This is a genomic window from Pseudomonas sp. P129, from assembly GCF_020312195.1.
Lineage (GTDB): Bacteria > Pseudomonadota > Gammaproteobacteria > Pseudomonadales > Pseudomonadaceae > Aquipseudomonas > Aquipseudomonas fragariae.
Genome location: NZ_JAGPYS010000018.1, coordinates 1 through 55,677 on the forward strand (window position 1 = coordinate 1; position 55,677 = coordinate 55,677).

The 55,677-nt window shown below is 59.4% G+C and carries 35 protein-coding genes; 12 read left to right on the forward strand and 23 right to left on the reverse strand.

The features are described 5' to 3' along the window. The 8 genes from KBY02_RS24800 to kdpF form a co-directional block, all read right to left on the reverse strand. A partial coding sequence (locus tag KBY02_RS24800) for a transposase (protein ID WP_146100309.1) occupies positions 1-265 on the reverse strand: 265 nt, incomplete at its 3' end. A 747-nt stretch (positions 266-1,012) separates the two neighbouring features. Next, positions 1,013-1,291 (reverse strand): lipoprotein, encoded by a 279-nt coding sequence (locus KBY02_RS24805; protein ID WP_003316607.1) that lies wholly within the window; start codon positions 1,289-1,291, stop codon positions 1,013-1,015. A 96-nt stretch (positions 1,292-1,387) separates the two neighbouring features. Beyond that, positions 1,388-2,080 carry a response regulator gene (locus tag KBY02_RS24810; RefSeq protein ID WP_011267403.1) on the reverse strand — a complete coding sequence of 231 codons (693 nt, stop codon included), beginning with the start codon at positions 2,078-2,080 and terminating at the stop codon, positions 1,388-1,390. Further along, positions 2,077-4,740, reverse strand: a complete 2,664-nt coding sequence (locus KBY02_RS24815; protein WP_060400679.1) for a sensor histidine kinase — start codon at positions 4,738-4,740, stop codon at positions 2,077-2,079. The genes KBY02_RS24810 and KBY02_RS24815 overlap by 4 nt, the downstream gene beginning before the upstream one ends. Before the next feature lie 67 nt (positions 4,741-4,807). Continuing rightward, entirely contained in the window at positions 4,808-5,380 is a 573-nt protein-coding gene (gene kdpC / locus KBY02_RS24820; protein ID WP_024641358.1) for a potassium-transporting ATPase subunit KdpC, read from the reverse strand. Between the two features lie 54 nt (positions 5,381-5,434). Next, positions 5,435-7,513: a potassium-transporting ATPase subunit KdpB gene (kdpB, locus tag KBY02_RS24825; protein WP_003406076.1), complete on the reverse strand. Its 2,079-nt coding sequence runs from the start codon at positions 7,511-7,513 to the stop codon at positions 5,435-5,437. 10 nt (positions 7,514-7,523) lie between these two features. After that, on the reverse strand, positions 7,524-9,218 hold the full coding sequence (kdpA, locus tag KBY02_RS24830) for a potassium-transporting ATPase subunit KdpA (RefSeq protein ID WP_024660645.1): 1,695 nt from the start codon (positions 9,216-9,218) through the stop codon (positions 7,524-7,526). 2 nt (positions 9,219-9,220) lie between these two features. Then, on the reverse strand, positions 9,221-9,316 hold the full coding sequence (gene kdpF / locus KBY02_RS24835; protein ID WP_003406089.1) for a K(+)-transporting ATPase subunit F: 96 nt from the start codon (positions 9,314-9,316) through the stop codon (positions 9,221-9,223). A gap of 242 nt (positions 9,317-9,558) precedes the next feature. Between kdpF and KBY02_RS24840 the strand changes: the two genes are divergently transcribed. Next, positions 9,559-9,822 carry a LuxR family transcriptional regulator gene (locus KBY02_RS24840; RefSeq protein ID WP_003406091.1) on the forward strand — a complete coding sequence of 88 codons (264 nt, stop codon included), beginning with the start codon at positions 9,559-9,561 and terminating at the stop codon, positions 9,820-9,822. Between the two features lie 80 nt (positions 9,823-9,902). On the opposite strand, the gene KBY02_RS24845 is transcribed toward KBY02_RS24840, so the two are convergent. The 4 genes from KBY02_RS24845 to KBY02_RS24860 all read right to left on the reverse strand — a co-directional run bounded on the left by KBY02_RS24845 (position 9,903) and on the right by KBY02_RS24860 (position 24,838). Then, a complete protein-coding gene (locus tag KBY02_RS24845) occupies positions 9,903-14,690 on the reverse strand; it encodes an RHS repeat domain-containing protein (RefSeq protein WP_225650834.1) in 4,788 nt (1,595 codons plus the stop codon). A 93-nt stretch (positions 14,691-14,783) separates the two neighbouring features. Then, positions 14,784-15,269: a hypothetical protein gene (locus tag KBY02_RS24850; protein ID WP_032653999.1), complete on the reverse strand. Its 486-nt coding sequence runs from the start codon at positions 15,267-15,269 to the stop codon at positions 14,784-14,786. A gap of 36 nt (positions 15,270-15,305) precedes the next feature. After that, entirely contained in the window at positions 15,306-20,495 is a 5,190-nt protein-coding gene (locus KBY02_RS24855; RefSeq protein ID WP_225650835.1) for an imidazole glycerol phosphate synthase, read from the reverse strand. A gap of 50 nt (positions 20,496-20,545) precedes the next feature. After that, entirely contained in the window at positions 20,546-24,838 is a 4,293-nt protein-coding gene (locus KBY02_RS24860) for a hypothetical protein (protein ID WP_122319822.1), read from the reverse strand. A gap of 282 nt (positions 24,839-25,120) precedes the next feature. On the opposite strand from KBY02_RS24860, the gene KBY02_RS24865 reads away from it, so the two are divergent. The 5 genes from KBY02_RS24865 to KBY02_RS24885 all read left to right on the forward strand — a co-directional run bounded on the left by KBY02_RS24865 (position 25,121) and on the right by KBY02_RS24885 (position 35,649). Next, positions 25,121-30,169, forward strand: a complete 5,049-nt coding sequence (locus tag KBY02_RS24865) for an RHS repeat-associated core domain-containing protein (RefSeq protein WP_225650836.1) — start codon at positions 25,121-25,123, stop codon at positions 30,167-30,169. Positions 30,170-30,521: 352 nt separating this feature from the next. Beyond that, the gene (locus tag KBY02_RS24870; RefSeq protein ID WP_024640726.1) at positions 30,522-31,082 is read left to right on the forward strand and encodes a fimbrial protein; all 561 of its coding nucleotides are present in this window, start codon (positions 30,522-30,524) and stop codon (positions 31,080-31,082) included. A 107-nt stretch (positions 31,083-31,189) separates the two neighbouring features. Continuing rightward, positions 31,190-31,936 (forward strand): molecular chaperone, encoded by a 747-nt coding sequence (locus KBY02_RS24875; RefSeq protein WP_225650837.1) that lies wholly within the window; start codon positions 31,190-31,192, stop codon positions 31,934-31,936. A gap of 37 nt (positions 31,937-31,973) precedes the next feature. Then, positions 31,974-34,487, forward strand: a complete 2,514-nt coding sequence (locus tag KBY02_RS24880; RefSeq protein ID WP_024660651.1) for a fimbria/pilus outer membrane usher protein — start codon at positions 31,974-31,976, stop codon at positions 34,485-34,487. A 46-nt stretch (positions 34,488-34,533) separates the two neighbouring features. Next, on the forward strand, positions 34,534-35,649 hold the full coding sequence (locus tag KBY02_RS24885; protein ID WP_032654012.1) for a fimbrial protein: 1,116 nt from the start codon (positions 34,534-34,536) through the stop codon (positions 35,647-35,649). A 41-nt stretch (positions 35,650-35,690) separates the two neighbouring features. Here KBY02_RS24885 and KBY02_RS24890 read toward each other — a convergent pair whose 3' ends face one another. From KBY02_RS24890 to KBY02_RS24900, 3 genes are all read right to left on the reverse strand, one after another. Continuing rightward, complete coding sequence (locus KBY02_RS24890) at positions 35,691-37,229, reverse strand: hypothetical protein (RefSeq protein WP_050586808.1); 1,539 nt, start codon at positions 37,227-37,229, stop codon at positions 35,691-35,693. Positions 37,230-37,332: 103 nt separating this feature from the next. Continuing rightward, a complete protein-coding gene (locus KBY02_RS24895; protein WP_032654015.1) occupies positions 37,333-39,531 on the reverse strand; it encodes an autotransporter outer membrane beta-barrel domain-containing protein in 2,199 nt (732 codons plus the stop codon). A 296-nt stretch (positions 39,532-39,827) separates the two neighbouring features. Further along, the gene (locus KBY02_RS24900; RefSeq protein ID WP_011267388.1) at positions 39,828-41,906 is read right to left on the reverse strand and encodes a hypothetical protein; all 2,079 of its coding nucleotides are present in this window, start codon (positions 41,904-41,906) and stop codon (positions 39,828-39,830) included. 409 nt (positions 41,907-42,315) lie between these two features. Between KBY02_RS24900 and KBY02_RS24905 the strand changes: the two genes are divergently transcribed. From KBY02_RS24905 to xopAW, 3 genes are all read left to right on the forward strand, one after another. Further along, positions 42,316-43,065, forward strand: a complete 750-nt coding sequence (locus tag KBY02_RS24905) for a response regulator (RefSeq protein WP_024660656.1) — start codon at positions 42,316-42,318, stop codon at positions 43,063-43,065. Then, positions 43,062-44,096: a sensor histidine kinase gene (locus KBY02_RS24910; RefSeq protein ID WP_011267386.1), complete on the forward strand. Its 1,035-nt coding sequence runs from the start codon at positions 43,062-43,064 to the stop codon at positions 44,094-44,096. The genes KBY02_RS24905 and KBY02_RS24910 overlap by 4 nt, the downstream gene beginning before the upstream one ends. A gap of 115 nt (positions 44,097-44,211) precedes the next feature. Beyond that, positions 44,212-44,970 (forward strand): XopAW family type III secretion system calcium-binding effector, encoded by a 759-nt coding sequence (gene xopAW, locus KBY02_RS24915; RefSeq protein WP_024641345.1) that lies wholly within the window; start codon positions 44,212-44,214, stop codon positions 44,968-44,970. 45 nt (positions 44,971-45,015) lie between these two features. On the opposite strand, the gene KBY02_RS24920 is transcribed toward xopAW, so the two are convergent. The 8 genes from KBY02_RS24920 to KBY02_RS24955 form a co-directional block, all read right to left on the reverse strand. After that, positions 45,016-46,062 (reverse strand): AI-2E family transporter, encoded by a 1,047-nt coding sequence (locus tag KBY02_RS24920; protein WP_003406124.1) that lies wholly within the window; start codon positions 46,060-46,062, stop codon positions 45,016-45,018. A gap of 69 nt (positions 46,063-46,131) precedes the next feature. Beyond that, on the reverse strand, positions 46,132-46,950 hold the full coding sequence (locus tag KBY02_RS24925) for a DUF4892 domain-containing protein (protein ID WP_024660658.1): 819 nt from the start codon (positions 46,948-46,950) through the stop codon (positions 46,132-46,134). Between the two features lie 139 nt (positions 46,951-47,089). Beyond that, a complete protein-coding gene (locus tag KBY02_RS24930) occupies positions 47,090-47,944 on the reverse strand; it encodes an alpha/beta hydrolase (RefSeq protein ID WP_003406126.1) in 855 nt (284 codons plus the stop codon). Continuing rightward, a complete protein-coding gene (locus KBY02_RS24935; RefSeq protein WP_011267383.1) occupies positions 47,941-48,750 on the reverse strand; it encodes an alpha/beta fold hydrolase in 810 nt (269 codons plus the stop codon). The genes KBY02_RS24930 and KBY02_RS24935 overlap by 4 nt, the downstream gene beginning before the upstream one ends. A gap of 250 nt (positions 48,751-49,000) precedes the next feature. Beyond that, on the reverse strand, positions 49,001-49,444 hold the full coding sequence (locus KBY02_RS24940; RefSeq protein ID WP_003406128.1) for a hotdog fold thioesterase: 444 nt from the start codon (positions 49,442-49,444) through the stop codon (positions 49,001-49,003). 62 nt (positions 49,445-49,506) lie between these two features. Then, a complete protein-coding gene (sixA, locus tag KBY02_RS24945) occupies positions 49,507-49,962 on the reverse strand; it encodes a phosphohistidine phosphatase SixA (RefSeq protein ID WP_003406129.1) in 456 nt (151 codons plus the stop codon). Further along, positions 49,959-50,303 carry a DUF4389 domain-containing protein gene (locus KBY02_RS24950; protein WP_003343544.1) on the reverse strand — a complete coding sequence of 115 codons (345 nt, stop codon included), beginning with the start codon at positions 50,301-50,303 and terminating at the stop codon, positions 49,959-49,961. The genes sixA and KBY02_RS24950 overlap by 4 nt, the downstream gene beginning before the upstream one ends. 24 nt (positions 50,304-50,327) lie before the next feature. After that, complete coding sequence (locus KBY02_RS24955) at positions 50,328-51,353, reverse strand: NAD(P)H-dependent glycerol-3-phosphate dehydrogenase (RefSeq protein WP_003406131.1); 1,026 nt, start codon at positions 51,351-51,353, stop codon at positions 50,328-50,330. A 284-nt stretch (positions 51,354-51,637) separates the two neighbouring features. Between KBY02_RS24955 and KBY02_RS24960 the strand changes: the two genes are divergently transcribed. The 3 genes from KBY02_RS24960 to fabB all read left to right on the forward strand — a co-directional run bounded on the left by KBY02_RS24960 (position 51,638) and on the right by fabB (position 55,546). Then, a complete protein-coding gene (locus KBY02_RS24960) occupies positions 51,638-53,575 on the forward strand; it encodes an ATP-binding protein (protein WP_011267381.1) in 1,938 nt (645 codons plus the stop codon). A gap of 221 nt (positions 53,576-53,796) precedes the next feature. Then, on the forward strand, positions 53,797-54,312 hold the full coding sequence (gene fabA, locus KBY02_RS24965) for a 3-hydroxyacyl-[acyl-carrier-protein] dehydratase FabA (protein ID WP_003316569.1): 516 nt from the start codon (positions 53,797-53,799) through the stop codon (positions 54,310-54,312). A gap of 10 nt (positions 54,313-54,322) precedes the next feature. Beyond that, complete coding sequence (fabB, locus tag KBY02_RS24970; protein WP_003406135.1) at positions 54,323-55,546, forward strand: beta-ketoacyl-ACP synthase I; 1,224 nt, start codon at positions 54,323-54,325, stop codon at positions 55,544-55,546. The last annotated feature ends 131 nt before the right edge of the window (positions 55,547-55,677 follow it).

Consider the following 55,677-nt stretch of genomic DNA (forward strand, 5'->3'; position numbering starts at 1 on the left):
GGATATCGAACAAGGCCGCTGTCTGGCGCAGTGATAATCGCTCATCATGCATGCGCTTCAAAACAGCTAGCTTGAATTCGTCACTGTAACGCTGTCGCCTTTTCTCTTTAAGAGCGGCTGGGCCGTGGATCTGATAAGCCGCGACCCACTGACGAAGGCAGGAAAAGTCCACATCGTGGCGATGCGCAACATCCCTCAAACCTGCCTTGCCGGCACAATACTCTTTCACGGCTGCGAGTTTTGCCTGCTCTGTATATTTACCCATGACGCCTCCAAAGGTTGCATCCAACCTTCGGGGGTCACACCAGAGCGTGAGGAACGATAGTCATCAGTTTCCGGGCCGTGCCTTTAGCCAAATTGCTCTGAAGCGCTTTTCAACCGCGATGGCACTGACGACGCAGAGTGCGACGTAAGTGACGGCTGAGGCCTGGCGCTGATCCGGGNGCCAGGGGCTTTGGTCACTTTGGCCCCTTCAAAGTGACTCGCCGAGGGGCGAAAAGGTGACCTGAGTCGAACCTCAATCTACCTGGCATCACAGAACAGCTGTGTGACGCAGAGCGTCACGAACTGCATTCCCACGCGGAGCGTGAGGAACGATAGTCATCAGGCTCCGGGCCGTCCCTCTAGCCCGACTACTCTAAAGTGCTTTTCGAACACGATGGTACTGACGACGCAGAGTGCGACGTAAGTGACGGCTGAGCCCCGGATCAGTATCAGGGCGAAGGAACCCGACGAAGTCGGGCCGGAAACAGAGCCAAGGGGTTTGCCTACTTTGGCCCCATCAAAGTAGGTCGCCGAGGGGCGAAAAGGTGACCTGAGTCGAACCCCAATCCACCTGAAAAAGAAAAACCGCCGTGTGACGCAGAGCGTCACGAACTGCATGCCAACGCATTAGCATGATAGTCATTGTCCAGACGCCCCATTTTCAGGGGCTTTACTGGCCTCTTCGCGAGCAAGCTCGCTCCCACGGCCTTCAGCCAGAATCAAGAGCAGACCTGTGTATCGTCAGCTATCAACGGCCAGCGCGGGACTCACGGATATAGAAGCGGGCCTTTTCGGACTTCTCGGTGCAGCCTTCAAACGCCTCGAACTGCTGCTGAGTCTTGGCACCCGTCAACAGCGACAAGGCCTTCGAGTAACTGACCGTTCCGGCGAAGCCTTCAGCCTTGGCCAGATCCAGCTCATGCCAGGCCGCGTCGAGCTGAGTGGCGCAGCTGTCGCGATATCCGGTCTTGCCAGCACAACCTGCAAGAACCAAAACAAGCAATGGCAGACAGATAAGGGCTTTCATGCGGGTGTTACCTCAAGAGAGAACAGGGAGTGTGCGGCTTTGACGGTGCGCGGCAGTAAAAGTGCCGCAGCACGGGGCTCTGCTCGCTTTTTTCATCTAGTGATCAGCGAGCAGACGATACCCTATTCCAGGCTCGGTGAGGATGAACCGCGGAGCGGTCGGATCATCTGCCAGCTTCTGCCGCAAATGCCCCACCACGATACGCAGATAGTGACTGTCTTCGGTGTGCGTAGGCCCCCAGATATCCTTGAGCAATTGCTGCTGGGTAATGACCCGCCCGGGATGCCGCGCCAACTGCGCCAGCACCGCATATTCCTTGCGGGTCAGCGCCACTTCGAGACCGTCGAGCAGCACGCGCCGATAGGCCAGGTCGACGGTGAGCGGCCCGAACTCAAGCGCAGATTCGGGCTTATCGCTGCCCGACGCCTGCCTGAGCAGCGCCCTGACCCGGGCCAGAAACTCCTGAATGCCAAACGGCTTGGTCACGTAGTCGTTGGCGCCGGCGTCCAGCGCCTGGACTTTCTGTGCCTCACTGGCGCGCACCGAAAGCACCAGCACCGGCACCGCCGACCACTCGCGAAACTCGCTCAGCACCTGCTGACCGTCCATGTCCGGCAGCCCAAGGTCGAGCACCAGCAAATCCGGTTTATTCAAGGCAGCCTGAGTCAGACCCTCGGCGCCCGTGGCGGCTTCCAGCACCTTGTAACCCTGCGACGCCAGACTGATGCGCAGGAACTTGCGAATCTGCGGCTCGTCGTCGATGACCAGAATGGTGGTCGCCTGGCTCAAGCGGACTCCTCCAGTTCCACATCCGGCTGCGCCTGCAGCGGCAGAAACAGCGTGATGCGCGTACCCAGCCCATCAATACCCTCCTCGACCGAAAGCCGTCCGCCATGCGCGCCGATCATGCCCTGACAGATCGCCAGCCCCAGCCCGGTGCCCTGCCCGCCACGATCGCCGCGGGCGGCGGTGTAGAACATGTCGAAAATCTTCGCTCGTTCGTCCTCGGGAATGCCGGGGCCTTCGTCACTGACCGAGAAAAACAGTTCACTGTCGACCACACCGGCCGCTACCTGCAAGCGTCCATCGACGGGTGAAAAGCGCGCAGCGTTCTCAAGCACATTGACCAGCGCCTGCTCGATCAGCGCCGCGTGCACGTACAGCAGCGGCAGCTCGCCGGTCACCTGAGTGCTGACCTGCAACGGCGCCAGTACGGCACGCAGCCGGTTGAGCGCGCTACCGACGATATCGGCGGGCGCCACCCAGTCGCGGGCGAGCTTCAGCGCACCGTGCCCCAGACGCGTCATGTCCAGCAGGTTCTGGATATAGCGGTCCAGGCGCTCGGCTTCATCGCGGGTGCCTTCCAGCAGCTCGCGGCGATCCTCCAGTGGAATGGCTTCACCCAGGGCCAGCAGGCTGTCGATGCTGCCGCGCATCGAGGTCAGCGGGGTACGCAGGTCGTGGGACACCGAGGCCAGCAAGGCACTGCGCAGTTGCTCGGTTTCACCGTGCAGGCGCGCCGCCTCAAGCTCTTGCGCCAGTTGCGCACGGGCCAGCGCCTGCGCCAGTGGCTGGGTCAGTGCCGCCAGCAGACGTCGATGCTGCGCGGTGAACGACTGGCCTTCCCGCGCGCAGACCCCAAGTAGAGCCAGCGGCCCTTCTTCTGCGGTGATCGGCCACCACCACCAGCGTCCGGACGGCAAGGTGCCAGTGCCACTGCCCGCAGGTTGATCGTGCTTCCAGGCCCAGTCGGCGGCAGCACGCTCGGCTTCCGAGAAGGTCAGCGGCCCACCGGTTTCGACCACCCTGCCGCCCTCTCCGTCGCGGCCGACCAGGCACAAGTGCAGTTCCTTCCAGCCGGAAAAATGCTGCTCGGCGGCGCTGAATACCGCCTTGCGGTCGGTGGCGGCGGTCATCTTGCGCGACAGGTCGAGCAGTTCGCTGGTCTGTTCCTGGGTATCGCGCAATGCCTGCAACTGCCTGCGCTGGCGTGCTGCGAGCTTGCCGGTCAGGGCCGACATCAGCAGGAAGAACAACAGCGTCAGCACGTCTTCTTCGCGCTGGATGTTCAGGGAAAAGCTCGGCGGAATGAACAGAAAATCATAGGCCAGGAACGATAACCCGGCACAGGCCAGCGCCGGGCCCATGCTGCTGCGCACGGCGACCAGCAATACCGCAGCGAGAAAGATCAGGGAAATGTTCGGCAGCGCCAGCACGCCTGCAACGCCCCAGGCGACCAGACTGGCGATCAACGTGGCGACGAACGCCAGACCGTAATCGAACCACACGACTTCGCGGGCCGGGCGCGCACGCGGCGGCTGATCGGGCAGTTCCTCGCTGTCGTCGAGCACCGAGATTTCCAGCCCATGCCCTTCACGCAACAAGCGCGCCGCGACGCCGCCACCAAACACGCGGCGACGCCAATGCCGACGCGACTGGCCGACCAGCACCACGCTGGCACGTCGTTCGATGGCATGCTGAACCAGCGTTCTGGCAACCTCACCGGCGCGCAGTGAAACCGCTTCACCGCCGAGCCGCTCGGCCAGTTGTTGAGCGCTTTGCAGACGCGCGCGGGACTGCTCGTCGAGGGTTTGCCCATCGTCCACATGCACGGCGCTCCATGGCAGATGGCGACGCTGGGCAACCCGACTGGCATGACGCACCAGGCGCTCGGCATGGATATCGCCATCGATGCCCACCAGCATCCGCCCGCGAACCGCCGGGGCCGACTGGCCCAATTGCCGGTAGCCCTGCGCCAGATCGTTATCGACCTGCGCCGCCGCTGTCTGCATGGCCATTTCGCGCAACGCGGTGAGGTTGGTCTGGGTAAAAAAGGCATCGATGGCCGCGCGCGCCTGCTCCGGCACGTAGACCTTGCCGTCGCGCAGGCGCTCCAGCAGTTCGCGGGGCGGCAGGTCGATCAGCACCAGTTCAAAGGCTTCCTGCAGCACCCAGTCCGGCAGGGTTTCACGCACCTGCACGCCGGTGATGCCGCGGACATGGTCATTAAGGCTTTCAAGATGCTGGACGTTGACCGTGGTGTAGACGTCGATACCGGCGGCGAGCAGTTCCTGAATGTCCTGCCAGCGCTTGGTGTGGCGACTGCCGGGCGCGTTGGTGTGCGCCAGTTCGTCGACCAGCACCAGGCTCGGCGCAGCCTTGAGCAGCGCGTCGAGGTCCATTTCTTCGAGGGTCATGCCGCGATAATCAGTGCGCAGCAAGGGCTGTTGCGGCAGGCCGCTGAGCAGCGCCTCGGTTTCTGCGCGGCCATGGGTTTCGACCACGCCCGCCAGCACCTTCACGCCTTGGCGCAGCTGCGCGTGAGCCGCCTGGAGCATGGCATAGGTCTTGCCAACGCCTGGCGCAGCCCCGAGAAAAACCTTCAGCCGCCCGCGCCCCTCTCGGGGCAGCTGGGCCAGCAGTGCGTCAGCTCGACCGGAATCACTCACGTTGGTTACCACCCTCTTTCTGATCAGCTACAGCTTAGTGAATCTGCTGCGGACATGGCGCACTTTGTTACAGCTGCGCGTTGCGCGGTGCAGACGGTAACTGATTCAGGCTCATATTCAAGGCCAATACGTTAACCACGGGTGGGCCGATCAGCGGACGCTGGGTATTGGCGTCGATCAGCGCCTGCACTTTGTCCAGCGGCAACTGCCGGGCCGCTGCAACGCGACCGGCCTGCCAGGCCACCGCTTCAGGCGAGAGGTGCGGGTCAAGGCCGCTGCCGGAGGTGGTCAGCAAGGCCATTGGTATCGGTTCCTGCGAGGCATTGGCCAGTTTCGCGGCGTCCTCTTTCACGCGTGTCGCCAGCGCCGGGTTGCTCGGCGCGAAGTTACTCGCGCCACTGGCCACGGTCGCGAATGCGCCAGCCGAAGGACGCGACTGGAACCACTCATCGCCGGTGAACGACTGGGCGATCAGCGCCGAGCCACGCACCTTGCCCGACGCGTCATACACCAGGCTGCCATTGGCCTGCTCCGGAAACGCCACTTGCGCAACCCCGGTGACCACCAGTGGATAGGCCACGCCGGTGATCAGGCTCATCAACACGATCAGGCTCAAGGCCGGACGCAATACATTGGACATCTGCACATCCTCAATCAGGTGAGGCTGCACGCCGACCGGCGTGCAGCACAGGCTTCAAACAAGGCCGAGTGCGACCAGCAGCATGTCGATCAGCTTGATGCCGATAAACGGCACAACGATGCCGCCCAGGCCGTAGATCAGCAGGTTGCGACGCAGCAAGTGAGCCGCGCTGGCCGCCTGCACACGCACGCCACGCAGGGCCAGCGGGATCAGTACGACGATGATCAGCGCGTTGAAGACGATGGCCGAGACAATCGCGCTCTGCGGGCTGGCCAGCTTCATGACGTTGAGCACACCCAGTTGCGGGTAGATCGAGGCAAACAGCGCAGGCAGTACCGCGAAGTACTTGGCCACGTCGTTGGCAATCGAAAAGGTGGTCAGCGCACCGCGGGTGACCAGCAACTCCTTGCCGATCTGCACCACGTCCAGCAACTTGGTCGGGTCGCTGTCGAGGTCAACCATGTTCGCCGCTTCGCGTGCCGCCTGAGTGCCGTCGTTCATCGCCATGCCGACATCGGCCTGGGCCAGTGCAGGCGCATCGTTGGCACCGTCGCCGCACATCGCCACCAGCCGCCCTTCGCCCTGCTCCTGGCGAATCCGCTCCAGTTTTTTCTCCGGTGTGGCTTCAGCCAGAACGTCGTCGACACCGGCCTCGGCGGCAATCGCTGCGGCAGTCAACGGGTTATCGCCGGTGACCATCACGGTACGGATACCCAGTTTGCGCAGCTCTTCGAAGCGTTCGCGAATACCCGGCTTGACCACGTCCTTGAGATGGATCGCGCCCAGCAACCGACCGTTGGCGCAGACCAGCAGCGGCGTACCGCCGGTCTTGGCAATCTTGTCGACTTCACGGGCCAGTACAGGCGGCAGCTCGCTGCGCTGCATGTCGATGAAGGCCAACAGCGAATCCACTGCACCCTTGCGGTACACGTGGCCCTGATAATCAACGCCGGACAGACGCGTATCAGCGCTGAACGGCACGGCAGTCACCGAGCTCAGGGCCGGCTCGTTCATCGGGTGCAGATTGCGCAGGAACTCGACGATGGATTTGCCTTCTGCCGTGTCGTCGGCCAGCGAGGCCAGCAAAGCACCCTCGCCCAGTTCCTTCGGGGTCACGCCCGGTGCAGCGTAGACCGCGGCGCAGCGACGGTTGCCGAAGGTGATGGTGCCGGTCTTGTCCAGCAGCAGCACATGCACATCGCCCGCGGCTTCCACGGCGCGACCGGACTTGGCAATCACATTGAGGCGCACCAGGCGGTCCATGCCGGCAATGCCGATGGCCGACAGCAGACCACCAATGGTGGTCGGGATCAGCGTGACCAGCAACGCCACCAGAAACACCAGCGGCAGGCTGCCACCGGCAAAGTGGGCGAACGGCTGCAAGGTGATGACCACCAACAGAAAGATCAGGGTCAGGCCGATCAGCAGGATATCCAGCGCGACTTCATTGGGGGTCTTCTGCCGTTTGGCACCTTCGACCAGCGCGATCATGCGGTCCAGCGTCGATTCACCGGGGTTGGCGCTGATGCGGATCAGCAGCCAGTCGGAGACCAGCCGGGTGTTGCCGGTCACGGCCGAGCGGTCACCACCGGATTCGCGGATCACTGGCGCGGATTCGCCGGTAATCGCAGCCTCGTTGACCGCCGCGATGCCCTCGATGACTTCGCCATCACCGGGAATCATTTCGCCGATCTCGACGCGCACCACATCACCCTTGCGCAACTCGCTGGCATTGATGATGCGCAGGCTGCCATTGTCGTCCCTGATACGTGCCTTGAGCCCTTCGCTGCCCGCCTTGAGGCTGTCGGCGCGGGCCTTGCCGCGGCCTTCGGCCAGCGCTTCGGCGAAGTTGGCGAACAGCACGGTGAACCACAGCCACAGGGCGATCTGCACGCAAACCGAAGTCGGCACCTGCGGGTTGGGGATCACGCACAACACGGTGGTCAGAATGGCGGTCAGTTCCACCACCAGCATGACCGGCGAACGCTTAAGCTGACGCGGGTCGAGCTTGACGAACGCCTGCACCAGCGCCGGACGCCACAGGGCGGCGATGCCGGTTTTTGCCGACTCGGTGGCCTGCGATTCAGTAGATTTCGCAGCAGCATTTTTTGCAGGATTAATAGGTAAGTTCATGATCGGTTCCTCAGAAACCCAGGCTCAGGTGTTCGGCAATCGGCCCCAGTGCCAGGGTCGGCAGGAAGGTCAAGCCACCCACCAGCAGAATCGTGACGGTCAACAGGGTGACGAACAGCAGGCCATGGGTCGGGAAGCTGTTCTGGCCCTGCGGCGCGGCCTTCTTCATGGCCAGGCTACCGGCCAGGGCCAGCACCGGCAGGATGTAGCCGAAGCGGCCGATGAAAATCGCCAGGCTGAGCATCAGGTTGTGGAACACGGTGTTGGCACTGAAACCGCCGAACGCCGAACCGTTGTTGGCCGTGGCCGAGGTGTAGGCGTACAGCAACTGACTGAAGCCATGCGGGCCGGGGTTGCTGACGGCACCGGCCGGGCCGGGCAGGCTCGCGGCAATCGCGCCCAGCACCAGCACGCCGACCGGCATCACCAGCAAGGTCGCGACCAGCAGCCGGACTTCCTGCGCCTGCAGCTTCTTGCCCAGGTATTCCGGGGTGCGGCCAATCATCAGACCCGCGAGGAACACAGCGATAAGCACGTTGAGCAGCATGCCGTTGAGGCCGACACCGACGCCGCCGAAGATCACTTCGCCGACCATCATGTTGACCAGCGCGACCATGCCGGTCAGCGGGTTGAGGCTGTCATGCATGCCGTTGACCGAGCCGTTGGACGCCGCAGTGGTAGCGACTGACCAGAGCACCGTGCCGGTGGTGCCAAAGCGGGTTTCCTTGCCTTCCAGCGGTGCGGTCTGCTCGACACCGGCGATGTTCAGCGCCGGGTTAGGCTGGTACTCGGCCCACAGCGAGACCGCACCGCCGATCAGCAGCAATGCCAGCATGCAGCCCAGGATCGCGCGGCTCTGGCGCATGTCCTTGACGTAATGGCCGAAGGTGAACACCAGTGCAGCCGGGATCAGCAGGATCGACACCAGTTCGAACAGGTTGCTCCAGGCCGTGGGGTTCTCGAACGGATGCGCCGAGTTGACGCCGAAGAAGCCGCCACCATTGGTGCCCAGTTGCTTGATGGAGATCTGACTGGCCGCAGGGCCCATCGGCAGGCTTTGATCAGCACCCTGCAGGGTCAGCGCGTCGATGTAGTGGCCGAAGTTCTGTGGCACGCCCTGCCAGACCAGAAACACCGCCAGCACGATACTGATCGGCAACAGGCCGTAGAGCGTGGCGCGGGTCATGTCGGCCCAGAAGTTACCCAGGCTCTGCGATGAGCGACGACTGATGCCGCGACACAGCGCGACCAGCACTGCCAGGCCGGTCGCGGCGCTGACGAAGTTCTGCACGGTCAGGCCGACCATCTGGCTCAGGTAGCTGAGCGACGCTTCGCCGCTGTAGGCCTGCCAGTTGGTGTTGGCGACAAAGCTCATGGTGGTGTTGAAGGCCAGCGACCATTCCATGCCCGGCAGTTGCTGCGGGTTGAGCGGCAGCACGCCTTGCAGCATGAGGATGGCGAACAGCACGACAAAGCCCGCCAGGTTGAACGCCAGCAAGGCCCAGGCGTATTGCTGCCAGGATTGCTCGGTTTTCGGGTCGACGCCGGAGATCCGGTAGCAGGCGCGCTCGACCGGCCCCAGCAACGGGCTCAGCCAGGTACGCTCGCCTTCCATGACCCGGTAATAGAAACGCCCCAGCCACGGCGCGGGGGCCAGCAGCAGGACCAGAAAGGCCAGGATCAACAGATAATCGTAACTGTGCATGATCACTCCTGACTCTGGTCGGCGCGCAACAGCGCCACCAGCAGATAGATGAACAGCCCGACTCCCATCAACAGAGAGATACCATCCATAACGCTCATTGAAATTTCCCCCATCAGGCAACACCGGTACGGCGCAGGCCGCGTGGGGTGATTGTCCGCAGGCAGGGTGTAAAGGCGCGAGATCGACAGGCTGGCCGGGGCGTAAAGAAGCTGTAAAAAAGCGCTACAGCCTTGACGGCGCAAGGCCTTCACGGTCCTGCGGCGCTGTCATTTATGTCAGGTTCGCGTTAGGGGATGCAGGGGTATCGTGGTGCGGCGATCTTCAGGGAAAGGACTTCACCATGCTTCGCGACAATGGAAAACCGCCCGGCACCACGCCGCCCTCCCAGACCACACCCGCCACTGTCCAGCTGACTGCCAAGGAACGACAAGTCCTGGAATGGGTGGCGCTCGGCAAATCCGCCTGGGAAATATCACGGATACAAGGGTGCTCGGAAGCGACCGTGCACTTTCATACCAGCAATATCCGCCGAAAGTTCGGGGTGACGTCATTGAAGGCGGCGCTGGTGATGGCGATCAGGCAGGGGGTTATTTTGGTGGAGTGATATACAAACGTACTTCAAGCGTCTGGTTTAAACCGGGCAACGGGAGGTAGGTCGTTGACCGGTTATGCCAAAGCACCAGGTTAGTAATCAGGATTCGAACCCAAGTAATGTCTTTCACCCTTGGGGAGTCTTATGTCACTCGGCTTCGCCCGTTTGTTACCCAGCTCTATCCTTTGTTGTTGAGCAGTGACACCCTGATTAATATCATCTTCTATTGTTACGCTTTTTAATTTGGACCTGGCTTCCTTGGTAATAATCCGCTTTCCTTCATGTTTCTTCGCATAGCTGTACTCCTTTTGTGCCTCTTTGTACATGAATTCGTACATATCAACTTTCGCTTCAGCAGAGCTATGGGCAGCCACAAGCTTCGACGGCGGACGTTTACCATTGACCGTATAGAACGAAAGTTGTTGTTCTTGTGCTTTTAGCTCAAACTCTGCGCTCTTGAAGTATCTCTCATTGCGGATGACTCTTTTCTCGAAGTTCGTTACGGTAGAGGGCTTCATCTTCCTCAAGCGAACAGGTGTGTTCTTGCTGTTAATAAGCAGCGTCTTCGGGATGGATGCGTCTGCTGCTGTATTGAGAGGAGCTCTAAGAAATCTGATCAATGCCCCCCAAGGACTATGCCCCGTTGGATCCCGCATATTCACCGGATCCCCCTCGACATACGCATACCCATTCACCCCGCCCTCGCCAAACGGACTCCAGCTATCAGGACTGTTGAAGCGCATCAACACCGGGCTGTAGGCCCGATAGCCATTGCCCAGCATTTGCCAGCCGGTATCCGCCTCGCTCAGTTCGCCGTTGAACCCCAGTCTGCCGTGCGGTGGATCTTCACCGCTGGCGTGGCCGTAGGCCGTATACCACCTCCGGTTGACCCCGTCGGCAGCCACCTCGCCCAGCACGCTATCGCTGGCGCTGGTGGCAAGCAGCAGCGTCCGGTCACCCTGCTGCTCGGCCAGCAGGTAGTCGTCGCCACGCATGAAGGTGCTCTGGCCCTGGCTGCCGAGTTGATTGGCCAGCTCTCCGTCGCGATAGAAGCGCAGGTCCCTGTCGCCGCCACGGGTCTCCCCGGTCAGTTGGTCCTGGGGGTCGTACTGGTAATGAATGCCGGCTGAGGGCGTGCCTACTTCGATCAGGCGGCCGAGGGGATCGTATTTGAGCGTGCGCCCGGCTTCGTCGATGTCCAGATTGCCGTCCGGGTCATAGCGGAGGTTGATTTCAGGCGGGTAGTACGCGTGGTTGGTGTTCGTTACCCGGCTCAACTGCACGGGATCGTCACCCTCGTAAAAATACCTGGCATTGTTGCTGCCGCCATCGAAGCGGGTGGTGACGAACGTCAGGTTGTTAGCGCCATCGAAAATGAAGTTCTGCCCGAGGAGGGTCCTGCCATAAGGGTCCACCGGCCGTTGAGTCCCTGTGCACTGGTATTGAGTCAGGCGACCGGACGTATCGTAGTTGTAGTGTTCGTCACGGAGTATTTCCGTGCCTTCGCTAAGGGTGCGCTGGACCATGTCATCCACATCGTCATAGACCTGAACCATCTGCTGCTCGACACCATCGAGGTCAAATGTACGCTTTACTTCTCGCCCCAGATCATCATATTCAAGGCTGATCGCGACGGTTCTTTCGCGGCTGCTGTCTGTTTGGTCGGTGGTGGTGATTTTCGCGAGACGACCAAACACAACGTCATAGGCAAACGTTGAATAAACCTCACCCAGCCGGGTTTCCTCGAGACGACCGCAGGTGTCATAGCGATTGACCTGTTCCTGTCCCAGTACATCGGTGTAAGACAGCAGCAGGCCCTGTCGGCTGTAGCTGTAGAACATGTCGTAGGTTTTGCCTGCTGAGGTGCGCTTCTCGCTTTTCAGCGAGCCGGTACTGTAATACTCGCGATCCAGTATCTCACCCTGCTCCTCGGAATGAATCAGACGAGCATTCTGCTTATCGTACGTGTAATCGGCAGCCACACCCGGCTCCGCGGTCCGGGCAGGCGCTGCCCCAGGCCCGGATTCTTTCAGCGGATCAACTTCGCGGGTGGTGTCAGGTTCGGGCTCAGCTTCGGACTGCACCCGGCGCCACGGCTCGTCGCCTACCTGGGGCTTGTATTCGTAATCGATTTTCCGCTTGCTGGGCAGGGTTACCGTTCTGGGTTGCAGCAGACCGACGTCGTAAACAAGCGTACGTTTACGCCCGCCGGTGACAGAACTGACCAGACGATCCAGCCCGTCGAACGACTGCTCTCCCAACACAATGCTTTTGCCGTTGTGCTCGATGCCGATACTGATGGGCAAGTCTTCGCTGCTGTGGCTTGCATAGCTGCGACGCACGATGGCCTCGCTTGGCAATGTGGACTCGATCACCCGATCAAAGACGTCGTAGACATAGGTAGTGCGCCGCCTTCTGTTTACCACCCCGACAATTTCCTCGACACGGCGGCCAAGGCCATCGTAATGGTACTGGCTCAGACTGACCGAGGTGCCGGCCTTATCCTGTCGCTCGCTACGGGTCGGCTGTTCGAACAGGTTCATCCAGGTCTCGGTGAACTCGCTTTTCCCTTTGCCATCGGTGCCTTCGATCCAGCTACGCTGAACAGGGCCTTGCGATTGCGCCGTACCAATGGGGTCGGTCTCTTCGAACGTCTTGATATTATCCGGGCCGGTGACGCAGCGCTGTTCGCCCCAATCGTCATATTCGTAGACGCTCTTCAGCGCCAGATCCTGCTGACCAAGCCAGTCAAACTCGGTCTCGTTGACCATGAGCCCCCATGCGTCGTAAACGGCAGCGTAGGTCTGTCGAGGTTTGTCGACGCGCGCAGGTTTATCTGCGTCATCCCGCTCCTCATGGATGACTCGGTTGAGGCCATCAAAGTGACTGCAGGTTTTGACCCCCTTGACGTCGATGAGCGTCTGCGTGGCCTGATCGGTAGCCTTGGCACAGAGCTGATACTCATAACTTCTGGTCGCCTGGTAGATATCATCATTGGGCGCCACCGTTTCACTCAGTACACGCCGCAGGCTGTCGTAGACATAACGGATTTCCACGTTGTTGTCGTCGCGATTGAGCAAGGGTTCGCCGTTGAGCAGAGAATCCTCCAGGGTAATGACCTTCTTCGCGCCATCGAAGCCGGTCACGGTCTGTACGGTTTGCAGCACAGTCTTGCCATAAATCTCGCTGTCAGGGGTGCTGTAGGCATACTCTGTGCTGGTTGCATTCTCGCCCATGATCACCCGTTGCAGTTTGAGCCGACCGTGCAGAAGTGCGTTGTTCGGCTCATCGAAATATTCATAGGTCGTGAGGCGCTGCTCGTACTCATCTTCAGGGGCCTGCATCAGTAACGTTTCGCTTTGCGGTGCAAGCCATTGCTGCAGCTGACCGCCATCCACAGCAGGCAACGCCGTGTAGCGATAGCGGGTGATCAGGACCGGGGCATTACCGTAGTCGGACGCCGCCGGGATGATCTTGCTGCTTTTCATCCAGCGGACGAAGCCTTCAGGGTCTGGCGGGCAGCCATCCTCGCCGGCGGCCGGATACCACTCACTGACCTCGACCATACCGTTGGCCTGAGTCTGAGTGAGCAGATTGCCGTCTTTTTCATAGGTGCTGCTGACCATTTCACTGCGCGGCACACTGCCGTCTGACGACAGCCGCCAGGTGGTCTGGACCTCCTTGGGTAATTGACAGTAGGCAGGCTGAGTAAAAAAGGGTTGTCCCGGCACGATGTAGTACCGAGTGTCCACCTGCATGACGGTAAGGTTCTTGCGCGTGGTTTCCCGAGTGAGCAGGTGAAACTGGTTGAAGGTCCGTTCGATACTGCGCTCGGCATCAGGCTTGCCCGCGACCTGGACACGCAATGTCTCGGTCGACGAATATTCGTACAGCTCCGCCCCGAGATAGCGATACAGATTGTCCAGACCATTGTCTTCCCAGGCGATATCCAGCCCCGCGCCCAGGAAGTTGCGCTCGCGCCCGGCGCTGTCCTGGTAACTGTAAAAAACGTCCATTTGCGCCTGCCCCAAGCCCGGCGTCGTGCGATGGCGCGTGACTCTGGGCAGAGGGGGACGTGCCGCCCTCGCAGGAAACTGATGGCCGCCGTCGGTATAAAAGATCTCTTCCCGACCGCCAACGGGTGTTTCTACCGACGTCATGCATAGATGCTCACGGATCAGGCTGTATACAAAACGCCACGAGGCAGCATTGTCGGTCGGCAGCTCGATACGGTTGACACGGTGATCCGATCCGCCCAGCACCATCTTGAATGTCGCATCCGGGCCTTCGCCAGTGGTCATGCGCAGCGTCACCGCCGTGTCTTCGCGGCTGATGCCGAGCAGAAGCTGACCCGAGTCATCCGTTACTTCGCTGAGCATCTGATACCCGCCGAAAGAGGCGTAATCCAGCGTGACACTGTGACCTTCCGGGGCGAATACGCGCACCGGCAGTGCGACCCTGTTGGCCCCGCTGCCACGCAGTTCGAGCAGCTCCACCAGACCGGACTTGTGCATCACCCTGAAATGGGTCTCGTCCTCCTTGTACAAGTGAAAACTGTCGATTTTCTTTTCCGACATCAGCATCTGGTCGTCGCTGGTGCCATCGACCTTGAATGTCTCGCCGCTGCTCAGCGACACGATCTGGTTACCCGGATCGTACTGCGACAACTGCAGGTTCCAGCCCAGACCAAAGCCGCTGTCCTGGCGGTTGAGAGGGTTGTAGTTAAGTGCCAGTGGCATGCCCGGGCCACGCAATCCGTTGGTCTTGACATCGGGCAGGGTGATCGCCACCGTGTATTGCCCGGTACGGGGGTCAACGCCGCTCTGTACATAACTCAGGAAGTTGAACGCGTTGGAGTGTACGGAAGTCGATGCTGTCATGATCCATGAACCTCGAACTTTATAGAGTGGGATAACCGTCACCCCGTGCGGGTGACGGTCAAGCAGGCTTGACAGGTCCAGTGTTACCGAGGACTAATCCGATACATCGACACGGACGCAGGACAACTTGCCTTTTATGTTTTCATCACCGCTATATGCCTGGGTCAAAATAATGCCGCGACTGATGAAGGTGTCGACCGGTTTGCCTCTGAGCTGGTCGATGGAGAGCCAGGGTGTTGTAACGGGGTCAAGGTAGGTCTCGAGTTCAAATACCCAGCCTCCCTCTTCATCACAATCCCTGGACTCCAGGCGGATTTTTACTGCGGAGCGCACGTTATCCAGCTTGTAATAACTCATCTGATCGTTCGTGCACGCATGATCGCCCCTGTTGAGATAAACCACGTCGTCCTGGGCAGTAAAGGTGCAGTTCTTGCCTCCGCCATCGGCGTTTTCTGCAAGCATGATGAGTCGGATCGCCTGTGCCGGGGGCGCAGCCTCCTCCCTTTGGAACGGGGCGAACGTACAGCCTGTCAAACCTGCAAGCGCCATGCAGGCAAAGGTTTTACTTAGCGCATTCATGATAATGACTCCCTGTCAGTTTGTTGCATCAATGCGTCATTCGGACCGAGTTGCCGAATAGAAGGTATGCATGAGACGGTTGCGCCTGCCGGGGCCCTCGGCCAGAAAACTGATTCGCCGTTTATGGGCATTGCCCTGCTTATCGATCAACAGGACGGCTAATGTTCCCGTCAACTTGTCGCGTGCAGGATGACCTTTCGGGATGAATTTAAGACCCCGGAGGCGGTGCAGGCTGATGATCAGTTTGCCGGTCTCGAATAGCTGCATATTGACGTCGATGTCCAACGAGTGATCGGCCCCCATCACGTCTTTGAGCGCTTCGTCAAAGTGCACCTTGCTCACATCGCCGATAACTTCCGGGTCGTCGAAGATAAAACCCGTCCAACTGAACATTTTTTCTTCTACCTGTTCGCTCTCCCAGAGAATGATCGAGGTATTGATCACGTCACTGCCAGGCTTGGAGGGCATAAACTTCAGCCTCTCGAAACCTACCCATTGCTGGGTATCGGGGTTGACGACACTCAGCTTCCAGTAATCGATGGTGTTGAGATTGAAGTCGAAAGGGTCATCCTGAGCCCCTTCCGCAGGCGGCTCGGCCGGAGGATTTCCGCCTAACCCCTCGGCACGCTGCGGAATGAAGTTGTAATTCTGGTTATCGAACGAGGGCAAGCGTCGCGGGGTGATTTCGACCGTGCTGTTCACTTCTTCATACCGCACAGAGTTCCACCAATTGTCGTTGGCATCCTGAAATCTCGCGTAGAAGACGCTGACTGAACCCGATTCCTGTCGACTGTGCAGATAGAAGTCCTGCACGACTGGCCGTGACGCATCCAGGCCCGGCTCAGCAGCGAAAACGCCGGCCCCGGACAACTCGAAGCGGTTATGTTGACTACGCACGCGCCACGTCTGCTCATCATCTTCAGACATGCCATCGAGATGGAGGGCTACTGTCTCGATTTCTTGCTGGGTGCCATCGTCTACCAGGCGCATGGTGAGCCTTTCGGCGGGGCTCAGCTCGTAATCGACACCGTCGACCGGCATCACCTGGGTCTTGATCTGCAGCCTGAGTTGCTGATAGCCATTGGGGTACAGAATACCCGTATTATTTTCAGTCGATGGCGAGCCGGGGACCGTGATGGTAAACATCGACAGTTCGGTCCAAGTACCTTCATCGATGACTTCGGACAATTCGATGACGCTATAGCCACACGCCAGAACCACCCCGTTGTTCACCACTTCACAGCTCACCACGCTACTGGCGACAAGCGCCTGGTCGGGCGGCATGAAAAGCCCCTGCCGATCAACAGTGCCGGCCCCACCCACCACCTTCCAGCGTCGCTCAAGCCCGGGCAGCAGTGAGCGGTCATCCTGTAACTGCACCGCTACCTTTGGTCGTGCTCTGGGTACAAAAGCCGGCTCGATGTGCAGCATTTGCTGCCCGTTGGCGACAAGCACCGTAGCGATGCCAAGGTCATTGCCCGACGCCTCTATCTGTTGCACGGCCAGCGCTCTTTTACCGGACCTGGCATCCGGACTGAAGAGCGCGCCCTTGCCGACCTCACTCAACCTGCCAAGCTCCGCCCCCAGCAGCGCCCAGCTCACCGGGCTGCCGTCATGCGTCGAAGCCGCCAGCGAGACCGGTTGCAGCGCAGTCCCCCCTGGCACCACCGTTACACGTGGCGCCAACTCCAGGCTCCGCGATACCACACTCACCAGCGCCGAGACCTTGACGACAGCGCCTGACTCTTGATAGACGGCAGTGATCACGACGCGCAGCGCGTCATGGCCGATAGCCTCAAGGCCCGCCGCCGTGTAAACGCCGCTGGAAGAGATGCTGCCGCTTCCGGCAGCCACGTGGCTTTGAATGCTTAATGCACTCCAGCTGGTGGCCGGTATTTCTTCGCCTTGCGGGTTGTGCAGGACAAAGCGCTGGGTCTGCCCGGCCGTTACAGTCGAGAACAGCGGTGTAATGCTGGCCTGTGTTGAACGAAGGCTGCCAAACAACAACAGGTCGTGCGGGCAGTGTCGCTCAAGCGGTTCAAATACTCGTCCACCGCTGAACTTCAGGCTGTCCAGCACCTGCAAGCGTTCACGCTCGATCATCGACTGAGTCTCTTGCGAGAGCATCAACACCGTGCCGTATGCTGGCTGACTGTCTGCCCCGCGATCATCAGGTATCGGATAAACGAAATTATCTGCCGACGGAAACAAGCCTTCAGCTTCGCTATCCTGCGCTTGCATGAACAGCATAAGCGCGCCATCACCCGCGTTGTCCATGCGCGCGTCGCTTGAACGCGGCGCGGCGCGGGTAAGGAGCCGCAAGCGGGTTGGCGTCTGAACATGATAACGATTGAGCTGTGCCTGCAGGACTGAGAAAACCCGGCAATGAAGCGCAATCTGCTTGAACTCCCGGGCAAAGAAATCTGCCAGTGCCTGATTGATCGCATCATCGACGCCGCCCAGATTACAGGCAACGCCAGCCCCGTCAGCCAGATCGAGCAGCACATGCCCCTCCTCTCCCACGAAGAGATCGACCGTCATCGCCAGCCTGAAGCCCATGGGCTCGCTGATGATGAAGCTGCCGGACACGGTGGTTGCGCTGCCCTGCGGCTGATGCAAGCCGCTGTAACGGCCCGACACGATGTTCATCGTGACAAGAACACTGCTGGAGCCCGCCGAGTCAGCCACAAACGACAGAACCGGCACACCCAGTACGACCTGCTTCAGACGAACAGTGTCGCCTTGTCGCTCATCCACCACAATTTCACCGGTGAACAACGGCAAGAAGGCCAGCTCCCGATAGCGCTCGATGTATTGCTGCTCGATATGCCGGTTGAGATCGCTGCGACTGACCGCCGCGACGGCTCCCCAGCCCTGGGTCAAGGTACCTGCACCGGCTTGCTGCACAATAGCGCTCAGTGAACGGGGCATTGTATTACCCGCCGTGCCCAGCGCGGGGCCGGTCAGTGCCTGCAATACACCGGAGGAGCCACTCAATGACAGCGGCAGAATCAGGTGTCCGGCCATCGTGCCAAGGTACTCGTCCATAATTTCTGCGAACACGACAACGAAGCGTTCGGGTGCGTTGGAATCGCTGCTGTACACACCCGCGGCGTCTATGGAGCCCGGCCCGCTCAGACGCCAGGTGACTGGAAGCTTGTGGCCATTGACGACGACTGTCAGCTCGGCACGCTGGTCATTGACGCTGGCAAGCGTGATGGGCAGCATCGGTGAGTGGCGAAGAACCAGTACCTGGATTGATTCGGTGTGCTGGTCATCGCTGACCGTTATTGTGTCAAGGACATAGGTATTCCCTGCCCCCCCTGCACCGGCGACGTAAAATTTTTCATGCGGCGCATCGACGCCATCCTCAAGCGTCCCGCTTTGTCCGGGCACCGGATCGACCACCGTCCATTTCAGGTTGCCTGCGCGCGAACTGCGTGCTGAAAGCGCTATCCGTTGACCGTAATTACACACCTGAATCAACGGGCTGACGCTGACGCTGCTGGTGAGCACCGTCAACACTGCGGTACTGCCATGCCCCGACACGGGGTCCATCGCCTTGATCAGTACACGCTGAAAACCCTGCCTCACGGGCAGTGCTGCGGGAGCCACATACCGACCCTGCGCATCAATTTCCCCCAGACCTTCAGTACCGCCATCCAATGGATTTGCCAGCGACCAGACGATGCCCGGGCGCGCAGGCCGGGTGGTCAATTGCAGCGCTTCGCCTGTACTGATCAGTGCCTGTTGCTCGACGATACTGAACGTGGACGCAGCGGGATCGATACGACCGAACAACGCGAGGTCATAAGGCAGACGTTTGAGTACGGGTTGCAGCACTTGCTCGTCAGGCAATGACCAGCCGGCCAGAAAGCGCTCGGCGCCGGTGGCATCCAGGGTTTTGCTCAACCCTTGAAGCAAGGCGTGTTTGACGGTATAGGCCACGAAGCCGTTGATTTGCTCAAGTTCTCTGGCACTCAGGTTGTCCAGCGTTCCTGGAACGGCGCTGACTTCATGGTCGAAGAGGTAAGGTGCATAAAGATGCCCTTCCACTGCCTGATCATCTGACTCACTTTCAATCAGATGAAACTCGTGCTTGAGGCTGATGTTGAAGGTGGCGTTGTGCGATTGCCATTGATCGCTGTCCAGCGCCCTGTAGCGAAAACCCAGCGTGCAGGGGAATTCCCAGGTCTGCGTAGTCTGGGCGTACTCGAAATCAATGGTCAGGGGATGCTGGGCGTTGAAGGCCTGGACACTGAAAGGTTCGGATTCGAAGACAAATTCTGCGCTCCGGTAGTCTCCGGCCGGTACTGCAAAAGTACCGGCCTGAGCGACCATTCGCTGCAGCGGTTTATCCTCCGGAACGATGAAGCTGAAGTCGGGCGCTTGCAGCATTTGTATCACCGCACCACCAAAGGCAGCGCGGTGCAGCGCGTGGGAGGAAAACACGGCGGTCGCCGAGTACGAATGCTGAGCATCGTTGGGAATCAGGTAACGAAAGTCAGAATCGCCATCCGGAATCCCGCCCGTCACCCCGTACTCCAGGGTCGTGAACAGCAACAAGGCGCCTTTTTTATGGACCGATACAGCATCGGGGCTTTCAAGCTGTGACCGCACATCAATTCTGCGCACGTTGAGCAATTCGTTGCTCTGCTCATTGAAAATACCCAGCCTTAACCTCTGCTCCTGATTTTCAGGGTTGCTCAACCAACCTTGAAAAAACTCGCCGATCTTGCTGCGTTCAGTAGAACCGCCCGGAAAATCCAGCGAAAGGTTTTTAGCCAGGCCAAGCTCTACCACCAGATCCGCGCTTTGACTATTCAGTTCCAGATCGAAATCCAGGTCCGGCGCGTTCAGCGGATCGTAGGCAGCGATTCTGTGAACATTGTGCTGTCCCTGAGCGCTCTCTACCACGGTATGCATGCCGGCGATAACTGGCAGGCGCCAGGCCAGCAGGGAATGTCCCAGAACACTGTCCTTGAACGACAAGGTCGGCGCCCCGAGGACACAACCCGAGAAAAAATGAGCATCATGCGTATCGGGAATCGTGATACTTCCGTCCGGCACCGGACGCGACAGCCCCTGAGCCACACCCTGTTGGTAAATATGTTCAAGCAGCTCGTTGACCTTGTCGCCATCCAGAGCAATGATCGCGTCCCAGCCTCTGAGACGCGTGGTATTTTTCATCCATGCCAGCAGACTTTCCGCTGAATAACCAGCCATGACATCACCTCCTGTGATGTTGATATAGATAAGACGTCGCGCACGTTCGCTTAGGACGCCTGTGCTCTTTTGCCTTTCATCAATTCCAGATCCGTGGCAAACCGGTCCAGTGGTAGTGGCAAGACGATATGCCCTTCTATGACGCCAAGGATTGCATTCGGGGCCTCGGCAAAAATCAGCACAAACCGGTCAGTTGACGCTACGTCGGGGGTGTACAGGCCGTCGTCGATGCGCCCGCGCCCGGCGCCCACTCTCCATTTGACGCCGGGCGGCGTAAGGCCATTGGCAAACGCTTGCAGTTGAACCTGATCGGCACGAATGTTCACAACGTCCACGTGCTCCCCGACTTTCTCAACGTCCAGAACTTCAGAAACCTCCACGGTTTTTACGACTTTTACGGTTAACAGTGGGACTTGGTGCTTTACCAGTACCCACGACGAAACACTCGCCTGCTGGCTGGTCACGACGATCTGATCCAGGACATAGGTTTTACCGGTCACCTTTGGCGCCGCGACGTAACGATGATCGCCATCGGCCAGTGCGCTGGGCTCCAGAACACCGCTTTCGCCAGCCACCGGATCCTTGAGCGACCAGTCCATTTCTTCGGTGCCGAGCGAACCTGCCTGCAGTTCCACGGTCTGCCCGGCGTCACACACCTGAATCAATGGATTGAGGGTGATCGGGTTGGTGACGATCGTGACCAGGGCCGAACTTCGATCGTTCGATTTCAGGTCAGTGGCTGTTACCCGAACACGCGTGAACGCAAGCTCGGTCAAAGAGGATTCCGGCGCGTAATACCGGCCGGTGCCGTTGACGGCACCGAAGTTCTGCGCATCACCTTGCAGACGTTCGACACTCCACGTCACATTCGCACCCGGCGGTTGAATGGAGAAGGTGGTGGAACTGTCGACGACCATCAGGTGCTCCGCCGGGCTGACGACAAAGTCTGCCCCGGAACTGTTGATGCGGCCGAAGGCGGCTATATCTCTGGGTGCACGAAGTACGTCAGGCACAATGGCTTCGTTGAAATTGAGATCGATACTGTCCCGGATGAACGCGCTGATCGGCACACGGGTAGCGAGTTTGCGTGCCAGTACGGCTTTGATGTCGGACTCGAACGGATCCTTGTTCAGCTTCTCGAAATTGCTTTTTACCGACGTTATTAACAACAGTAATGAAAAGCTGTTTGCGGGTGGAGGGTTCTCCACGGAAGTCAGGTCATCGATGGTGGTGTTTATCGTGAGACCGGGGATCAGAACGAGGTCGTTGTTTTCTTCGGCAAAGGTATAAATGCACCGTACATCGACCGTGACGACCTTGCTCATGACCAGTAGCGTCCCATGGCCTGGCAACGTAAGCACAACGCTGGGGGTGGCTTTGGACTTCCAGGTCAGTGCCACCGTGCCATCGCCAATGAGCTCCACAGACAAAGGCGTGCTCCCTGACACATCAAGCCAGGTCCCGGCTTTGTAGACATTTGCGAAGACCGCCACGCCATTGATGTCAACCTTGACGTCCTGGCTGCTCGCTTCGGACGTCGTCAGCCTGCCCGACGTGGCCGTCGCCTTGATCAAGCGGCCGGAGCCGTCATGAACACTGTTGAACACCCCGTTTTCAATAATCGAAGCAATGGTCTTGGTCACTTCGCCAATGAACAGTGCCGCCTTGAACGTACGCTCCGCACTGAACAACACCGTGGCCGAATAATCTTTCCCGGCATCATCCGGTATCAGGTATTGGTACTCTACCGGGATGTCGCCACCTTCCTGACTGCCCGCCAGGCGAATGAACACCAGCACGGCCCCGTCGCCGTAGTTGGCGGCCTGCGGGTCGAGAGGCGCGGCAGGATTGGTCTGGGTGCGCAGTTTGAACGACTGGGGGTGCATCAGATTATTGCTGCCATGCTTGATCACGCCCAGCGTCCATACGCGCTGTTCGTCCGGCAACGCACTGAACAGGGCTTTGAAGAAATCCCCGCCAAGTGCCCGGTCAGCCCTGTCAACCGCGAAGGTCAGAATGAAATTATCACTGTCCTTGAGGTCGAGCCGCACCCGGCCATCGCTCTGGACATCACCCGGGACCCTTTCCAGCGCGAGATCCAGTGTCAGTTTCGGACCTTGCAGCGCATCGATATGGATAATTCTGTAGGCTTCCCAATTGTCGACGTTATTCTTCATCGTCAATTGGGTTCCGCCCAGAACCGAACAGGTCAATGTCGCATGCGACTGACCGAGGTTATCGTTCGTGAACGCCAGCCTGGGCGCATCCAGAATGAAATTGTGAATATTTTCTTTAAACCCGTCGCTCAGTGCCACCTCTCCGCTCACAGGCTGCAGATAGGCGTTCGACGAAAAACGCGCGATGTACTCCTGAAGCAACAGGTTATTCACCTTGCCTCGGGCCATTGCCGCGATGGAATCCCAGCCCCACATCACATTATTGGCGGGGTCTTTCATCCACTCGGTCAGGTTGTTCAGCGTGTTAGTAGCCATAGGATTACGTCCGTGTAAGTGTGGGGTCATGCCGGTGACCGTTGCGTCCTGCGCCAGCCCGCCGGCCCGTGAAAAAACATCGTCCAGCACCGTGAAATCGATAGACGGAAACTGTGTGTAATTCGCCCCTTCATCAAAGCTGACTTCAACCGTCACGGTGTTGGTCGGTCTGTTTCTTTGCAGACTTTCCAGAAACCCCCTCGGGATGATTACCGACAGCTGCCTGGCCTGGTGTTCCGCCTCGCTGACCGGTTCTGCAGCGCCGGTACGTAGCCCGACCGTTTGCTCCAGGCCCGACGACAGCAAGCCAGTGGCCTTGATGCGTACCCGTTGCCTGGGAGCCATGTAGGCCCAGGATTCCAGGTCCAGACCTGCACCTTCTGGCGGGACCCTGGTGAGGTCAAGCAGGGCATCGGTAACGCGTGGTCGCATGATCTGGATGTACGGCCAGACGGAGCCCAGGGCTCTGACTTCCAGATTGAATACTTGCGAAGTGCCTGATTGCGACGCTGAGACGACCTTGTAGTACACGGCGACCCACTTGCCCATATTGGCCGGGACCGCTGTGGGCGGGATGACGAACAGGCGCGGATCGCCCGGCGACGGATCAGCGATAAAGCTGCCCGTGCTTGTGTACCCCTCCCAATGCATCTGTACCGTGTAATCGTCGCCGATAAACGCTTCTTTCGGTATGCGAATCGTCACCCCGCTCTGCAGCTGCGAGGCAAAGATATAGCCCGTGACGGTCCCTTCACCGGAGCCGTCAATGATGGCGTCTTCGATAACGGGCGCAGGTAGATCGAGCGGTCGACTCAGAATGACCTTGCGCGGTAACGAGCTGGCTGCGTTGCCCGGTCGCGCGTACTGATACACCAGCTCGATTTCCTTGCCGTTATTGGCAGAAAGCCAGGCCTGAGCCAGCGAGAACTGCAGTACGCCACTGTCGAGATTGGAGAGGTCGGCCCGCAGGGTCTGCACCAGCCGATTGCCGCTGGAGACATAAACCACGACATCGTCATCGATCTGCATGCCGAAAGGATCGACCAGCAGGGTGACGCCGTCAGGAAAGGCTTCCGGATCCAGTGAGCCACCGTTGAAATCCTTGATGGTCAAGGCGGGCAATAACGCCGTTGACGGTGCGACGAAAGCCAGCGACTGAGTGGCCGAAACCGTTGTCAATGTGGAATCGGCATACTCGATGCGGTAGCTCATCAGAGCGAAGCCATCTCTGATTGGCTCAAGTTCGTTGGACCCTATCGGCCACTGCAGAGGCTGGCCCACCTCTTTCACCGTCAATTCCCGGGACCGGACCAACGAGTACCAGAAAGTGCTTTCATCGAAATAAAGATCCAGTGTGAGGGTCACCCTGTCGCCCACGCGCATCGCCTGATACGGCGGCGCCACGAACAACACTTCACTGATTTGCCACAGCAGGTCAGGATCAAGCTTCAGATCGTGAGACTCCTTGCATTGCAACACCCCCAGCCCGGCGGCCGTTGACGGTGGCTTACCGACATAGAAGAACAGGCGCAGGGATTCATCAGGGCGACCTTCGACAATGTACGAGTAAAACACCCACCCCTTATCAAGCCTCATCAGCAACGGATTATTGATCAACAGGGGCATGCCTTCGGGCTGCAACCCGACGACCTCGATAACATCGCCGACATAGTCCTCCACTGCGCCCAGGGCACCGCAACCTCGCCAGTTGGGCATGAACCGATCGCCGTTCTTGATACCTGGATAGTCGATCCAGGTGGTCAGGTCGGCACCGCCCAACTGATCAAGATCGAGGTAGTTCCCGGGCTGCTGCAGGTCGGGCACCTTGGGGGCGGGAAGATCCAGCGCCATGAGTGAGACTCCTTTCTCGTTTCCGCCTGAAATGGGTATATCGCAAGGGTTGCCCCTGAGAATGCGGATAGGATTTTTTTACGCCGATGCACATCAGTTGCCCACTAGCACTACTGCTAGGTTGTTGCCCGGGTACGGACTGTTAGGGTTAGGCAAGACCTCCAGCCACACGAACGTCTTCGGGCGTTCAGGCTTGGGGGTCGTCAATGACCAGAGCGCAAGGACTGCACAATCGTCAGGCACCGCTGCGCTTGTCACGCATCAATCAGCGAGGTCCGCTCCATGGCTGCTTCTACTTCCGTGCACTCCAACGCGCTCAATTTCATGAGTTGTCTGAAAAGCGGCGTTGACCCACGCACCGGGCTATACAACATATCGATCAGCTTGCCCGATCTGCAAAGCAATGACCTGCGCGGGCCAGGGTTCCGACTCGACCTGTCCTACAGCCAGCTCAATACGCTGGACAGCGGCTATGGCCTGGGCTGGAACATGCAGTTGTCGCAGTACGACCCTGCCACTCAGATCCTGTCCCTCAGCACAGGCGAGACCTTCCGGGTCGACGGCACCAGCAGCAACGGCCAACTGACGATGACGGAAAAGAAGCTCGACACCTTCCACTTCTACAAACTGGACGATGAGTCTTACCGGGTGGCGCACAAATCAGGTCTGGTGGAAATCCTCGAGCTGCACAGCAGCGGCAATAAGAGAATGGCCTGGCCGGTGAAAATCATCGCGCCGTCGGGGCACAGCATTGCGCTCAAGCACACGGTGTTCAACAGCAGCACCTACAGGCTTGCTTCAATCACTGACGACCTGGGTAAGACGCTGCTGAAAATTGCCCGCAGCACCACCTCCGTCGAGCTGGATCTGCATCCGGACGAAGGCACCGGCGGTACTCCGCTGGCGCGCTTTCTAATGACCCTCGCAGGCAGCGACAAACGCGTATCGCGCATCACCCTGCCCACCGAAAACAAAGCGTCGTGGCGCTTCGAATATGGCCTGGAGAACGGCAATCAATTATGCGTCAGGCATGTGGAGACACCTGCTGGAAGCAGCGAAAACGTTTACTACCAGGACGAGGGCCATGCGTTTCCATCCAGCGCCGGTCGCATGCCCGTGCCCAGGGTGACAAAGCACGTCATCGATCCCGGCCTGAATCAGGCAGAGATCGATGTGCGATATACCTACAAGGACGGCCAGCAACGCTCACGAAACTTTCTCGGTGCAGGGTTGCCCATCGCCTGGGAGGACAACGGCCTGGACAATCTCTATAAATATTTGCAGGACTACAACTATGTCTGTACCGAAAGCCTGTGGGTCGACAACAAGGCCGTGCGCAGCATAGAGCGGACCTTCAACCGCTTCCACTTGCAGACCCTTGAAGTCACCACCCAGAACAAAAACCAGCTGACGGTCACGACCGCCTACAACATCCTGCAGGGCGAGCATTACTCCAGACAGCCCAACGATTGTCAGCTACCCAGCGAAATCACCACCCGCTGGCAACGGCTGGACGCGCCTGAGCGGACCCGCACAGAGACCGTCACCGATACCTATGACAGTTACGGCAACCTGCTGGTGCATACCCGCGCCGACGGGATCGAAGAAGTCAGCAGCTGGTACCCGGCCGCCGGTGGCGACGGTTGCCCGGCCGACGCGGAAGGGTTTGTCTCCCGACTGAAAGAAAAAGTGGTCAAGCCCGCTCCATCGTCGCAGCCCGGGGCCCCGACCCTGGCCACACGTTATCGCTACCAGACATTGCCTGCACTGGCCGACAGCGAGTTACCCGACTGGATCGTGCCGGAAAGCGAAACGCTGCTGCAGCTTGAAAGCGATGGAACCTGTGTAGAGTTGCAGAAGGTCCTGCTGGAGTACATCAACCAGCCGGATGCGCCATTCCAGCATGGTCGAACCGGGAAAAATATCGAGTCCCTGAATGGAAACGACACCGTTACCGTCTACGAGTACAGCAAGAGCAAGAGCAGGCAACTGGAGGTCCCGGTACAACTCATAGACATGACCACGATCGGCTTCGACAACGCCCGCATAAGCAAGCAGCAACAACAGTCGCTGTTGACCGGTCAGGTGCTGCTGACCCTGGAAGAAGGCGTGGAGACCCGCTATGTCTATGACGTGCTGAACCGGCTGACCAAGGAAACGATCGCACCGGACTCAAGTGATGAAGCCAGTCGCGAGTATCTGTACACCCTGTGTTCCGCTGCGGGGCAGCAGGCAGAACAAGTGCTGATCGACGCCCGCAAGGTCAAGACCCGCTCTGTTCTGGACGGCCTGGGCCGGGCAATACTCGAGGAGCGGAACCACATCGACAGCAACGATCTGCAAGCGATGCGCATAATCCATACCGCGCAATACAACGCTTGGAACAATGTGCAACACGAAACGGATTATGACTGGTTCGCCAGCCAGCAACGGTTCGCCACGCGAAACACCTACGCCTATGACGACTGGAACGTCCAGTGTGTCATTACCTCGGATCACGGCGTACAGACCCACCAGTACTACGACCCCATCGGCAATGAAGAACATAAAGGCCCTGTTCAGAAGACCTGGGTGCAAAGCAGTGACGCAGAACCGCTGATCAGTGGTCGCAGCGAGACCTGGCTGAACATGTTCGGCAAGCCGGACAAGATCAAGATCAAGATCAAGACCCAGAACGCAGATGGAGAAAAAGATCAGGGTTCACAAACCTTCCTCTACGACGGACTGGGGCGCTGCACGGAGCAGACCGACGCGTCAAACCACACAACCCTGTTCAGTTATGACGCCTGGTCGCGCATGGTCACAACACGCTTGCCGGATGGAAGCGAGGCGCACCGTGATTATGCACCGCACAGCAACACCGAGCTGCCGATCGGCCTGAAAATGATGCATTCGGACGGCATTACCAACACTCTGGCAGGCAAACAGGCGTTCGACGGGCTGGGTCGTCTGACACTGTCGCAGGCAGGGCAACGTATCGAGCAGTACGAGTATGAGGACGGTCACAGGCAGGTCAAAACCCGCAAAACGGCCAAGGGCGATGACATCAGCTACACCTACAACCTGGCACTCACCGACCAGATCGTCTCCAGTACTGCACCGGATGACACCGTCGGTTTTGGCTATGACAACGTCAGCGCCCGCCTGACCTCTGCCACCAATCAGCAGGGCAAGCGCGTTTATGCTTATGACGCGCACAACCAGTTGACCAAAGAGACCTGGAAAGATCTACAAGGCCGGACCTGGAAAACCGTGCATCGGACATCCTTGCAGGGCCGTGCGATGTATCGCACCGACGTCGAACAAAAAGACGTCAAAAACTCGGTTAAAGGCGTAGTCAAGGGCCGCATCAAAGGTGGCGTCAAAGGCGTGGAAACGATTTACCGGTACGACGATTTCGGCCGACTCGAAAACGTTGTGCAGGGCAACGTGGAGGTGACAATCCTGTATGACACCCTGGGTCAGCCCAGTGAGATGACAACCTGTGACCAGGCCGCCGGAACCCGCCTGGTAAACCGCATGAAGTATGACGACCAGGGACAGGAAATTCTCAGGACGCAGATTGCAGGCAATCACCCGGTACGTACGCTGGAACAGCAATGGCAAACCGACGGGCTCATGCAAAGCCGTCACTTGCAGGAAGCAGGCAACACGCTGCTGCTGGAAACATTCAAGTATGACGCTCGAGGTCGTCTGACCGGCGTCATCTATTCAGGCAGCACATTGCCAGTGCACGCATCCGGCAGGGCGATACTCAAGCAGACGTTCATCTTCGACTCGCTGGACAACATGATCCAGACCACTACCGAATTTGCCGACGCCAGCACTGAGATGGCCTTTTTCCACTATGGCAAAGAGGATGACCCCGATCCCCTCTCCAGGGACCGATGCCAGTTGCTCGGCATCACCTACAGGCCTCCACGGGGCACACCGGACCCGACGTTCCGCTATGACGCCAACGGCAACCAGCTCGATGACGAACATGGCAACCGGTTGTACTACGACAGCCAGAGCCGCCTTTTACGGGTGGAGAAACCGGCGGGTGAGCCGATCAGCACATACGCTTACGACGGCCATGATCATCTGGCCACCACCCGCAATGGCAGTGACAGCGAAATACTGCGTTTTTATCAGGACCAGCAGTTGAGCAGCACGGTGCAGGACGACCGACGTACTCAGTTTCTGTACATAGACGAGCAACCCGTCGGCCAGCAGACCATCGGAGAACCGGCAGAAACCCTGCTGTTGCTGACGGATGCGAACCAGAGCGTGCTCGCTGAGTTCCAGCAGGACAAGCTGCGAACAGCGGTCTACAGCGCCTACGGAGAACGTCACAGCGATGACGCGCTGCTCAGCGTCGCAGGGTTCAACGGCGAAATATGCGAAAAAGACACGGGCTGGTATCTGCTGGGCAATGGCTACAGAGCCTACAACCCCGGCATGATGCGTTTTCACAGCCCTGATTCCTTGAGCCCCTTTGGTGCAGGCGGGGTCAACCCCTACACTTATTGCCTGGGCAATCCCATTGCCTGGCGCGACCCCACCGGGCATGACGCCAGCTCCCAGAGCGGCCGGCTGCGAAGGCCCGATGAGGATGCGATACCTGCAGAGATGCCGGGGGGCATGGGAATACAGACCTGGATCATGCTCGCGGTTGGCATAGTGTTCACGGCAGTGGGTGCCTACGCGACAGTTGCATCGTTTGGATTGGCCGCGCCCGGCTCGGTTCCTGTAACGGTCCTGGGTATGACGATGACCGCACAGACGGCGGCCTACGTCGCAACAGGGTTGCTGGCGGCAGGGACCGTTCTGGGGGCTGCATCAACGGCTGCCACTACTTATGGTGCGGTGAAGGGAAACGAGACAGCCTTTCGGTTAGGGGAATACCTGGCCTATGCCGCGATACCTTTAGACATCGCTGGGGGGGTATTCAGAAGTGCGGTTAAAAGCGCGATCAAGGCTGCGTCCAAGGCTTCCAGCCGGCGAGTTTCCGAGACAGCGAGTAGAGTTTCAGTCGGGACGATTGACGATTCACCGGTCGATTCTGTAACGGGTACGCGGCGTGGATCTGCTCCAGCGAGTATGGACGCACCCGGGCCTGTTGGGGGTGTGAGGATTCCAAGAGTGCGGGTGAACAGGCCTGAACCACCTACACCGAACCCTCGGCCGGAGAGCGGCCCTTTCGCCAGGCGCGCGCGGACACCGACAGATGACCCTGCAGCAGCACCGTCCAGCGGTCCGTCACGGTTTGCGGGCAGAACGGGTTTTTTAGTACGGCTTCGCAAACTCGGGGAAAACGTCTTCGTGCTTAAATACATGCCTCGCCGGTGATAAGGCTGGACTTTCCGCCGCCGACAAAGGCTCATCGCTGTCGGCGGCATTTTGATCGACGTTTTTACTGCTCCAACCTTTACATTTTCCCTTTTTGGATTCTCTGCCTGAATAAACAACGCACCGCCCAGTAAAAACCCGAAACAACATTAAAACTCAAGGCTCCAGACGTATCACGTTAGTTTAGGAAATATCCTACACCGCCCGCCATTAACCAAAGCCCTCCAGAGACTTTGCAACTAACTCACCTGCTGTAAACTCCCGCCCCGTCATGACACACAACACAAACCGTCTCTCAAGACACCATAAATAGTTACATTTTTACTTCTGTAACTTTAATAGGGTTTTCATCGTGAACAAAATGCTATCCGTACTGGGCCTTGCTCTGGCGACTACACTCACCGGCACTGTCGTATCCGCCAACCCCGGCCCCGGCACGATTCGTTTCGAAGGCAAGATCACCGCTACCACCTGCCCTATCGAAGTAGTCAATCCGGGCGATGGCTCTATCGGCAACGTGGTGAACATGGGCTCTATCGAGGCCAACCGCTTTACCGGCATCGGTCAGGAACTCTCTGGCAAGAGCTTTGCCCTGCGCGTCAATGACGACGGCAGTTGCGGCCTTACGGCTGGCGACCCGAATTCGGCCAAAGTCACCTTCATCGGTAACGCTGACAGCAGCGGCGACTACTTCGCTGTCACCCCTACTGCCGACGGGGCAAAGGGCGTCGCGATTGTCATCAAGGACCAGACCTTGACGTCCATCAAACCAGGCAGCCAATCGGCACCTTATGCACTGATTGAGGGCGGTGCCACCGACATGGTGTTCAACGCCTACTACCGTTCGACAGCGGCTACCGTTCAAGCCGGTGCTGCTTCGGCGGATGTACAGTTTGTTGTCGCAATCAACTGATACATCGACCCATTCGCTCACAGTGTAAGAATCAATAGTCTTTTCACGTGAAGCATCTTCAATACGTTCAGGTCCGTTTCGGATCTGAACGTACAAGGTAACTTTCCATGATTTGCCAACAGGCTTTCAAAAGACCTGCCCTCGCGGGGTGCATGCTGTTATTCATGTGCGCAGCTTATATACCAGCCAGTCAGGCAGCACTGACGCTCAACGCAACTCGCATCGTGTTCGACGGCGACAAGCGCAGTACGTCGGTGGTCATATCCAATCCAAGTGATCGCCCGTTCGCGGTACAGACCTGGGTAAATACGGAGGCAGACGACACTGTCACCGTCGTTCCGTTCGCACCTTCGCCGCCACTTTTCCGCCTTAATCCGGGCAAGGAACAACAGGTACAGATCAATGGCCTGCCCCACGAACTGCCCTCTGATCGTGAATCATTGTTCTACTTCAACGTGCAGGAAATACCTCAAGCCGACCCTTCGCAGGGCAACGTACTGAATATTGCCCTGCGTACCCGTATCAAACTGTTTTATCGCCCGGTGCTGCTGACTGATAACCCCATTGCCCGCCTCAAGGACCTGCAATGGTCGGTCAGGCAGATTGCGGGCAAGGCAGAACTGACCGCGATGAATCCGACACCCTTTCACGTGTCGTTCATTCGCCTCGACGTCTCCGGCGGTGGCAGAACTGAAAAAGTCAGGGAAGTCGCCATGCTTGGCCCGTTCAGCTCTCGCCATTACGAGCTCAGTGAAACGAAAGCGGTACCGGGCCTGCAGGTGGTGTTTTCCGCGATCAACGATTACGGCGGCTACAGCACGCCGCTGACAGCTACAGCCACGCTGACTGACTGAAACAGCGCTGGCCCGTTTCATCCCCAGGACATTGAACATGACCCTATTACCCGATTCCGGGTTCATACCAGTGCGCCTGCGCTTTATGCAGGTGCTGATTGTGTGCGGCAGCGTTACCGTACCGCTGGAACTGACCAAGGCGGCAACCCCTGTCAAGTTCCAGTCCGGCTTCCTGCGTCAGGGCCAGGACTATGACAGTGAGGCCGCGGCCAGCGTGCTGAACCAGTTGTCAGTTGTCGAAAACCTCGGGCCAGGCGATCACTGGGTAGAAATCCACGTCAATATGCGCCATTTCGGCCAACGGCAGATCCGTTTCGATGCCGACCCACAAGGCAACGGCCTGCTGCCCTGCCTGTCGCGGGAACTGCTGGAGCAGATCGGCGTACGCCTCGACAGTCTGGCCGACCCGGCCTTGTTGCAAGTCGCTTGTGTCGCGCTGGGGCAATTGATTCCGGACGCCAAGGTCGTACTGGACGGCGGCAGACTGCAACTGTCGATCTCGATACCGCAGATCGCCATGCGCCGCGACGCCAACGGGCGAGTGGACCCGGCGCTTTGGGATTACGGCATCAACGCCGCCTTCATCAATTACCAGACCTCGGCGCAACAGACGACCCATAGGGAAACAGGCACCAGCAGCAGCGCAGACCTGTACCTAAACACCGGTATCAACCTGGGGTCATGGCGATTGCGCAGCAATCAAAGCGTGCGTCAGGATGCACAGGGACATCGCGAGTGGACCAGAGCCTACGCTTATGCACAGCGCGACCTGCCCGGCACCCACGCTAACCTGACCCTCGGTGAGACCTACACCGGCGGCGATGTCTTCCGGAGCCTGCCGATCAAGGGCGGGTTGATCAAAACCGATCAGGAGATGCTCCCCGATTCCCTGCAGGGTTACGCACCGGTGATCCGTGGCGTTGCGCAAAGCAGGGCCAAACTGGAAGTCCTGCAGAACGGATACCCGATCTACTCCACGTATGTCAGTGCCGGCCCCTATGAAATAGATGACCTGAACACGGCGGGCAGCGGCGAACTGGAGATCGTGCTGACCGAAGCCGATGGTCAGGTGCGGCGCTTTACCCAACCTTACTCGACCATGAGTAACCTGTTGCGCGAAGGCGTCTGGAAATACAGCGCAGCCCTGGGCCGCTTCAACGGTGCCTACGCCACCGACCATCCCTGGCTATGGCAAGGCACGCTGGCCGTTGGCACAGGCTGGAACTCGACACTTTATGGCGGACTGATGACCAGCGACTTCTACCATGCCGCAGCGCTGGGCGTGTCACGGGACATGGGTATGCTGGGAGCGATGGCGTTCGATGTGACCCGGTCACGCGCCGGCATCGATCAGCCCGGTCAGTCCAGCGTGCAGGGCATGAGTTACGCCATCAAGTACGGCAAGGCGTTCACTACCCATACCAATCTGCGCTTCGCAGGTTATCGCTACTCCACCGCAGGCTATCGGGATTTCGACGAAGCCGTCAGTCAGCGCAGCAACGACGATGCGTTCAGGGGTAGCCGCCGAAGCCGACTGGAGGCTTCGATTCATCAGAGAATCGGCGCACGCAGCAGCGTCGGTCTTACGCTGTCGCAACAGAATTACTGGGGGAGCGATATCGAGCAACGACAATTTCAGTTCAACTTCAACACCCATCGTGCCGGGATAACCTATAACTTCTACGCCTCACAGTCGCTGAGCGTAGCCAGTAACCGCGGCAACGACCGGCAGTTCGGCCTGAGCATCTCGATGCCCCTCGACACCGGCCATTCGAGCAATGCCACACTCGACCTGCAGAGCAGCGCCAATCGCCACAGTCAACGGGGCAGCCTGAGCGGCAGCCTCTACGAAAACCGGGTCAATTATCACGCCAGCCTGAGCAACGATGACGGCAAGCAGCAAAGTGCCAGCCTTGCGGCGGGCTATCAGGCGCCCTTCGCCAGCCTCGGCGCCGGTGTAACTCAGGGCAATGATTATCGAAGTACATCAGTCAATGCCAGTGGCGCCTTGTTGCTGCATGCCGACGGCATCGAGTTCGGCCCGAATCTGGGTGACACCATCGCCCTGGTCGAAGTGCCCGATACACCAGGCGTGGGCATACAGAACGCGACCGGTGTCAGGACCAATAGTCGTGGCTACGCATTGATGCCCTATCTGCGCCCCTACCGCTATAACCCGATCGCCTTGCAGACCGACCGGCTTGGCCCCGAGGTGGAAATCGATAACGCCAGTGCTCAAGTGGTGCCTGCCAGGGGTGCCGTGATCAAGACCACCTTCGCTGCACGCACGGTGACACGCCTGGTCATCAATGCAACCACTCCCAGTGGCAAGCCGCTGCCATTCGGCGCCCGGGTCAGCGACGCGCAGGGCAACATCCTGGGCATCGCAGGCCAGGGCGGGCAGATTTTGCTGTCCACCGACATGCAGGCACAAACCCTCGATGTCCACTGGGGAGAGAAAAGCGACCCTCAGTGTCGTCTGCACATAGACCCCGCTGGCATGCCTTTGGCCCAGGGCTACCGAATGCAGGACATGACGTGTACCCAGTGACATCAGGTCTGAGCCATCCGCGACATTGTTATTTCAGGAATCACCCATGAACACTGCATTGAATGCCCTGCTCCCCAGTCTGATCCTGTTGGGAGCCAGCCATAGTGCTGCGGCTTATTCCGACGTACCGGATGACACACCGAGCAACGATTGCTACTGGGTTTCCTCTCCGGGAATAAAGGACTACCGACGCGACATCGGCACGCTCTACGTCCCGAAAGACGCTGCAGTGGGCACCTTTATCGGCAGCATTGATATGCTTCACGCCACACCAGATCAGGCAGGCCTGGAGGCGGCATGTAGAAATGACGGCACGGCTCTTCTGGAATTCAACGCAACGGCAACGGCTCCGATCTTTTCCGGCACGGTGGAGCCTATAAACGGGGAAGACCTCACCGGCAAGATACTGCAAACCAATATTCCGGGCGTCGGGGTGCGGGTAAGACTGGAGTATCCGTATGACAGGCACTGCCCCAATTGCTTCACGCCTGTAGGTGGCAGCGCCTCCGTTCCGTTCATCGGCCTCAACGACCACCAGAAAATGCTCACAAGCCTGCCTTTCCTTCATTTGAACAACTACGTCACGCTGGTCAAGACCGGACCGATTCCCTCCGGACCCAATGTGCTCAATGGCAGTGAACTGTTCTCCGGAAGCGTGACAACGCTTGGCAGGATCATGAAATTCGGGCTAACCGGCACGATACTTCAGGCACAGTGCAGCGTCGGTGCAGATCCGGTCAGTGCCGACCCGGTGCAGTTGGGTGAGTGGGACAGCGCTGACTTCACCGGTCCCGGCTTCACCACACCTGCGGTGCCATTCAGTATTGCGTTGAGTAACTGCGAGACCTACACGGGTGCAGGCTTCGTGGCCACGGCGCATATCCAGCTCGATGGTGTCGAAGGCTCGGTTCCCGAGGGCCCCGTCGGCAGCGGGGTTTTCAGCCTGACCAGCGACTCGGACGCCAAGGGCATGGGGATTCAGGTCCTCAAGGGTGATGGCGTCACGCCCATGGAGTTGCAGACCGAAGTGCCACTGATCGCGATCACACCCGGCAACGTTGTGCTGAACTTCTACGCCCGCTTCTATCAGACTCAGGACAGCAGCGCGATCCGGCCGGGCAAGGCCAAAGGGGCGCTCAGCTTCACGATGACCTACAAGTAGCAATGCACCATGGACTGCCAACCTGGCGGTCCATGATTTCCTCAGGCATACAACGTTGGTCTCAGTGAAGGGAAAGGCTGCCACGAGAGTGCCTGGTCGAAACTCACACGCACCCGCACATCCAGCTGAGTGCCGATCAGAAATCTAGTCAAATCCGTTTTGCTGATACGACCGGCGTCGATGTTATCGCCCACCAGCGGTACCGGGTACTCGTCCAGCACGCTAACCACTAACGACTCATTATCAGCACTGCCGACGCCGTGCACCTCGACGCTGACAAACTGGTCAGTGCCCATGAAAGACCAACTGTCGAGCGTGAACCGCGCGTAGTCTCCCTCGGCAATGCTCTGCAGGCTCAGACGCCCTCCGGATACCTTGTCACACTGCACAACCGGAAAGCCTGTCATTCCCAGGATACTCAACGTATGCCGGTCCGAAAGATGGGGTGAGTCGACGCTTTTTTCGAACACCTCGTAGTACACCGGGATGGACTTGCTGAAATGCGGGGCAATTTTTGTGGAAGGAACGCTGAACAGTCTCGAGTCTGCGATTTCCGTAAGAAAAGAGCCCACACTGCCTGGCTCGGCCCATTGGACGCGGACGGTTTCACCGGGAAGAATCACGGCATCCTCCGGTATCGATACCACTGCGCCCTGAAAGGCATCGACCGGATCAAGCCTGCTGGCACTTGCCGAGCCTGAAGCCTTCTGAACACGAGGGGGTGGCAACACACGCGGCACTGGCTGAGCGCACACCAGCAGCGCAACAGCCAGCGCACGAGGCCCGGCATTCCCCGAGCGATCCTTCAGCCTGTAGGACACATAACGAATGCCATCGCCGCTCTCGAGAACCACTTGCCGGTCAAAGCCGATGTTGATCGCGCCACCGATATCGGACGCTTCAAGCGTCAGGGTTCCGGTGTGCTCCGACCCCGTCGGCATGCTGCTCCAGTACCAGATAATGAGGTCCCCGGCGCCCGGCGAAAAATACGCGGGCACCTCGGCCAGCACGGTATCGCCATGAGTATCCAGCCAGGCCGCCGTGAGACCATCCCTGATGATTTCTTCCGGAAAAATCAGCGCCCCTTCGTCTTCGAATACCGGTGCCGTTTTATCAATGACAAAGACCAGTGTTTCGGATTCGGTCTGCACCTGATTGGAGGTCTCGACGCGATAACGGAGTCGATGCCGGCCTTCGATCAGGTATTGCTGCGCGATCATGATGAACAGATCGACAGGCTGTACAGGTCCGGTCCAGGTCTTCTCCTCCAGCAGCACGTCGTTCCAGTACACGCGCAGATACTCGGGATTGCCCGGGGTAGGCTCGGAGTTTTGCCACATGGGAAAATCGACCCGCAACGGCACGAGCCAGGCGCTGCTGGGGAGCAAATTAGGCTCACCGCCAGGTATGTCAGGAAGAAGTTCGGCGACCATCGGCGGCGCAAGCAACATGCTCTTGCGCCTTGAAACCGGCCAGAACAGGATTCTGATCCGTTCGATCCACTTTGAAATAACAGACATGAGCCGGGCCTCCAGCATGAGGAAGCGGTGGCCGACCCGTTTGCCGACCGCCATGCCCATCAGTTAACACCCTGCTTTTTTCTGCGGATACTGGCACAAGTGATAGGACCGTTGGCGCATCAGCGTCCAGCGATCAGACATCATCCGCCCCGCTTCGCTGTCGCTACCAGCTGTAACGCAAGCCTGCACTGGCGCCCCACGGCTGTTCGATGGCATCGCCATTGCTGTAATCGAAATCAGCATGCAACTGCAGGTTGTCAGACAGCGACACCGAAACGCCCGTCCCCAATTCGCCACGGGAACCGGAGAGGTCGTTGTTGAACACGTTGTCATTGACCTTGACCTCGTTCCTGTTGACGAATTCGTGAGCCACGGCAACCCGCACATAAGGTTGCAGCGTACGTCCTTTGCCCAGGTCGAAACTGCGCCCCGCCGTCGTACCGACCTTGCCGAGCAGCGATCGGCTGCGGTCACCTTCAGCACGCATACCGTTGTCCAGTGCGTAGTCCTTGCCCTGAACGACCAGGCCCGCCAGCTGGGTGTAGGGTTCGAGAAAATAACCGTTGTCCAGTTTGATGTGCCGCCCCAGCTCCAGCGATGCGCCAACCCCCAGATTGTCGTAGTTGCCGCGCGTGCGGGAACCATCGCTGAGATTGACTCTGGCCTTGTTTTTGAACTGATTGAGTTTGATCACGCCATCGATGTAGTAGCCGCTCTCGCTGTTCAGCCAGGTGCTGTAAGCGCCCAGCGAATAGCTGTCGACCTTGCCACTGGCACCGTGATCCAGACTGAGGTCAGAGGTGCTCTGCCCGATCATCACGCCCGCCAGCCATTGCCCCGCCCCCACAGGCAGCTTGCCATCTGCGCCGAGCGCGACACCACTCTGAACCTGCTGATATCCGAAGCCTGAGGCGTCGGCCACATTGAATTTGTTGCCGTAGGTACGTATCCAGCCGCCAGAACGGGCCTCATCCATGCGCAACTCGCCCATGCGCGAACGTAACGTACTCAACTCCCCATACCAGACAGTCGGCGCAGTGTTGAACAACGCCATGACAGTCTGTGCGCCGGGGCTGATGGTTCGGGTGGCGGTATCCAGATACCAGTCATTGTCGCCCTGCTTGATCAGGTCATAGGACCAGGCGCCCAGATCCACTGCGCCGCCTGCGAGCGAGAAGCTGGCATCGCCGGCTGCCGCATGCACGATGTGCAGGCTGGTATCGCTGAGCGGATCGACACCCGTGCTACCGACAAGCAAGGTATGACTGCCGGTCGCGCTGCCCGTGATGTCAAGAAAGTCATTGGCCTTGCCAGCGAAATCCACGTCCATCATGAACGTACCGCTCCCTGACAGGCTTGCGAGTGACAACGTGTAAAACGAGGCCGCGTCGCCAAACCTGACCGACCCACCGTCCATGGCCAATGCATTCACCTGACCGTTCTCGACCATCACCCACTGGCCCTGACTACTGAGCGACAGGCTGGAGACGTTTTCCAGGCGCCCGGTCAGGGTCGCGTTATTTTGCAGTGACAGGCTGGCGGTACTGCCCGCATCCGCCGATACATCGCCCAGCAGATGGCTGTTGTCCACGGTCATGTGCGCCGTTGAACCGTTGATCAACTCCAGTATCTTGCCATTGCCGCCGGTCAGCGTAGAACCATTGTTGACCCGGATATCGGCAGTCGCGGGCGCGCCGGTGGGCGTTCCGACGGTCAGCGCCGACCCCGTGATGCCTTCGACCCGGGTTCCGTCCAGGACCAACAGATTGCTTGAGGGTACTGCCGGGTCAGCGCGCAAGCGCACGCCATATTGCTGCCCGGTAATGGTGCTGCCGGACGCCTTCACCGTGGAGTCCCACATCTCCATGCCTCTGCCATTGGCGCCAGTGGCCGTTACTGAAGTACCTTCCAGGGTCAGGTTGCTGAGCGAGCCGGCGTTTATCCCGCGATTCGTGGCCGTGATCGTGCTGCCGATGACGGTGGCCGTGGAACCGACCAGTCGTGCACTTTCATTGCCCATCCCCAGGCCATCCGCGCCACCTGTCAGCACGCTACCGACAATCAACGCATCTGCCCCTGTCAACGATACGGCTGAAGAGCTGGTGCCCGCACTGACCTGACTGCCAGTGAGCGTCAGCTTCGCGCCGGTGATCGTGGATATTTGCAGGGTAGTCGCGCCGTTGGCTGTCAGATTTCCGGTGCTGACAACCCGATAACTGTCCAGCGGGCCTGTTGCATCGATGGTCTGCGGCGCATTGACAAGTATTTGCGCAAAGGCATGACTGCCAGGCAGCAAGGGAGAGAGAAAAATAACGGTTTTCAATGTCCATGAAAGCGGACGCAGCACGAATGGAGCATTCATGACGATGCATTACCTTAAGGTGATCAGATTGAACCCCGTGACGACAGCCCGAAAGCGGCCTCGGGAGGAAGGCCGAAAGACTACGGGGATCCAGCTGAATGCTCTGTAGGACCTTTCCTAGGCAAACGTAGGGAGGTTCTGACAGAAGATGATCGCCCAGGGAAATACCGATAAGCGTAGGTGACATGACCTGGTAAGCACTGACATTCCTAAACCGTTTGGGAGCAACCTGAGTCTGCTTATACCCGGCAGGGTGACTGCGGCAGGCCGCAGGCACCCTCTGCCGGTGACCCTCCTTAGTTTTTCGTTGGTTGACCTGTTTTGAGCACGATAGGACAAGGCCCGGTTGCGTCGTACATCCCTACCCGGGCGGTGGTTTCCAGCGAGGTAATGGTTTCGCCTCCCATGCTGAAGGAGTACTTGATCCTCGCGCTCCCGTTCGGGCTGCTGCCTGAAGGATCGTAGATGGGCAGAATGTGTTTATCGTAGGGGGTGACCAGCCAGATGAAACCGGTGACAGGACGGCTGACTCCCAGCTGGATAACCTCGTCTTTTTCGGTACCGGCAATAGGAGCGTCGCCTGTAGGTCCCCCGGAGCCATACCAGTGCAAAGTGACAGTTTCACCGTCCGACAGATATTTCGAAAGATCTGGAACGCGAACCCGTATACCCGGTTCATCCGGGCCAGGATTCCCGATGCCATCGGCAAAGAGTGAGTCGCAGTTCAACCAGCCGTTTGAACTGGTGCCCTCAAAGAGCGGTGCGTCCGGGGTGATGACAATGGCACTTACGTTGACCAGCGTGTCCGGCGAGTGTGTCGTGTTTTCTGAATCGGGCGCATGGATGCGGTAATGAACCGGCAAGTCAGCGCGATTGCCTTCATAATCGATATAACTCCAGGGTATTTCAACCTCACGCTCGGAGCCTGCCGTGTCAGAAACAGCCACGGTGTATTGCGCCTCTGCTACATGGCTCGTGCCCCAGTAGAAATCGATAATTTCTCCCGGTTGAAGCTTTTCATACAGTTTGAAAGTGACCTTGGCAGCCTGGTTGTTGTCCGCTGCTGTCAGGACGTTCACTAAATTGGACGTCTGGCCACGGACTTCGACCGGCAGTAATGCGTCGTTGACCGGATCCGGCCACTCAGGATCGGTGATCGGGTCGGGTCCGATAGTGGCGAAATTGACATTGACGCTGGTGCTTTTCACTTCGGACGGAACGACGCCACGCAGGATTCGATAACTCACATCGGTGGCCTGGACGCCGCCAGTCACTTGATTGTATTGAGCACGCAGAACCGGATCAGGAATCTTGATCGAAATCGGAAAATCTGGAGAGCTGCCGACTTCCTCGGATCGTAGCGGTTCAGTGCCCCAGGTGACTTCGATACGGTCGGCCGGCTTCCAGTTATCGAACGACTCGATCAACACTTCGACCCCGAGTCTCGCATCAGGCAGGTTGATCAACTTTTCTGGAGGCTCTGCCAATGGCACGACGGGGTCTTTCAAGTTGTCGGCCAACAGCCCCAGCGCCACGTCGATGCGTTTTGGGCTGGAAAGCGGACTGCGATTGGTGGCTTTGTCGACCAGAATGTAAACGGCGTAGTAGGGCTCGTCCCGGGACGCGTCTATGGCCGAAACGGGGAATGTCACCGTATTATTCGTCGGGCGTTCCACTTCAACGAAATCCACCGGAGCTGGCAGGTCTGCGGCATTGTCGGGCAACGGCGTGCCAACCCAATAGAAGGCTACCTTGTCGCCGGGTTTCCAGTCGTCATAGTCTGGCAGCGTGCCGACCAGACCTTCGGGATGTACGTCCAGAAACGCCTGGGTCAACTGATCTGTTTCCAGACTCATCTGCTCAGGCTCAAGATGCTCGCCCGGCGGCGTGGTATCGACGATCAGGTTGATCGACGGGCTGACGGTCTCTTGATCATTCGGCTGTCTGATCCGGTAGCGCAGACTGTAAGCACCGTCTGCAGGCTTGTCGAAGCCGGGCAGAAAACTGCTCAACGGAATCTCGATCTTCTTGGGAAAGGTACCAGGGGCCACCGGTGCGGTAACGATACCGCTAAACACCTCTTTAAACGCGTCGTTGTCCGCCGCCGCGCCGATGGCCCACTCGATGAAAAAAGTATCGGAGTCGCCCTGGTCAGTGACCAGTCCTGCCCACTCGGGCAGGGTAACCTCAAGAAACTCGCCGAGCAGGACATCCTTGTTCAGCGTTCCATCGGCAGGGTCCACAATACCCGCCACCTGTGCCAGGGCAAGGTCTGCGTCGATCCCTGAACCGCGTTGAGTGCGCGCCAGCCGGTAGGCGATACGCGCTTTTTTTTTGTCATCCAACGTTGCTGTTGTTTTTGAATCGACCATCATCAGCACTCCCTTGCTATCCGATTGCCGCCCTGTTTATGTAGAAAACGTGCGGGCGGATTGATAATGCGCCCAGGGCCTGCTGCCATTTCATCCCGAGCCGCGATGAAACGGCAACAGACCCTGGCCTTCTCGACAAAAGTTTGTCTGCCAGAACCAGCCGTCCAGGCCAGTAGCCCGTTCGATTAAACGGTAGTTGCGTGACACTGGATACTGTCAGAACTACCAGGGGCGCGCTTCGCAGGGCACGCTCGACAGGCGTCTCGTATCAATCTAGATACATTTATGACATGCCCCCGACATTCGGTCGCGCCACCCTACCGCCGAGCCTCCCGGCGAAGTAGCATGAGGGGCAGCGTTGATCTTCAACAGCAGCCAGTCCATGGCGGCACAAGCAGGCGACAGACGCATTATGCAAGCACTTCCCGACACTACCCTGGATGCCGCATCGACCGATCAGCGCTGGAGCGTTCGTGCGCTGATCGTCGATGACGATGTGGCCATTCGCGAACTGCTCTGCGACTACCTGACGCGCTTCAATATCAACGCCCGTGGCGTCACCGACGGCACGCAGATGCGTCAGGCACTGACCGACGAAACCTTCGACGTGGTGGTGCTGGACCTGATGCTGCCCGGTGAAGACGGCCTGTCACTGTGCCGCTGGCTGCGCAGTACGTCGGACATCCCGATCCTGATGCTGACCGCCCGCTGCGAACCGACTGACCGGATCATCGGCCTGGAACTGGGTGCCGACGATTACATGGCCAAACCGTTCGAGCCGCGCGAACTGGTCGCGCGCATCCAGACTATTCTGCGCCGGGTCCGTGACGAGCGCAGCGATCAGCGCACCACCATTCGTTTTGACGCCTGGCGCCTGAACAGCGTCCTGCGTCAGTTGACCGCGGCCGATGGTCTGGTGGTGCCGCTGTCCAACGCCGAGTTTCGTTTGTTACGCGTGTTTCTCGAACGGCCACACCGGGTGCTGAGCCGTGAACAGTTGCTCGATGCAGCCCGAGGCCGCTCGATCGAGGCGTTTGACCGCAGTATCGATTTGCTGGTCTCGCGTCTGCGCCAGAAGCTCGGCGATGACCCGAAGAATCCGCAACTGATCAAGACCGTGCGCGGTGAAGGCTATCTGTTCGATGCCAGGGAGCTGGGTTGATCCGCAGATTCGATACGCTGTTCGCGCGACTGTTTGGTGGCGCTCTGTTGGCTATCCTGCTGGCGCACCTGCTGGCTTTCATCTGGTTCACCCAGTACGGCATGCGCCCCCCGCCGCCAACGCCCAACGAGTTCAACGCCGAGCATGGGCAATTCGATCAGCGGCCCATGCACAGACCGCCGATCCTCGGTGGCCCGCTCATATTGCTGTTCTTCCAGTTCATCACCCTGATCATTGCCGCGTGGTATGGCGCCAAGGCCCTCAGCCGTCCCGTGCGGAGCCTGAGCGAAGCCGCCGAACGCCTGAGTGAAGACCTCGACAGCCCGCCACTGGAAATCAGCGGCCCGCAGGAAGCCCGACAGGCTGCGCAGACGTTCAATCTGATGCAGCGCAAGATCCGCGAACAGATGCAGCAGCGCGGGCGCATGCTGGCTGCGGTCTCCCATGATCTGCGCACGCCCCTTTCGCGGCTCAAGCTGCGTGTCGAACAGATCGAGGAGCCCAGGCTGCACGGCCAGATGACTCAGGACCTCAATGACATGATCAGCATGCTCGACGCCACGCTTGCCTACCTCAATGAGCACCGGCGCAGCGAAGGCCTGCAGCAGTTCGACCTGCAGGCGCTGATCGAGTCGCAGGCCGAGAATGCCCAGGACAATGGCGACGACGTGCAATACGAAGGCCAGTGCAAGCCGCTCAAGACGCAGCCGATGGCACTGCGCTCGTGCCTGCAGAATCTGGTCGACAACGCTCTGCGTTATGCCGGCAGCGCGCGCATTGTGATTGAGGACAGCGCCGATCACGTGCGCATATCCGTCGTTGATCACGGACCAGGGATTGCGCCCGAGTTTCACGAGACGGTATTCGAACCATTCTTTCGCCTGGAAAGCTCGCGCAATCGCAACTCCGGCGGAATCGGCATGGGCATGAGTATCGCCCGGGAAGCGGCGCGGCGTATCGGCGGCGAGCTGTCGCTTGCGCAGACCCCGGGCGGCGGCCTGACGGCAATACTGGTCCTGCCACGCCTCTGACATATTCTGTATCACGCCACGTACAAAGCTTACATTCCCTCGACAACTGACGCCCCGAGGCTGCAAAAGCCGGTACACCGTTATCGGGCACATTCATCTCAGGGGAGTGAGACCAATGATCAGTGGAATAAGCAGCAGTTTCTCCAGCTACACCAGTTCGACCAGTGCAACCTCCAGCACCAGCAACAAGAAGTTTCAGGAAGAGCTGTTGGCCAAGCTGGATACCGATGGCGACGGCAGCATTGCCAAGAACGAGCTGAGCTCGGCCCTGTCGTCGAACAGCAAGGATGGTGTCACGGTGAGCCTGAGCAAGGCGTTCAGCGACCTGGACAGCAATGACGATGACAGCCTGGATGCCGACGAGCTGGCCGCCATGACACCACCTCCGCCGCCGCCCATGCAGTCGGTCGACGAGCAGGCAGAAGACCTGCTCGGCGCGCTGGACAGCGATGGCGACGGCGCAATCAGCAGCGACGAGCTGACCACGGGGCTGAGCAATACGGGCAGCACGGCAAACAGCAACCAGGTGTTCGATGCACTGGACACTGACGAAGACGGCACAGTCAGCCTTGAAGAGCTGGTCGCCGGCATGCAGCCGCAACAGCCTTCTGCCGGTATGTCGTCTGCGCAGGTGAGCACTTCCAGTGCCACTGAAAGCACCAGCCTGTTCAGTACGCTGGACAGCAATAGCGACGACAGTATCAGCGCTTCCGAGTTGTCTGCCGCATTGAAGCAGAGTGACAGCACCATTGATCAGGGCAATACCAACCAGATCGCCACTCAGGCCTTGAACAAGATGATCGCCGCACTCAGCGAAAAATATGACACCCAGAGCAGCAAGCCAGTCGGCAAGTACCTGGACACCGCTGCGTAAGGCGAGGCTCCGCCGCGCGTCAGGGCGCGGCGGAAACTTTCGCCGTCAGCGGCTGCGGGCACGCTCGCTGCCGACCCAGTCGGTCAACAGGCTGTAAGCGACTGCCAGCAGCGTCGGGCCGATGAACAGGCCGATGAAGCCAAAGGCCAGTAAGCCTCCGAACACACCCAGCAAGACAATCACCAGCGGTAGATTGCCGCCCCTGCTGATCAGGTATGGCTTGAGCACGTTGTCCACGCCACTGATGATGAACATCCCCCAGATGCCCAGAAATATCGCCATGCCGTACTCGCCCTGCCAGACCAGCCAGGCAGTGGCAGGCAGCCAGACCAAGGGCGGGCCCATCGGAATCAGACTGAACAGAAAGGTCAGAATCCCCAGCACCAGTGCACCGGGAATGCCCGCGATCAGGAAGCCGATCAGCGCCAGCACCGCCTGGGCCGCTGCCGTACCGATGACCCCGTTGACTACGCGTTGCACCGTGCCGGCGACCAGATCCAGATAATACTGGGCGCGCTCCCCGATCAGGCGTTCCAGCAGGCTGAGCACGAAGGCGGCCAGCCGCGGACCGTCCCTGTAGAAGAAGAAGGCGAAGACGATGCTCAGGGTCAGCTCCAGAATCCCGCTGCCGATCTGCGCACTGCGTGCCAGAATCCAGTTACCGACCTGACCCAGATGCGGCTTGAGCGTCGCCATGAATGCCGCGCCTTGCTGATCGATGGTGGTCCACAGCGCTACCAGTCTTTCGCCCACCAGCGGAATACCCGCCAGCCATTGCGGTGGGTCGGGCAAGCCGTCGACCTGAATGTCCTTGATCAGGCCCGTGGCGTCACGCACATGGTCGGCGAGATTGAAGCCCAGCCACACCAGCGGTGCCGCAACCAGCAGCATCCAGCACAAGCACATCACCAACGCGGCCAACGACTCGCGGCCCTTGAACCAGCGGGTCAGCAAACGCATCAGCGGCCAGCTGGCGAAGGCCAGCACCGCGCCCCAGACCAGCGCCGACCAGAACGGCGCCATCACCCAGAGGCAGGCACCAAACAGCGCCAGCAGCAGAATCTGCACCAACAGACGGTCATTGTTGAACATGCGCTATTCACTAAGAAGGATCGGAGAGAGCGAGCATAATGGCGAACCTGCCAGTCCGCCATCGCTGTTCTAGCGGATAACCTCGATCTTGAGCCCCTTGCCTTCAGTGACGCCAGCCTCGAGCCGGGCAGCGCGAACGCCTTTGGTGATCAGGGCGTCAAGCCAGGCGCCGGCACTGGGTCCGGACACCGTGGCGCGCAGGCCACTGTCCTGGTTAAGGGCGCGGGAAACCAGAGTAACCCAGGCATCCTGTGGCTCGCCGCCCAGGCGCGGAAGTTCCAGCGTGCCGGTGCTTCGCAATTGGCGCAGCAAGGTGGCCGAGGTCGGCAGCAGTTCGCCCAGTGGCGCAGCGGATTCAAACTGCTCGACGTGCAGGTAGGCACGGCGGTTGCCACGGGTGATGCTGTAGAGCGCTACCAGCGTGTCATTGCGCGGTTCTGCCAGACGCAGCAACAGGTAAGCCTGGCGGTCATCCGCGCCGTACAGCTTGGCGTTGCCGAATACTTCGTTGGCCCACAGGCTGCTCTCTCCGCAGTCGCGCGCCTGACACCAGAACAGCAGCTCGGCACCCTGCTGCTGCAAGGCTTCGCGCGCCGCAGTAAAAGCGTCGTCGGCAGTGCGCTCGGCAGGTAATTGATAGGTGACAGACGTCAGATTGCCGCGCGCACTGACCTGCCCGTCGAAACGCAACTGGCCGCTGATCTTGCGGATCGAGCCCATCGGGTAGACCCGCTCGAGCTCGGCAGCCGGACGATAATCGACGATTTCCGTGTCGGCCAGACGCGGCAGAATCTGCAGATCGCGGCTGCCTGTTACATCGGCGGCGCACAGCACAGCGCTGAACATCGACAGGCACAAGGCGACAACGGGAACACTTGATAAACGCATGAGTGCTCTCATTGGCAGGCAAGCAGGGAACGAAAATATAAAAGATCGCCAGCGAGGCGGTCACCAGAGGCTGCGGATTGATCCATCACGGTTGACTCCTGTTTCAACCCGCCCAGCGTCGGCAGTTGCCGGGCTCAAGTCAAGAAGCAGCGAAGAAGCGATTGATACAGTGTGCAACAGCGCTCGCGCCCTGCTCGTCGTCCAGGTGCAGATGATGACCGCCTTCAAGCTGCACGACGTCGAAAGGCAGCCCGGACAGCATGAGCTGATTTTTCGTCAGCATGCCGCCTGTAGCGACCAGCAGTTGCGTCGGGCAACGGATAGCGTTGACGAAAGACATCGCCTGCTGATGTGTAAGACGTATCGCAGATGGCAGCGTCAGGCGGCTGTCGCTGCGCCAGGTATAGCCGCCGGGTACCGGCATCAGGCCGCGTTGCGCGAGTAATTCGGCAGCCTCGCGACTGACCGGGACGACGCCTTTCATACGCGCCTGAACAGCGCGTTGCTGATCCTCGTAAACCGGCTTTTTCTTGCCCGACAGCCTGAGCTGCGCCTGCAGCGCGGAGCCCATCCGCTCGGCGGCGGATTCGGGGTCGCCGGTCAAGGGAATCAAACCGTCGATCAGTGCCAGCCGCGTGACACGCTCCGGCAACGACCCGGCCAGCAATACCGAAATGATCGCGCCCAGTGAATGGCCCATCAGGGCAAAGCGCTGCCAGCCCAATTGCTCGGCGACCTGCAGCACGTCGAACACGTAGTCGGCCAGCGCATAGGACGCCCCGGCAGGCCTATGCGCTGAATGACCATGCCCGGCCAGATCGAGCGCCACGATGCGCAGGCCATCCAGTTGCGGCGCCAGGCGGGCAAAGCTGTTGGCATTGTCGAGCCAGCCGTGCACGGCAATCACCGGCCGGCCGTCCTCGGGGCCGTAAAGATGGGCAGCCAGTTCGATATGCCCCAGATTGAAACGCACTTCCTCCACGCTAAACGTCACGCCGTCAACCTTGAGGCGCTACGCGCGTCCCAGCGAGCCAGCAGCGTTTTGAGCAGCCATGCGGTTTCATCCGGTCGTTCAAGGGGAAACATGTGCCCTCCGGGCATGGACAGGTATTCGCCTTCGCGCATGCGTCGGGCCAGATAACCATGATGAGGCATGATCACCCGGCTGTGTTTGCCGCGCACCATGGCCAGCGGCACCTTGAGTTGCCGTGACGGCACCGGGCTGGTGTGCGGGATGCTGCGGTAGATGCTGATCTCGGTCGCCGGGTCGAAGCGCAGACGCCACTGCCCGCCCTCCTCGCGCAGACCGTGTTGCAGGTAAGCGGTCAGACAGTCGGGATCGAAGCGGCTGAACAGGGTCTTGCCCGCGAAGTAGGCGCGTGCCGACGGCAGATCGTCAAACGCCTCACGTCGGCCCAGGGTGCGACCCGCTGGCGTGATGCGGTCGATAAAGCCCAGCCGCTTGGCGGCGCGTATGAACAACTGGTCAGCCAGCCCCAGCACCGGCGAATCGAGCATCACCACGCCCCGGTAGAGTTCCGGGCAGCGCAATGCGGCATGCAGGTGCAACACGCCACCGAGCGAGTGCCCTACCCCCCACACCGGGCCCGGCTGCTCACGCAGATGGTGGATCAGCTCATCGACCAGACTCAGCCAATTGTCATCCACCGGAAAACGCGGGTCATGGGCATGCTGCTCAAGATGAGTCACCGAATACTCCGGTGCCAGCGCGCAAAACAGCTTGCTGTACGTCGCCGAAGGGAAGCCATTGGCGTGAGCAAAAAACACCGGTTGCGACATGCCGATACTTCCATGAGCGGGCGAGTCACGATTGTGCCAAGTTGCTTCGCAGATCGGCAATGACTGGAACCGCCATCGCAGGTGTCACTCCGGCCATCAGGATGACCCGATACGGCGGTCGGAGCGGCATGAAGGCCTATAAAGCCTGGGTGAACCGGTCCAGGCAAGCCTTTATATAGGCGACCTGAAAACCAAAAGACTGCCTGAAGAGAGCCTTGGCTTAAGCAGAGGGATTAATAGCTGAGAACACTCAATTGACTGGAGGCTCTTTGCCGTGCGCTACGACGGCAACCGTCAGGCGCGAAATGCAGCTTGGCTTGCCTTCGTCGTTGCTGATGCGGATGTCCCATACATGAGTGGTCCGGCCTATGTGCACAGGCCTGACCACACCGGTGACACGCCCGCTACGCACACCACGCAAATGGTTGGCGTTGACCTCCAGCCCGACGCAGAAATACTTGCTCGGGTCGACGATCAGGTAACTGGCCATCGAGCCCAGCGACTCGGCCAGGACCACGGAGGCACCGCCGTGCAGCAGCCCGAAAGGCTGATGGGTTCGTTGATCGACCACCATGCTGGCCGTCAGAGAATCATCGGTGAATGCTTCGAAGCGAATATCCAGCACTTCGCCGATGGTGTTTTTTTGAGCCGCCATAAGGGCTTCGATATCGGGAGCCTGACGCCATATGCTCATGCTGAATCCTTTTCCCGGGAGAGCCGCATTCGCGGCGGTCATTCATTGCGCGTACAGGCTGTTCAGACGTGCCTGACGCTGTTGAGGCGCATGCCGCCTGCCACTACGAACTCGCCTTCCAGTTCGGCAAGACTGGCCGTGCTCATCGGCTCGGCCTGTTGCGGACTGCCATGCGCCAGTACCCCGATCAGTTCGCCCACCAAAGGCTGATGGCTGACCAGCAGTACTTCATCGACACCCAGCTTGTCCAGTTGCGCCAGCACCTCACGCGGGCTGCTGTCGGGGGTAAGCCAGGGCGCGGTGACGATCGAGCCATCGAATGCCAACGACTGACGCACCAGCTCGGCAGTCTGTTGTGCACGCACGTAGGGGCTGGCAATGATCCGTTGCACGGGCTTGTCTGTCAGGTGCAGCGCACTTTTCAGCACTTCCTCACGCCCATGTGCAGTCAACTCGCGCTCGGCATCACTGCGCGCCCGCGACTGCGCTTCGCCATGACGCAATACCCAGACCTTCATGGCTTTGGCGCCTCATTGCGCACCGGCTGTGCCGCTGGCGGGACATGATGGGCCACCTCGCCTTCGGGCGCACGCGGCGCTGGCCAGTCGCCGAAAGGCCAGGGTTTGTGGTCGCTGTGAAACGTCCCGAAACGACCGATCTGCGCCAGGTACTGGCTGATGCTGTCGCCGAAGTTCATCAGGCCGCCATTCGGCGCGCCGTAAATCAGGCGATAGACCAATTGCACCAGCACCACGCCCGCCAGGATGATCTGGGCGACGTGCCATACCCCCAGAAACAGCAGCATCCACAGAATGCGCAGCAGGATCGATTCGTTGTGCTGGATTTTCGACTCGTTCAAGACCTTCTCCTGATCAGACTGAATTCAATTAAAGCCGGTAATCGAAATGAAATCGACGTCCGTCTTGGGCTCGGCCCGCATCAGCGCCTCAATGACCTGGCTGAGCGTACGGCCTTCAAAAAGAATCGCATGCAGCCCCGCGACCAATGGCATATAGACCTGCACTTCCTGCGCTTTGACCTTAAGCACCTTGAGGGTGTTCACACCCTCGGCCACCTCGCCCAAACGCGTGACCGCTTCATCCAGCGTCAGCCCCTGGCCCAGCGCAAAACCGACCTGATAGTTGCGGCTTTTCGGCGAGGAACAGGTGACGATGAGATCGCCCACCCCGGCCAGGCCCAGAAAGGTCATCGGGTTGGCGCCCTGGCTGACCGCAAACCGGGTCATTTCCGCCAGCGCCCGGGTGATCAGCATGCTTTTGGTGTTTTCGCCCATGTCCAGCGCCACCGCCATGCCGGCAATAATCGCGTAGACGTTCTTCAGGGCCCCGCCCAGTTCGACACCAAACCGGTCATTGCTGGCATAGACGCGAAAGGTTCGCCCGTGCAATGCAGCCTGAACCTCCTGACACAGTGCCTCGTCTTCGCTGGCAACCACTGTTGCGGTCAGCGCATGTTCGGCGATTTCCCGCGCCAGATTGGGCCCGGACAACACGCCGATACGCGCCTGCGGGACGATCTCTTCGAGGATCTGACTCATGAGCTTGAAGCTCTGCGCTTCGATACCCTTGGTCAGGCTCACCAGCATCTTGCCATTCAGGCGCGCGACATGAGGCGACAACACCGAGCGCAAGGCACTCGATGGCAAGGCGACGAAGATCAGTTCGCTGGCGTCGAGCACCGCCGTCAGGTCGGTGACCGGCTCGACTTCAGGACGAATCTTGATGCCCTTGAGGTAGCGGGGGTTTTCACGATTGACGCGAATGGCCTCAGCCTGCTCCGGATCGCGCATCCACTGACGAACCTGATGGCCGTTCTCGGCCAGCAGATTGGCAATGGCCGTACCGAAGCTGCCACCGCCAAGCACCGCGACGGGTTGCTGTGTGGTCATAAAACTATCCATCCAGAGCCATTCAAGTGGCGATGCCGTCATTATACGGAGCAACACGTTATCGGCCAGCGACAAAGCTGTTCGGTTACGCACTCCGTACGTCATCATTCAACAAGTTCGCTGGAAACACGCGCCATCTCGGTTAACATGCGCGCACAGCATGAATCATCGCGATGGTCGGACTGCCTTGTGCAGCCGGACCGATTCGCGACCACCGGGCGAACAGGCATGGACGCATCAATCGAACTACCTCCGCCGTGCCTTGCGCGCGAGGCGCACAGCCGATGAAGTTTCGGCACTGGGACATCAATACCCGCACGCAGATCATCAGCCTTGGCCCTGCCCTGTTGCTGACGGCTTTGCTGATCAGCTTTTTTACCTTCGTACGTATTCAGGACCTGCGTCAGGAGCTCAATCACACCGGGCAACTGATCGCCAATCAACTGGCGACCGCGGTCGAGCCGGGCGTGACCACGGGCGATATCGAGGGGCTCAAGGCGTTGATGCGCGCCACCCTGTCCATGCCCAGCGTTCGCTATGTGGAAATTCAGGACAGCTCCAATACCGCCGTGATCTACATAGACCAGCCGCGTGAAAACGAGCAGCAGACCCGGCAGATGGAAGTCTTCCTCGCCCCCGTCCAACCGCAGCGCACCACCATTCACGGCAATCCCGGCGCGCCGGCCGCAGGAAAAGGCCAACCCGCGCAGGGCGCTTCACAGAGTTATCTGGGGCGGGTTCTGGTGGGCATGTCCAGCGAAGCATTCAGCCGACGTCAGCAGGAGATACTGCTCAAGGCCGGCGTCCTGGCGATGGTCGCCTTGTTGTTCGCCTTTCTGCTGGCGCGCAGCCTGGCCTTGAGCCTGTCCAGACCCATCAGCGATATGGGCGAAGCCCTCAAGGCGATTCAACAGGGCGATTACCACACGCCCATGCCGGTCAGCGATGACGCCGAGCTGGGCGCGCTGGCGCGGCACATCAACAACCTGGCAGAGAACCTGCATCGCGCCAGCCTCGAGCAGCAGCGCTCGGTGGCACAACTGATCCAGACGCGGGAAGAAGCCGAACAGGCCAACCGCGCCAAATCGGATTTTCTGGCCATGATGAGTCATGAGCTGCGTACCCCCATGAACGGCGTACTGGGCATGCTGCAGTTGCTGGAAACCACGCACATGACCCATGAGCAGAGCGAGTACGCGACGCTGGCGACCGAATCCACCGAGCATCTGCTGCGGGTCATCAACGACATCCTCGACTTTTCCCGCATTGAGCGCGATGCCCTGCAAATGGAAGGCATACCGTTCAACCTGGCTGAGCTGGTCAGCGCCTCGACCCACGCCTTCAACCACAGCGCCGCGCAACGCAACCTGCTGCTGGAGCTGCACATTCAGCCAGGCCTGGAGACCATGAACGTCATAGGCGATCCGACCCGCATTCGCCAGATTCTGGTGAACCTGATCGGCAACGCACTTAAATTCACCGAGCGAGGCAAGGTCTGCGTGGACGCCAGGTGGGCAATGCTCGACGATGAGCGGCTGCACTTTACCTGTGCGGTACAGGACAGCGGCATCGGTATCGACGCCGAGCGACTGGAATCGATGTTCGATGCGTTCAAGCAGGCCGATAGCTCCATTTCCAGGCGTTACGGCGGCACGGGGCTGGGGCTGCCGATTGCACGGACCCTGGCCGAACGCATGGGCGGCACCTTGTACGCCGAGAGCAAGGAAGGTTCGGGCTCGTTGTTCACGCTGCAGATCCCCCTGCCCCTCTCGCGCGATGCCTCGGTGGCTATTGCCAAACCGCTGTCGATACTCGATGCACATGGCCGGGAGCGCAGTATCCTGCTGGTCGAAGACAACCCGGTGAACCGCACGGTGGTGCAGGCCATGTTGCGTAATCTGGGATGTGAGGTCGATATCGCCGTCGACGGGGCCGAAGCGGTGATGAAGGCACGTGCAGGCAACCACGCGCTGATTCTCATGGATTGCCGACTGCCGGTCATGGATGGCTACGAGGCCACCCGTCGAATCAGGCAACTTTCCGGGCTGGAACGAATCCCAATCATTGCCCTGACAGCCAACGCGTTACAGGGGGACCGGGACGCCTGTTTGCAGGCAGGAATGGATGATTACCTGCCAAAGCCCTTCAAACATGCTGATTTACAGCAGGTTTTACAGCGCTGGCTGTCCTTTGAAGCACCTGCGACTGGCGATAAATGTTAAATTACGGCAGTCTTGGCATCCAGATCGGCCAGCAAAATCGGCTGAATGACAAAATTCAGTGTACAGGTGTACCTTGATTTCACCTGCGCTGTGACTTTCATTACAACGCAACAGTCTATGAGTAGGCTGCCGGACAGGGTCCTGGCGAAATTATCGCGCCAGGACTGGCGTTCGGGCCAGTGGCGCCACAACCTGCCGCACAAGATTATTGAGGAGCTCGCATGACCAAACAACACGCCTTTACCCGGGAAGACCTGCTGCGCTGCAGTCGTGGCGAGCTGTTCGGCCCAGGTAATGCGCAACTGCCCGCCCCCAACATGCTGATGGTTGATCGCATCACGCACATCAGCGACGAGGGCGGCAAGTTCGGCAAGGGTGAGTTGGTCGCCGAACTGGATATCAATCCGGACCTGTGGTTCTTTGCCTGCCACTTCGAAGGTGATCCGGTCATGCCCGGATGCCTGGGCCTCGACGCCATGTGGCAGCTGGTTGGCTTCTATCTTGGCTGGCAGGGCAACCCCGGCCGTGGCCGCGCCCTGGGTTCAGGCGAAGTGAAGTTTTTCGGTCAGGTTCTGCCTACCGCCAAAAAAGTCACTTACAACATCCATATCAAGCGCGTCCTGAAGGGCAAGCTGAACCTGGCCATCGCCGACGGTTCGGTGAGTGTCGACGGTCGCGAAATCTATACCGCCGAAGGCCTCCGGGTCGGCGTGTTCACTTCCACTGAAAATTTCTAAGGGTACTCGCATGCGCCGCGTCGTTATCACTGGTCTGGGTATTGTTTCCTGCTTGGGCAATGACAAAGACACCGTCACCGCTAACCTGCGTGCTAACCGCCCTGGCATCCGCTTCAACCCGGAATATGCCGAAATGGGTCTGCGTAGCCAGGTTTCCGGCTCCATCGACCTGAATCTGGAAGAACTGATCGATCGCAAGATCTTCCGCTTCGTCGGCCATGCGGCAGCCTATGCCTATCTGGCGATGAAAGACGCCATTACCGATTCGGGCCTGACCGACGAGCAGGTTTCCAACGTGCGTACCGGTCTGATCGCCGGCAGCGGCGGCGCCTCGACCCTGAACCAGATGGAAGCGCTGGATACCCTGCGTGAAAAAGGCGTCAAGCGTGTCGGCCCTTACCGCGTCACGCGGACCATGGGCAGCACCGTTTCGGCCTGCCTGGCCACGCCGTTCAAGATCAAGGGTGTGAACTACTCCATCTCGTCCGCCTGCGCCACCAGCGCACACTGCATCGGCAACGCTGTCGAGCAGATCCAGCTGGGCAAGCAGGACATCGTCTTTGCCGGTGGCGGCGAAGAAGAGCACTGGAGCCAGTCGTTCCTGTTCGACGCGATGGGCGCGCTGTCCACCCAGTACAACGAGACGCCGGAAAAAGCCTCGCGTGCCTACGATGCCAAGCGTGACGGTTTCGTCATTGCCGGTGGTGGCGGCATGGTGGTTGTCGAAGAACTCGAACACGCTCTGGCGCGTGGCGCGAAGATCTACGCAGAAATCGTCGGTTACGGCGCGACCTCCGATGGCTACGACATGGTCGCACCCAGCGGTGAAGGTGCCATTCGTTGCATGAAGATGGCGCTGGGCGATATCGACTCCGGTGCCATTGACTACATCAACACCCATGGCACCTCGACCCCGGTCGGCGACGCCAAGGAAATGGAGGGCGTGCGCGAAGTATTCGGCGCCAACGCTCCGGCGATCAGCTCCACCAAGAGCCTGTCGGGCCACTCGCTGGGCGCCGCAGGTGTCCACGAAGCGATCTACTGCCTGCTGATGATGGAGAACAACTTCATCGCAGGTTCGGCCAACATCGACGAGCTGGACCCGGTGGTTGCCGACATGCCTATCCTGCTCAAGACCCAGGAAGATGCGAAGCTCGATCTGGTCATGAGCAACAGCTTCGGCTTCGGCGGCACCAACGCCACGCTGGTGTTGAAACGCTGGGCGGGCAAGTAATACTGCTTCTGCAACAAACAGAAAAGGCGCCTTTCAACAGACTGTGTGAAAACGCACTGAAGGCAAGCCCAACAAACGCCCCGACTTGTTCGGGGCGTTTGTTTTTGTGTGGGCAACAGTCGAAAAAAAGC

Bases quoted from the DNA above. Each gene is read 5' to 3' on its own strand.
- KBY02_RS24900 (WP_011267388.1), bottom strand. From the start codon at position 41,906: ATGATGGTCGATTCAAAAACAACAGCAACGTTGGATGACAAAAAAAAA.
- xopAW (WP_024641345.1), top strand. From the start codon at position 44,212: ATGATCAGTGGAATAAGCAGCAGTTTCTCCAGCTACACCAGTTCGACC.
- KBY02_RS24845 (WP_225650834.1), bottom strand. From the start codon at position 14,690: ATGACAGCATCGACTTCCGTACACTCCAACGCGTTCAACTTCCTGAGT.
- KBY02_RS24840 (WP_003406091.1), top strand. From the start codon at position 9,559: ATGCTTCGCGACAATGGAAAACCGCCCGGCACCACGCCGCCCTCCCAG.
- KBY02_RS24925 (WP_024660658.1), bottom strand. From the start codon at position 46,950: ATGCGTTTATCAAGTGTTCCCGTTGTCGCCTTGTGCCTGTCGATGTTC.
- kdpB (WP_003406076.1), bottom strand. From the start codon at position 7,513: ATGAACTTACCTATTAATCCTGCAAAAAATGCTGCTGCGAAATCTACT.
- sixA (WP_003406129.1), bottom strand. From the start codon at position 49,962: ATGAAGGTCTGGGTATTGCGTCATGGCGAAGCGCAGTCGCGGGCGCGC.
- KBY02_RS24880 (WP_024660651.1), top strand. From the start codon at position 31,974: ATGACCCTATTACCCGATTCCGGGTTCATACCAGTGCGCCTGCGCTTT.
- KBY02_RS24940 (WP_003406128.1), bottom strand. From the start codon at position 49,444: ATGAGCATATGGCGTCAGGCTCCCGATATCGAAGCCCTTATGGCGGCT.
- KBY02_RS24960 (WP_011267381.1), top strand. From the start codon at position 51,638: ATGAAGTTTCGGCACTGGGACATCAATACCCGCACGCAGATCATCAGC.
- KBY02_RS24895 (WP_032654015.1), bottom strand. From the start codon at position 39,531: ATGAATGCTCCATTCGTGCTGCGTCCGCTTTCATGGACATTGAAAACC.
- kdpF (WP_003406089.1), bottom strand. From the start codon at position 9,316: ATGAGCGTTATGGATGGTATCTCTCTGTTGATGGGAGTCGGGCTGTTC.
- fabA (WP_003316569.1), top strand. From the start codon at position 53,797: ATGACCAAACAACACGCCTTTACCCGGGAAGACCTGCTGCGCTGCAGT.
- kdpC (WP_024641358.1), bottom strand. From the start codon at position 5,380: ATGTCCAATGTATTGCGTCCGGCCTTGAGCCTGATCGTGTTGATGAGC.
- KBY02_RS24865 (WP_225650836.1), top strand. From the start codon at position 25,121: ATGGCTGCTTCTACTTCCGTGCACTCCAACGCGCTCAATTTCATGAGT.
- KBY02_RS24860 (WP_122319822.1), bottom strand. From the start codon at position 24,838: ATGGCGCTGGATCTTCCCGCCCCCAAGGTGCCCGACCTGCAGCAGCCC.
- fabB (WP_003406135.1), top strand. From the start codon at position 54,323: ATGCGCCGCGTCGTTATCACTGGTCTGGGTATTGTTTCCTGCTTGGGC.
- KBY02_RS24885 (WP_032654012.1), top strand. From the start codon at position 34,534: ATGAACACTGCATTGAATGCCCTGCTCCCCAGTCTGATCCTGTTGGGA.
- KBY02_RS24890 (WP_050586808.1), bottom strand. From the start codon at position 37,229: ATGGGCATGGCGGTCGGCAAACGGGTCGGCCACCGCTTCCTCATGCTG.
- KBY02_RS24920 (WP_003406124.1), bottom strand. From the start codon at position 46,062: ATGTTCAACAATGACCGTCTGTTGGTGCAGATTCTGCTGCTGGCGCTG.
- KBY02_RS24805 (WP_003316607.1), bottom strand. From the start codon at position 1,291: ATGAAAGCCCTTATCTGTCTGCCATTGCTTGTTTTGGTTCTTGCAGGT.
- KBY02_RS24955 (WP_003406131.1), bottom strand. From the start codon at position 51,353: ATGACCACACAGCAACCCGTCGCGGTGCTTGGCGGTGGCAGCTTCGGT.
- KBY02_RS24850 (WP_032653999.1), bottom strand. From the start codon at position 15,269: ATGAATGCGCTAAGTAAAACCTTTGCCTGCATGGCGCTTGCAGGTTTG.
- KBY02_RS24905 (WP_024660656.1), top strand. From the start codon at position 42,316: ATGCAAGCACTTCCCGACACTACCCTGGATGCCGCATCGACCGATCAG.
- KBY02_RS24875 (WP_225650837.1), top strand. From the start codon at position 31,190: ATGATTTGCCAACAGGCTTTCAAAAGACCTGCCCTCGCGGGGTGCATG.
- KBY02_RS24935 (WP_011267383.1), bottom strand. From the start codon at position 48,750: ATGTCGCAACCGGTGTTTTTTGCTCACGCCAATGGCTTCCCTTCGGCG.
- KBY02_RS24855 (WP_225650835.1), bottom strand. From the start codon at position 20,495: ATGGCTGGTTATTCAGCGGAAAGTCTGCTGGCATGGATGAAAAATACC.
- kdpA (WP_024660645.1), bottom strand. From the start codon at position 9,218: ATGCACAGTTACGATTATCTGTTGATCCTGGCCTTTCTGGTCCTGCTG.